At 31.4% G+C, this 46,727-nt stretch carries 47 protein-coding genes and 1 rRNA gene (1 of these 48 cut by a window edge); 23 read left to right on the top strand and 25 right to left on the bottom strand.

The genetic code is table 11. The features are described from left to right. Positions 1-91: ribosomal RNA gene (gene rrf / locus ACVC3Y_RS07435) — 5S ribosomal RNA — on the top strand; the annotation flags it as partial. Positions 92-217: 126 nt separating this feature from the next. Next, positions 218-718, top strand: a complete 501-nt coding sequence (locus ACVC3Y_RS07430) for a hypothetical protein (protein ID WP_303424038.1) — start codon at positions 218-220, stop codon at positions 716-718. Here the strand turns inward: ACVC3Y_RS07430 and ACVC3Y_RS07425 are convergent, their stop codons facing one another. From ACVC3Y_RS07425 to ACVC3Y_RS07365, 13 genes are all read right to left on the bottom strand, one after another. Continuing rightward, complete coding sequence (locus tag ACVC3Y_RS07425; protein ID WP_452226529.1) at positions 719-952, bottom strand: DUF6095 family protein; 234 nt, start codon at positions 950-952, stop codon at positions 719-721. Beyond that, positions 939-1,760 carry an N-acetylmuramic acid 6-phosphate etherase gene (gene murQ, locus ACVC3Y_RS07420; RefSeq protein WP_452226528.1) on the bottom strand — a complete coding sequence of 274 codons (822 nt, stop codon included), beginning with the start codon at positions 1,758-1,760 and terminating at the stop codon, positions 939-941. The genes ACVC3Y_RS07425 and murQ overlap by 14 nt, the downstream gene beginning before the upstream one ends. Positions 1,761-1,890: 130 nt before the next feature. Beyond that, complete coding sequence (locus ACVC3Y_RS07415) at positions 1,891-2,706, bottom strand: DUF4249 domain-containing protein (RefSeq protein ID WP_452226527.1); 816 nt, start codon at positions 2,704-2,706, stop codon at positions 1,891-1,893. Between the two features lie 4 nt (positions 2,707-2,710). Continuing rightward, positions 2,711-5,086, bottom strand: coding sequence for a TonB-dependent receptor (locus ACVC3Y_RS07410; RefSeq protein ID WP_303424042.1), 2,376 nt, complete (start codon positions 5,084-5,086; stop codon positions 2,711-2,713). 70 nt (positions 5,087-5,156) lie between these two features. Further along, a complete protein-coding gene (locus ACVC3Y_RS07405) occupies positions 5,157-7,385 on the bottom strand; it encodes an NADP-dependent isocitrate dehydrogenase (RefSeq protein WP_452226526.1) in 2,229 nt (742 codons plus the stop codon). A gap of 149 nt (positions 7,386-7,534) precedes the next feature. After that, entirely contained in the window at positions 7,535-8,107 is a 573-nt protein-coding gene (locus ACVC3Y_RS07400; protein WP_303424044.1) for a pentapeptide repeat-containing protein, read from the bottom strand. 697 nt (positions 8,108-8,804) lie between these two features. Next, positions 8,805-9,158, bottom strand: a complete 354-nt coding sequence (gene rplS / locus ACVC3Y_RS07395) for a 50S ribosomal protein L19 (RefSeq protein WP_303424045.1) — start codon at positions 9,156-9,158, stop codon at positions 8,805-8,807. Positions 9,159-9,475: 317 nt separating this feature from the next. After that, a complete protein-coding gene (locus ACVC3Y_RS07390) occupies positions 9,476-9,955 on the bottom strand; it encodes a GyrI-like domain-containing protein (protein WP_303424046.1) in 480 nt (159 codons plus the stop codon). A 25-nt stretch (positions 9,956-9,980) separates the two neighbouring features. Next, on the bottom strand, positions 9,981-10,658 hold the full coding sequence (trmD, locus tag ACVC3Y_RS07385) for a tRNA (guanosine(37)-N1)-methyltransferase TrmD (protein ID WP_452226525.1): 678 nt from the start codon (positions 10,656-10,658) through the stop codon (positions 9,981-9,983). Between the two features lie 53 nt (positions 10,659-10,711). Further along, complete coding sequence (locus ACVC3Y_RS07380) at positions 10,712-11,155, bottom strand: GNAT family N-acetyltransferase (protein ID WP_303424048.1); 444 nt, start codon at positions 11,153-11,155, stop codon at positions 10,712-10,714. A gap of 75 nt (positions 11,156-11,230) precedes the next feature. Beyond that, positions 11,231-11,860, bottom strand: coding sequence for a tRNA (guanine-N1)-methyltransferase (locus ACVC3Y_RS07375; protein ID WP_303424049.1), 630 nt, complete (start codon positions 11,858-11,860; stop codon positions 11,231-11,233). 174 nt (positions 11,861-12,034) lie between these two features. Continuing rightward, complete coding sequence (locus ACVC3Y_RS07370; RefSeq protein ID WP_452226524.1) at positions 12,035-13,483, bottom strand: glyceraldehyde-3-phosphate dehydrogenase; 1,449 nt, start codon at positions 13,481-13,483, stop codon at positions 12,035-12,037. 138 nt (positions 13,484-13,621) lie between these two features. Further along, the gene (locus ACVC3Y_RS07365; protein ID WP_303424051.1) at positions 13,622-15,034 is read right to left on the bottom strand and encodes a trypsin-like peptidase domain-containing protein; all 1,413 of its coding nucleotides are present in this window, start codon (positions 15,032-15,034) and stop codon (positions 13,622-13,624) included. A gap of 139 nt (positions 15,035-15,173) precedes the next feature. Here ACVC3Y_RS07365 and dapF point away from each other — a divergent pair, with 139 nt between their 5' ends. The 5 genes from dapF to ACVC3Y_RS07340 all read left to right on the top strand — a co-directional run bounded on the left by dapF (position 15,174) and on the right by ACVC3Y_RS07340 (position 19,240). Then, positions 15,174-15,950, top strand: coding sequence for a diaminopimelate epimerase (gene dapF / locus ACVC3Y_RS07360; protein ID WP_303424052.1), 777 nt, complete (start codon positions 15,174-15,176; stop codon positions 15,948-15,950). Continuing rightward, the gene (locus ACVC3Y_RS07355; RefSeq protein WP_303424053.1) at positions 15,947-16,471 is read left to right on the top strand and encodes a GNAT family N-acetyltransferase; all 525 of its coding nucleotides are present in this window, start codon (positions 15,947-15,949) and stop codon (positions 16,469-16,471) included. The genes dapF and ACVC3Y_RS07355 overlap by 4 nt, the downstream gene beginning before the upstream one ends. Next, positions 16,472-17,515: an endolytic transglycosylase MltG gene (gene mltG / locus ACVC3Y_RS07350; RefSeq protein ID WP_452226523.1), complete on the top strand. Its 1,044-nt coding sequence runs from the start codon at positions 16,472-16,474 to the stop codon at positions 17,513-17,515. It begins immediately after the preceding gene. A 3-nt stretch (positions 17,516-17,518) separates the two neighbouring features. After that, positions 17,519-18,424, top strand: coding sequence for a DUF2279 domain-containing protein (locus ACVC3Y_RS07345; RefSeq protein ID WP_452226522.1), 906 nt, complete (start codon positions 17,519-17,521; stop codon positions 18,422-18,424). Positions 18,425-18,589: 165 nt separating this feature from the next. Then, positions 18,590-19,240: a peptidoglycan-binding protein LysM gene (locus tag ACVC3Y_RS07340; RefSeq protein WP_452226521.1), complete on the top strand. Its 651-nt coding sequence runs from the start codon at positions 18,590-18,592 to the stop codon at positions 19,238-19,240. 2 nt (positions 19,241-19,242) lie between these two features. Here ACVC3Y_RS07340 and ACVC3Y_RS07335 read toward each other — a convergent pair whose 3' ends face one another. From ACVC3Y_RS07335 to dnaA, 4 genes are read right to left on the bottom strand one after another with little or no spacing between them, the layout of a single operon-like run. Then, positions 19,243-19,953: an SAM-dependent methyltransferase gene (locus tag ACVC3Y_RS07335; protein ID WP_452226520.1), complete on the bottom strand. Its 711-nt coding sequence runs from the start codon at positions 19,951-19,953 to the stop codon at positions 19,243-19,245. Between the two features lie 10 nt (positions 19,954-19,963). After that, positions 19,964-21,340: a PQQ-dependent sugar dehydrogenase gene (locus tag ACVC3Y_RS07330; RefSeq protein ID WP_452226519.1), complete on the bottom strand. Its 1,377-nt coding sequence runs from the start codon at positions 21,338-21,340 to the stop codon at positions 19,964-19,966. Between the two features lie 28 nt (positions 21,341-21,368). Continuing rightward, entirely contained in the window at positions 21,369-21,821 is a 453-nt protein-coding gene (locus ACVC3Y_RS07325) for a low molecular weight protein-tyrosine-phosphatase (protein ID WP_303424059.1), read from the bottom strand. 33 nt (positions 21,822-21,854) lie between these two features. Further along, positions 21,855-23,282, bottom strand: a complete 1,428-nt coding sequence (dnaA, locus tag ACVC3Y_RS07320) for a chromosomal replication initiator protein DnaA (RefSeq protein ID WP_303424060.1) — start codon at positions 23,280-23,282, stop codon at positions 21,855-21,857. 182 nt (positions 23,283-23,464) lie between these two features. Between dnaA and ACVC3Y_RS07315 the strand changes: the two genes are divergently transcribed. Beyond that, entirely contained in the window at positions 23,465-23,857 is a 393-nt protein-coding gene (locus ACVC3Y_RS07315) for an acyl-CoA thioesterase (protein WP_303424061.1), read from the top strand. 10 nt (positions 23,858-23,867) lie between these two features. On the opposite strand, the gene ACVC3Y_RS07310 is transcribed toward ACVC3Y_RS07315, so the two are convergent. Genes ACVC3Y_RS07310 through ACVC3Y_RS07290 form a run of 5 tightly spaced genes read right to left on the bottom strand, consistent with a single transcriptional unit; the run spans position 23,868 to position 27,423 of the window. Next, entirely contained in the window at positions 23,868-24,482 is a 615-nt protein-coding gene (locus tag ACVC3Y_RS07310; RefSeq protein WP_303424062.1) for an IMPACT family protein, read from the bottom strand. Beyond that, positions 24,483-25,346, bottom strand: coding sequence for an EamA/RhaT family transporter (locus tag ACVC3Y_RS07305; RefSeq protein ID WP_452226518.1), 864 nt, complete (start codon positions 25,344-25,346; stop codon positions 24,483-24,485). After that, positions 25,343-25,954, bottom strand: coding sequence for an HAD family hydrolase (locus ACVC3Y_RS07300; protein WP_303424669.1), 612 nt, complete (start codon positions 25,952-25,954; stop codon positions 25,343-25,345). Before ACVC3Y_RS07300 ends, ACVC3Y_RS07305 begins: the two co-directional genes overlap by 4 nt. 29 nt (positions 25,955-25,983) lie before the next feature. Further along, complete coding sequence (gene ribD / locus ACVC3Y_RS07295) at positions 25,984-26,967, bottom strand: bifunctional diaminohydroxyphosphoribosylaminopyrimidine deaminase/5-amino-6-(5-phosphoribosylamino)uracil reductase RibD (protein ID WP_452226517.1); 984 nt, start codon at positions 26,965-26,967, stop codon at positions 25,984-25,986. Then, complete coding sequence (locus ACVC3Y_RS07290) at positions 26,968-27,423, bottom strand: LEA type 2 family protein (protein WP_303424065.1); 456 nt, start codon at positions 27,421-27,423, stop codon at positions 26,968-26,970. A 52-nt stretch (positions 27,424-27,475) separates the two neighbouring features. On the opposite strand from ACVC3Y_RS07290, the gene ACVC3Y_RS07285 reads away from it, so the two are divergent. The 4 genes from ACVC3Y_RS07285 (at position 27,476) to ACVC3Y_RS07270 (ending at position 31,674) form a co-directional block, all read left to right on the top strand. Further along, positions 27,476-27,967, top strand: coding sequence for a GNAT family N-acetyltransferase (locus ACVC3Y_RS07285; protein ID WP_303424066.1), 492 nt, complete (start codon positions 27,476-27,478; stop codon positions 27,965-27,967). A gap of 15 nt (positions 27,968-27,982) precedes the next feature. After that, positions 27,983-28,873, top strand: a complete 891-nt coding sequence (gene prmC / locus ACVC3Y_RS07280; protein WP_303424067.1) for a peptide chain release factor N(5)-glutamine methyltransferase — start codon at positions 27,983-27,985, stop codon at positions 28,871-28,873. Next, the gene (gene ligA / locus ACVC3Y_RS07275; protein ID WP_452226516.1) at positions 28,874-30,868 is read left to right on the top strand and encodes an NAD-dependent DNA ligase LigA; all 1,995 of its coding nucleotides are present in this window, start codon (positions 28,874-28,876) and stop codon (positions 30,866-30,868) included. A 116-nt stretch (positions 30,869-30,984) separates the two neighbouring features. Then, the gene (locus tag ACVC3Y_RS07270; RefSeq protein ID WP_303424069.1) at positions 30,985-31,674 is read left to right on the top strand and encodes a hypothetical protein; all 690 of its coding nucleotides are present in this window, start codon (positions 30,985-30,987) and stop codon (positions 31,672-31,674) included. On the opposite strand, the gene ACVC3Y_RS07265 is transcribed toward ACVC3Y_RS07270, so the two are convergent. After that, positions 31,658-32,044: a DoxX family protein gene (locus ACVC3Y_RS07265; protein ID WP_452226515.1), complete on the bottom strand. Its 387-nt coding sequence runs from the start codon at positions 32,042-32,044 to the stop codon at positions 31,658-31,660. The two genes, ACVC3Y_RS07270 and ACVC3Y_RS07265, sit on opposite strands and share 17 nt — an antisense overlap. 423 nt (positions 32,045-32,467) lie before the next feature. Between ACVC3Y_RS07265 and ACVC3Y_RS07260 the strand changes: the two genes are divergently transcribed. After that, complete coding sequence (locus ACVC3Y_RS07260; RefSeq protein WP_452226514.1) at positions 32,468-32,983, top strand: hypothetical protein; 516 nt, start codon at positions 32,468-32,470, stop codon at positions 32,981-32,983. Here the strand turns inward: ACVC3Y_RS07260 and ACVC3Y_RS07255 are convergent. Together ACVC3Y_RS07255 and ACVC3Y_RS07250 are read right to left on the bottom strand one after the other, a co-directional pair. Next, positions 32,970-33,887 (bottom strand): bifunctional metallophosphatase/5'-nucleotidase, encoded by a 918-nt coding sequence (locus ACVC3Y_RS07255; protein ID WP_303424072.1) that lies wholly within the window; start codon positions 33,885-33,887, stop codon positions 32,970-32,972. The genes ACVC3Y_RS07260 and ACVC3Y_RS07255 overlap by 14 nt on opposite strands. 5 nt (positions 33,888-33,892) lie before the next feature. After that, positions 33,893-34,654, bottom strand: a complete 762-nt coding sequence (locus ACVC3Y_RS07250) for a 5'-nucleotidase C-terminal domain-containing protein (protein ID WP_452226513.1) — start codon at positions 34,652-34,654, stop codon at positions 33,893-33,895. Positions 34,655-34,724: 70 nt separating this feature from the next. Here ACVC3Y_RS07250 and ACVC3Y_RS07245 point away from each other — a divergent pair, with 70 nt between their 5' ends. The 10 genes from ACVC3Y_RS07245 to ACVC3Y_RS07200 form a co-directional block, all read left to right on the top strand. After that, entirely contained in the window at positions 34,725-35,252 is a 528-nt protein-coding gene (locus ACVC3Y_RS07245) for a DUF6913 domain-containing protein (RefSeq protein WP_407941808.1), read from the top strand. Further along, on the top strand, positions 35,245-36,126 hold the full coding sequence (gene dapA, locus ACVC3Y_RS07240) for a 4-hydroxy-tetrahydrodipicolinate synthase (protein ID WP_452226512.1): 882 nt from the start codon (positions 35,245-35,247) through the stop codon (positions 36,124-36,126). The genes ACVC3Y_RS07245 and dapA overlap by 8 nt, the downstream gene beginning before the upstream one ends. Positions 36,127-36,319: 193 nt before the next feature. Beyond that, entirely contained in the window at positions 36,320-37,132 is an 813-nt protein-coding gene (locus ACVC3Y_RS07235) for an outer membrane protein assembly factor BamD (RefSeq protein ID WP_303424076.1), read from the top strand. A 6-nt stretch (positions 37,133-37,138) separates the two neighbouring features. Then, positions 37,139-37,465: a DNA-directed RNA polymerase subunit omega gene (locus ACVC3Y_RS07230; RefSeq protein ID WP_303424077.1), complete on the top strand. Its 327-nt coding sequence runs from the start codon at positions 37,139-37,141 to the stop codon at positions 37,463-37,465. Between the two features lie 9 nt (positions 37,466-37,474). After that, the gene (gene coaBC / locus ACVC3Y_RS07225; RefSeq protein ID WP_452226511.1) at positions 37,475-38,686 is read left to right on the top strand and encodes a bifunctional phosphopantothenoylcysteine decarboxylase/phosphopantothenate--cysteine ligase CoaBC; all 1,212 of its coding nucleotides are present in this window, start codon (positions 37,475-37,477) and stop codon (positions 38,684-38,686) included. Next, a complete protein-coding gene (gene porD, locus ACVC3Y_RS07220) occupies positions 38,679-39,566 on the top strand; it encodes a type IX secretion system protein PorD (protein ID WP_452226510.1) in 888 nt (295 codons plus the stop codon). The genes coaBC and porD overlap by 8 nt, the downstream gene beginning before the upstream one ends. 85 nt (positions 39,567-39,651) lie before the next feature. After that, positions 39,652-41,304 carry a DNA repair protein RecN gene (recN, locus tag ACVC3Y_RS07215; protein ID WP_452226509.1) on the top strand — a complete coding sequence of 551 codons (1,653 nt, stop codon included), beginning with the start codon at positions 39,652-39,654 and terminating at the stop codon, positions 41,302-41,304. 115 nt (positions 41,305-41,419) lie between these two features. Beyond that, a complete protein-coding gene (locus ACVC3Y_RS07210; RefSeq protein WP_303424081.1) occupies positions 41,420-42,232 on the top strand; it encodes an enoyl-ACP reductase FabI in 813 nt (270 codons plus the stop codon). 147 nt (positions 42,233-42,379) lie between these two features. Next, complete coding sequence (locus ACVC3Y_RS07205) at positions 42,380-44,080, top strand: FG-GAP-like repeat-containing protein (RefSeq protein ID WP_452226508.1); 1,701 nt, start codon at positions 42,380-42,382, stop codon at positions 44,078-44,080. Between the two features lie 149 nt (positions 44,081-44,229). Beyond that, a protein-coding gene (locus ACVC3Y_RS07200) for a fibronectin type III domain-containing protein (RefSeq protein ID WP_452226507.1) crosses the window boundary here: on the top strand, positions 44,230-46,727 show its 5' portion. 94 nt of this gene lie beyond the right edge of the window; 2,498 of the gene's 2,592 nt are visible here — the first part of the coding sequence; its start codon is at positions 44,230-44,232; its stop codon lies off the right edge, out of view.

Raw genomic sequence — 46,727 nt, 5'->3', positions numbered from 1 at the left:
ATGGGGCTCACCTCTTACCATTCCGAACAGAGAAGTTAAGCCCATTTGCGCCGATGGTACTACATTGTGGAAGAGTAGGTCGTCGCCTTTTTTAAACCCTTCAATATTTATTTATTGAAGGGTTTTTTTATATACTATAATTTGTAAGGCTACTTGGATTATAAGACTAAATAGAAATAAATTTTAATATTAAAATTATTTAGTTAAATTAGTCTTTATGGATATAGTTATCAAATCTACCTTAAATACGCTTAGTAAATCCCAAGTTTTATTATCTAAACTATCGAATGATCAACTTGGAGATATTTCAGTACCTCCATATTTTTCTAGTGTTGGCTCGCATATAAGACATATTCTAGATTTTTATAACTGTATTTTTAGTGAAGTTAATAGAGAAATAGATTTAACAGCCAGAAATAGAAATGTTGATGTGGAAACGTGTTGTGATACTGCAACTTGTTATTTAAACACTTTAATAGAAAAGGTTAGTAAGCTAAAAGGGACAGAAATAAACAGAGAAGTTTTTGTTATAGATGATTTAGGTATGGGAAAAACAAAATTGAATTATACGTTCTCTGCAATCCTAGCTCAAGCTAATAGCCATACTATTCACCATTATGCAATAATAAGTTATATTTTGGATCGAATTGATGTAGAAATTGAAGATGAAACATTTGGTTATAACCCTACTACTCCAAGACAAATAATTTTGAAATAACTATTTTTTTTTAAACATACTATTCATAATAGTGTTTAAGCCTTTAAAGGCAAAAAATATTGCAGAAGTACAAATAATAATTCCTAAAATTATAAGTGGAATATATAAAGGTTTATCTTCATTGGTAAAAGCGACATAGAGTAGTGAAGGTCCAAGAAACATGCAAATAAGAGTTATTCCCATTGTCTTGATTCCTTTTACAAGAATATCTTTATCTGTTTTATTCGTTTCCATCTTTGTAATTTTTAATAGCAGCTCTTACACTTTTATGTTTGTTTAATAACTTGGAGGCTAATTCCTTAGTAATATTTAATTCTTGTTTTATCATTCTAATACCTCTGTCTACAAGTTTATTATTACTTAATTGCATATCTACCATTTTATTTCCTTTGACATGGCCTAATTGAATCATAGTACTTGTCGTAATCATGTTTAAAACCAGTTTTTGTGCTGTACCTGCCTTCATTCTAGAACTGCCGGTTACAAATTCTGGACCTACAATTACTTCAATTGGAAATTGTGCTGTTTTAGATAAAGGACTGTCTTGATTACATGTTATACAACCTGTAATTATATTATTTTGATTGCATTTTTCTAGAGCAGCTATTACGTAAGGAGTAGTTCCTGATGCTGCAATGCCAATAGCAACATCTTTGTCACTAATATTATATTCTTGTAAATCTTTCCAACCTAGGTTTGTAGAATCTTCTGCAAACTCTACAGCGCTTCTAATTGCTGTATCACCTCCAGCAATGATGCCAATAACTAAATCGTGTGATACACCAAATGTTGGTGGGCATTCGCTTGCATCTAAAATTCCTAATCGTCCACTTGTTCCTGCTCCTAAATAAAATAAACGTCCTCCAGATTTTAATTTTTCTACAATTTTAGATACTAATTTTTCTATTTGAGGTAATGCTTTATCTACAGCTAATGGTACTGTTTTGTCCTCTTTATTTATGTTTTGAAGCAATTCGTTAATAGTCATCTTTTCTAGATGATTATAGTTTGAATCTTGTTCTGTGGTTTTAATGAATGTCATTTTGTAAAAATACGAATTTTGTTTTGCGTTAGTGATGGAAACGGCATCCTTTTGTTTTTTTACAAAAGATATAGTGTACAGCACGACCTTGCAAAACCATAAAGTTTTGTAAGGTAACGCCCAAATTAATTTATTGGATAGTATACTGTATTTCGGCAACTTCGGAAAGCCTAAAATAACCAAAAGGAAAATTTTCTGGATTGGTTAGGTTAATGCAATTACCGCGAACGGTTGCTGGTTGGGTTTCAAAAGGACCTCCACCATCATCGCTGGTTTGTTGCAAGAGTAAAAACATGAATTCGTAAAAACGTTCTGAAACTCCAAAATGTTTAGCTGTTATAGTATCTCCAGGCTCTAGGTCTTCTTCTATATATAGGCCAAAAATTTGATTACCGTTAATAAATTCGTCGGTAAGCGTATCTAATACTGGGGAATCCTCTATGCTTGACACATATTCGAAAAAATAATAATTTTCTTGTTCTGCTGGATCTGTAAAATAGACTTTTATTTCTGTTTCTTCACCAGTAAAACCACCATTGAGTTCTTGCTCTACGAAATCAATTTCACTAACCGATTTTAATGTTTCGGTTGCGTTATATACTTCATCATTGTAAATAATGGTTAGATTATAAACACCGTTAATTTCTGGAATAAATGTATTGTTTTGGTAAATTCCTGTTTGACCATCTTCCACAAATTCAAATGTATTATTATTTAAATCAGTAATACTTACTTGAGCATTATTTGCTGGTGGAATTAGGTCTTCATAAAAATCGGCAGATAAAGTAAGTTTTATGGATTGTTCATTTCCTGGGGTATCTTTTAACCAATTTATAGATGCATCTATAACTAACTTTGGGGATTCGGTAGGTACGTTTATATCTATGACATCTTCACAAGAGAATGTAAAAACACATAGTAATATTAGTATTATAACTTGCTTCATTTTCTTAAAATTTAAAATTATAGGATACAGAAGGAATGATACCAAAAATAGAGAGTTTAACAGCTTCGTTTGTTCCTGTATCGGAGTTTTCTCTAAAGCTTATGGATGCTGCATTACGTCTGTTATACATATTATAAACACCAAAAACCCAATAACTTTGTAATCCTTTTTTCTTGTCTGGTTTTCGTGTGTAATTTGCTGAGATATCTAAACGATGATAGCTAGGTAGTCTGTATTCGTTTCTATTGGTATAACTCGGTATGGTTAAATCATTATATTCGTATTGTCCGTTAGGATAGGTTACTGGTTGTCCAGATTGAAATATAAAGTTGGCATTAAAGGTCCATTTTTTATTTAGATCATAGCTAGCTGTAACAGAAATATCGTGTGTTTTATCGTAAGGCGTATTGTACCAATCTCCATTATTTATTCCGGTTTCTATTGCTGTTCTGCCAGGTGTTTGCTGTTCGGATTTAGAAAGAGTATAAGCAAACCAACCTTTAAAACGACCTTCATTTTTTCGGAATAAAATTTCTAAACCATAAGCTCTTGCTCTTCCGTTTAAAATAATTTGTTCGATAGCATCATTCGCAATTAAATTTGCACCATCTATATAATCTATTCTGTTTTTTATTTTTTTATAAAAGGATTCCACTTCTAGGGAATAAGTTCTGTCTTTAAAGTTTTTAAAATAACCAATAGCAACTTGATCTAAAATTTGTGGTTTTGCGTACTGTCCGCTTGGTGTCCAAACATCTAATGGTGTAGGAGAACTAGTGTTAGAAAGTAAATGTAAATACTGACTTAGTTTGTTATAACTAGCTTTTATAGAAGAATTTTCATTTAATTGATAGGCTAATGCAAGTCTTGGTTCTAGATTGCCGAATGATTTTAGAACTTCACTTCTACTGTAGGATTCGGTGTCTATAGGATCTGCTTTTTCATAAATTTGAAGTGCTTCGTTAAAAATAATAGGGTTATCATTTTCGTAAATATTTAATTCTTTTTGACCTAAACGTAAAAAGGAACTATAACGCAAACCGTAAGAGGCGGTTAATTTTTTGGTTAATTTATGTTCGGCATCGATATAAACCGCATTTTCAAAAGCATATTTATCTATTAATTTTCTAGGGTTTATTCCTGAAGTTTCACTAGAAGGTTCAATCTCACCAGGATTAAATTTATGGTAGATACTGTTTAAACCATATTGTAATTTTATTTTATCGTTTAAGTAATGTTTTAAGTCGTATTTAAAATTGAAGTTTCTAATACCAGAATTCCAATTAAACTCAATGAAATCTAAATTTAGTCCATAGTAATAATCGGAATATATTAATGACATATTGGAAAATAATTTATCAGAAAATAAATGATTCCATCTAAAGTTTAAAACGGAATTACCATAGGTATTTTTAAAACTTTCGCTAATGCTAAATACATCTCTGCCAAAGTAACCGGATAAATATACATTATTGTTTTTATTGATTTTATAGCTTATTTTGGTGTTTAAATCATAGAAATATGCTTTGCTATCTATATCGAAAAGTGGGAGAAATAAATGCGCATAAGACGATCTTCCTCCTAAAAGAAAAGAGGCTTTATCTTTTTTAATTGGACCTTCTAATAAAAGTCTACTGGAAACAATACCAATACCACCATTAGCATGAAAACCATTACTGTTTCCTTCTTTTTGATAGATATCTAAAACGGAAGAAACACGTCCTCCATAACGAGCAGGAATACCTCCTTTGTATAGTTTTAAATCTTTGATAGCATCTGGGTTGAATACCGAAAAGAAACCAAATAAATGGGAAGAGTTGTAGATAGTAGCTTCGTCTAGTAAAATTAAATTTTGGTCAGCCGCACCACCACGAACATTAAAGCCTGAAGCACCTTCGCCAGCAGTAGTAACACCTGGGAGCATAGTTATAGCTTTTATAACATCTGGTTCGCCAAGTATGGCAGGAATTTGTTTAATGGTACTTGAAGAGAGTGCATTGACACTCATTTGTGGCTTTTTAATATTTAATCTCTCTACATTTTCTTTAATTACAACTTCTTCTAGATTTTGAGTAGCTTCTTCTAAATAGTAATTTTTTGTAATGTCTTGCGAAAGGTTAATTGTTTCGACAACATCTGCAAAACCAATATAACTAATAATTATTTTGTAGTCTCCTTTTGGTACTGTAATAGAGTAAAAACCATATTCATTTGTTGTTGTTCCTGTTTGTAATTCTGGGATGATGATGTTTACGCTAATAAGTGTTTCATTACTTACTGCCTCTTGAATAGTACCGCTTAAAGTGACTTTTTCTTGCGCAATTATGGAGGATACATTAAAACAAAAGAATAGAAGTAAATTAATTATTTTCTTTGACATGTATTAATAATTTTGAATTAAATGTATAAAAAAAGCTCCTAGAAAGGAGCTTTTTTAGATTAATTTTGAATTATTTTATTGTATTTAAAATAGTATTAAAGGTATTACTTGGCTTCATTGCTTTACTAGTTAAAGTATCATTTGGCTCATAATAACCTTCTATATTTACAGGTTTTCCTTGTACTTCATTTAGCTCATTTACAATAACGCTTTCGTTTTCGCTTAAAGATTTTGCAATAGGAGTAAAGGTTTCTTTTAAATCGGCATCTTTATCTTGATTCGCTAAAGCTTCTGCCCAGTACATTGCTAAATAAAAATGGCTTCCTCTGTTATCTAATTCGTTAACTTTTCGAGAAGGGCCTTTTTTATTTTCTAATAATTTTTCGGTAGCATCATCTAAAGTAGCCCCTAAAACTTTAGCTCTTTCATTGCTATTTGTTTCTCCTAGGTGTTCTAAAGAAACTGCAAGTGCTAAAAATTCACCTAAAGAATCCCAACGTAAATGGTTTTCTTCTACAAATTGTTGTACGTGTTTTGGTGCAGAACCTCCAGCTCCAGTTTCAAATAAACCGCCACCATTCATTAAAGGAACAATAGAAAGCATTTTAGCAGAAGTACCTAATTCTAAAATAGGAAATAAATCTGTTAAGTAATCTCGTAAAACGTTTCCAGAAACTGAAATAGTGTCTTTACCATCTTTAATTCTTTCTAATGTAAAATTAGTTGCAGCAATTGGATCAAGAATTCTAATATCTAAGTTAGAAGTATCATGATCTAAAAGGTAAGTGTTTACTTTTTTAATTAATTCGGCATCATGCGCTCTTTTTTTATCTAGCCAAAAAACAGCAGGAGTTTGAGATGCTTTAGCACGTGTAACTGCTAATTTTACCCAATCTTGAATTGGCGCATCCTTTACTTGACACATTCTCCAGATATCTCCAGCTTCTACTTTATGATTTAAAAGAACAGTTCCTGAAGCGTCAATTACTTCAACTTCCCCATCACTTTCTATTTCGAAAGTCTTATCGTGAGAGCCGTATTCTTCTGCTTTTTGGGCCATTAGTCCAACATTAGGAACAGTTCCCATGGTAGTAGGATCGAAAGCACCATGTTTTTTACAAAAATCAATAGTAGCAATATACATTCCTGCATAACTACTATCTGGAATTACCGCTTTTGTGTCTTGTTGTTTTCCTTCTGCATTCCACATTTGCCCAGAAGTACGAATCATTGCTGGCATGGATGCATCAATAATAACATCACTTGGTACATGTAGATTTGTAATACCTCTATCGCTATTAACCATAGCTAAATCGGCACTATGATCTAACGCATAACGTATATCTTCTCTAATCTCGTCACGTTTGGCTTCAGGTAATTCACTTAATTTATCTAGTAAGTTTCCAAAACCATTATTAACATCTACACCAATTTTATCGAATGTATTACCATGTTTTTCAAATAAGTCACTAAAGAAAACTCGTACTGCATGACCAAATATAATTGGATCACTAACTTTCATCATTGTTGCTTTCATGTGTAATGAAAACAATACGCTTTTGTCTAAAGCATCTTCAACTTGTTCTTCTAAAAAAGCAATTAAGGCTTTTTTACTCATTATTGTTGCATCAATAATTTCTCCTTTAAGTAGATCTAAACCTTCTTTTAAGTTGGTTTGATTTCCTTTACTATCTGTATGAACAATTTTTATAGTTGTAGCATCTGCTAATGTTATTGATTTTTCATTATGTGCAAAATCACCATGTGTCATCGTTGCCACATGTGTTTTTGAATCTTTACTCCAAGCTCCCATAGAATGTGGGTTCTTTTTCGCATAATTTTTAACTGCTTTAGGAGCACGACGATCGGAGTTTCCTTCACGTAATACCGGATTTACAGCACTACCTTTTACTTTATCGTAACGAGATTTTATATTTTTTTCTTCAGCAGTTTCTGCTTCATCTGGATAGTTAGGTAAAGCGTATCCTTTCTCTTGTAACTCAGAAATAGCAGCTTTTAATTGTGGTACAGAGGCACTAATATTAGGAAGTTTAATAATATTAGCTTCAGGTTTTTTTACTAATTCTCCTAATTCTGCTAATGTATCATTAACACGTTGATCTTCTGGTAATAAATCTGAAAAAGCAGCTAATATTCTGGCAGCTAGTGATATATCTCTGGTTTCTACTTTTACTCCTGCAGAGTTTGTAAAAGCTTGAACTATTGGTAAAAAAGAATGTGTCGCTAACGCAGGAGCTTCATCAGTCTTCGTGTAAATTATTGTAGAAATTTTTGTCATGTTTATTTTGTTTGCGGAATTTAATAGTGCTTAAAATTTAAGCTTAGCAAATATACAAAAAAGCACTAGTTAATCGAAATAAGTATAGTTTTGATACATCATATTTAAGAAGATTTTAATAAAAGAGAATTATTATTACGAAATATGTTTTATTCCACCTTAATTCTGTACATACTTAAAAGGCCTAATAATCCATTTTTACTAAATTTTGCAGCTTTTATTTTGTTTTTTTCTGGATGGATGGTATAATTTTTTGCAGTTGTAAAATCTGCCTTTTCAAGGTTTGAGTTGTCAAAGATGGCTTCCAATAAATTGCAGCTTGAGAATTTAGCATTCGTTAGGTTTGTTTCTGTAAAATCAACAGATTCTAGATTACAAGTATTAAAAAAAGTATTTTTAATATCTAATAAATAAAAGGAAGATAGACTTAAATTACAATCTTTAAAATTTAGTTCTAGTAGAAAGGAATTACATTCGTTAAAAGGAAAGCCAATCATTTTACAATTAATAAAGTTTATATCTTTAAATGTTACTCCCTTAACTTTAACGTTACTTAAATTACAATCTATAAATTCACATTCTAAAAACGAATTGTTTGTTAAGTAGCTATTAGTAAAAATACAATTTATAAAGGTACAATTATCGTACTCGGCTTTTGCTAATTCTGTAGTAGTATAATCTTTATTTTTGTAAGTTATATCGTTTATAAAAGGAAGGTTCATTTAAAAATATAATAAGGATTGTTTTTGTAAATGTATAGAAAGCATATATAACACAAAAGCCATATCACATAGAATTTAATCTAGTGGGATATGGCTTTCTTTGAAATAGTTAGGCATGATCCATTTAACATTGATTTAAAATTTTCATATTAAAACAATTATGGTTTCAAGTTTCACTATATCAATAAACATTTTATGTTGTAACTTTCAAAATGTATTGACTTGTTACTAAAATGTTTCTGTTAATTGTTTTTCTTGATATTTATTTTTTTTGTTTCACTTTCGTGATACATTTCTATTAAATATTACTTTTTTTAATAGTTTTCACTTTCGTGTCAACTACTTATTAAAGCTTTCCATTTTACTAGTTACTATCTGCCTAAGCATATACTACTTTTTAAAACTTCATGATTTTTCAGTGAATCACATTTACACATGTTACTTTAAAACCTCAAAAAACAATTAAATAAAGAACGTTTCTCTATAGAATTTCAATTTTCATTCTCTTTAACAAGAAACTCACAGTTGTGATTTGTAATTCTTTAGCTAATATACAACAAGAACTTAAAACAACAAACGCTTCAAGGTGTTAGTTATCAACGTTTTGTAAACAAGAGTTATTAACTTTTGTTGATAACATGGAGACGAAAAAAAGCCCAGATTTCTCAGGGCTTTTAAAAATAATATTAAACGTTTATTAAGAACGTCTCTTTTCTGTAATTCTAGCTTTCTTACCAGTAAGACCTCTAAAGTAGAAGATACGTGCTCTACGTACTTTACCTCTTTTGTTTACTTCTACTTTTTGTAAAGCAGGTAAGTTTACAGGGAAAATACGTTCTACACCAACAGTTCCAGACATTTTTCTAATAGTAAATGTCTCTGATGATCCAGTTCCTCTGCGTTGTAAAACAACACCTCTAAAGAACTGTGTACGTACTTTTTCTCCTTCTCTAATTTCGTAATACACTGTAATAGTGTCTCCAGCTCCAAACTCTGGAAAGTCTTTTCTTGTTACAAACTCGTCTTGTACAAATTTTATTAAAGATTCCATCTTTATTAATTTTTATTAGTTATTTCAAGGCAACATTCGCGATTCTCGCCAGAGGTTAGCTCAAAAGTGGTGCAAATATAGATATAAAAATACAATTACCAAGCAACAAAATAAAAAATAAATAAACTTTTTAAACTTATGAATTATAAGGGTTTGGGCGTTACTTTTTGTAAGTATATTTAGGTGCTCAATACACAATAGCAACACAAAAAGTCAGGCTTTCCAGGCTCGCTTTTTTTTTTAAAATAACAAAAAAGAGCTCAAACAACCTTTCAATCCTTAACGCAGCAATCTGTTTCTAACTTATATATTGTTTATTATTTTTGCTTTATAGGTAGGTATACATCTTCTTCAGATGCTGGTGAATCATGAATATATTTCTGTCCTAGTACATTAAAATGAAGCCTGTTATCTAGTGCATATTCCGAACTTGGTAACCATTCGGTAAAAATGTATTGCATCATTTTAGAAAAATCTTTTGCTAATCCTTTATAGGTAAAAACAGCATATAAACCACTAGCTATAGTTATACTTTGCATGCCTTCAGGAATGTTCTCTGTATTTTCAACTTCTAAAGTTGCCCATTTTTTAAAGTTATTATTAGGGTTAAAATTTTTAAAATAATCCACATTATATTCTGTTACTTCGTATATATCTGAACCAATAGTAGTTTTTATTAAGTTTCTATTTGGCATAAAACCAGAAAATAATTCGAAAGTTTTGTTATCTATTAAAGACATTTTAACAGCTTTTCCAACTAATTTTTTTTCAGATACAGTCTCTATTCTTGGTAGCATATGTGGATTTTAAAATGGTTTTTAATTAATCGTCTAATAAATCAGGTCTTCTATCTTTAGTACGTTGATAAGCTTGTTCTTCACGCCATTTTTCTATTTTAGCATGGTTACCGCTAAATAACAATTCTGGTACTTGCCATCCTTTGTATTCTCTTGGTTTTGTATAAATGGGTGGCGCTAGTAAATTGTCTTGAAAAGAGTCTGTTAACGCAGAAGTTTCGTTTCCTAAAACACCTGGAATTAATCGTATTATCGCATCGCATAGCACAGCTGCCCCAAGTTCTCCACCAGATAAAACATAATCTCCAATAGAGATTTCTTTGGTAATAAATTGATCGCGAACGCGTTGGTCTACACCTTTGTAATGTCCGCATAGAATAATAATATTTTCTTTTAAAGAAAGATGATTTGCCATTCCTTGGTTTAGGGTTTCTCCATCTGGAGTCATATATATCACTTCTTCGTAATGACGTTCTTCTTTTAATCTAGTAATACATTTATCTATGGGTTCAATCATCATGACCATTCCTGCACCACCACCAAATTGAGTATCGTCTATAGATTTGTAATTGTCTGTGGTATAATCACGTAAATTATGAAAGTGTACTTCTACCAAATCCGCTTCAATGGCACGTTTAAGTATAGAAGCACTAAATGGGCTTTCTAATAATTCTGGTAAAACGGTTATAATATCAATTCTCATGCGTATTTTTTATAAGTTGCAAAGATGCAAAGAATATGATGAAAAATAAAGGATTAAACTTTGGAGTTTTTCCAAAAGAAATGCAAATCGGAATCTGGTTTAAAACCTAATCGTTTGTATAGGTTTTGCGCAGGATTATTTGCAGCAGTTTGAATAGCTAAACCTTTGTTGTTTTCTTGTTGACATAAAACCTTTGCTTGATTAATAAGTGCTTCTCCAATACCAAGGTTTCTATATGCTGCATCTATATATAAATCATTTAGTAAGTACATTTCACGCATAGAAACTGAAGAATACAAAGGGTATAACTGCGTGAAACCAACAGCCTTTTCTTTTAAATAAGCTATAAAGATTACAGCGTCTTTATTTTCTATACGTTTCTTTAAAAATGCTTTTGCAGCTTCAGGATTTGATGCTTGTTTATAAAAAATTCGGTAATTATTGAAAAGAGGTGTTAACGCTTCTATATGATCTATTGTTGCAGTAATTATATTCATAAAAAAAATCTGTAATGTGAAATTACAGATTTTTTAATTATTTCAAGATTCCCTTGAGGTATTATTTTATAAAGATTAGCTATTATTTTTTTGTTTGTTTAATTCGTCTTGCAGTTGACGTCTAACTTTTTGCTCACGTTCTAAAGCTATTTTTCTGTGTTCTTCAAACTCTTCTTCTATTTCGGATAAAGATTTATTTGCTTCTCGAGTTATTGCATTACTGTTTTTAAATTTGTAGATAAAAAATAGTAAAAAGGCTAATAGAGCTCCAATAATAGACCACATTAAAACGTTATATCCAGATTTGCTCATTTGGATTCCAAATAAAGACATGCTATCTTTTTCTTGATTAGTTTGCTCTAAAGTACCTTGCGTATTTGTTAAACTTGCTTTTAAAGTAGCAATTTCTTTTGCTTGACTATTTACTACAGCTTGCGTTTTGGTTAAGTTTTTATGCACCGTTTTTAAAGAGTCAATAGTGTGCGCTCTTAAAGTGAGTAGCATACTTCGTTTAACAGCTTCATAAGGTTGTCCATTAGTACCTTTAAAATTTCCAGACTTTCTTAAAATATATTCAAATTGATTATCTATTGTGCCACTATTTAATGAAAGGTTGTCTTCTTCTTCCGCATTATTTGTTTGTGCATTAATAGTAGTACAAAATAAAGATATGGATAGAATTATAAGAAATTTAAAAGAATTCATTTAGAAAATTAGTTTGGTTTATTTTTTACGAAAATAACAAATTATGTTTATTTAGATGCTTAATGCCTTTCAAAATGATTACAAAAACAAAGATTTAACATAATTTTTTTTAATTAAAAAGCCTCACAAAAGTGAGGCTTAAATATATACGTTAGTAATTAAACTTTAGATGTTTTAGTAATAAGTATGTCTTCTAACTTTTGCAATATATTTTGCTAAACGAATGACCTGGTGGCTATATCCATATTCGTTATCATACCATATATATAAGATTGCATTTTTACCATCTTTTCTAACAATAGTTGCTTTGCTATCGTATATAGAAGGCGCAGAGCACCCAACGATATCACTAGATACTAATTCGTCACTTAATTCGTATTTTATTTGTTCTACTAAATCCCCTTCTAATGCATACTTTTTCATAATCGTATTTAAGCCTTCTACAGAGGTTGGGTTTTCTAATTCTAAATTTAAAATAGCTAAAGACCCATTTGGTACAGGAACACGAATAGCATTAGAAGTTAATTTGCCTTCCAAACTAGGTAAGGCTTTGCTAACTGCTTTTCCTGCTCCAGTTTCTGTAATTACCATGTTTAATGCAGCTGCACGTCCACGTCTGTATTTACTATGAAAATTATCTACTAAATTTTGATCATTAGTATATGCATGAATCGTTTCTAGATGTCCAGATTTTACACCAAAAGAATCTTCTACCGCTTTTAAAATTGGTGTAATAGCATTTGTGGTACATGAAGCTGCAGAAAAAACATGTACTTCGTCTGGATTGTGTTCTCTATGATTTACACCATGTACAATATTTGGTACACCTTTACCTGGCGCAGTAAGTAATACTTTATCAGTTCCTTTCGATTTTAAGTGTCTTCCTAAAGCCTCATCATCTCTAAAAGCTCCAGTATTATCAATTACTAAAGCGTTATTTATATCGTATTTTGTATAATCTATATCTTCTGGTGCGTTTGCAGAAATAATATTTACGGTTGTACCATTAATAATTAATGCGCTATTTTCGACGTCAATAGAAACGGTTCCAGAAAAATCACCATGCACAGAATCGTTACGTAATAAAGAAGCTCTTTTTTCTAAAACAGTTGCATTAACTGCACCACGAGTTACAATAGCTCTTAAACGTAATTGAGTTCCTTTACCAGCTTTGGTCATTAATTCTCTAGCTACTAATCGACCAATTCTACCAAAACCATAAAGCACTACATCTTTAGGTTTAATACTTCCATTTTTGCTAGCATCTTTAAGTTTGTCGGCTACAAATGCAGTTGCATTATTGTAATTTCCTTCTTCTATGTGGTACTCATAGGTTAATTTACCAATATCTAATTTGGCAGGAGGAAGGTCTAGGGTCTTAATTGCCTGAGCAATTTCTACAGAATCAAAAATAGAAATTGGTTTTTGTACAAACTCACAAGCATATTCATGTAAGTTTAAAATGTCGCTAACATTTTTATCTATTAATTGATTTCTAAAAATAACTAGTTCGATAGATTTATCGTACCAAAGGTCGCTTACTATTTTAATAAATTCTACAGTAGCTCTACGTCTATCTGCTTGAAAAGCTAATTCGCTTTCATAAGTTTCGTTAATAGGCATTGTTAAAATATTTTTGTGTTGTTAATTTTTTTGCAAAAGTAACATATTTCAAACGTTTTCGTAGCTAATTTTACACAAAATAAAAACGCTCTAGAAAAGGCTAGAGCGTTTGTAATAAAAAGGTGTTTTTTTTTAGAATTATCTAAAGTTATATCTTTCTTTTTCGCCTTTAGAGTTTATTAGTTCTATGCGTAACAATTCATTAGTTTGTCTATTTTTTAATATGGTTTGTACATCTTCAATACTATTTACTTTAATATCGTTAATAGCAGTAATAATATCACCAACTTGTACGCCGTTGTTCATCCAATAGCCTAAGTAGTTCTTGTTATTGGTTAAACTTGCAATTTTTACACCATTGTCTGTTTTGTATTTTTTAAGGTCTTTTGCTTTTGCATTTTTAATTACTCCAATAATGGGAACGGTTAAAGTTTCATTTTTAAGTAATGTTACAGGAAAAACCCTTTGTTCTCCATTTCTTAAAACCGTAACGTTAATTACATCTTTCGGACTTTTTGAGTTTAGAAATCCTTTTAAGTCGGAGAATTTTTTAATATCTACATTTTCTAATTTTTGAATAATATCACCGCTTTTTAATCCAGCTATATCTGCTCCAGAATCTTCTTCTACTTCTTCAATGTAAAACCCTTCGCTTGTGTTTAATCCGAATTTTTCAGCATAACCAGAACTTATAGGACTTCCAGATACACCTAGAATTCCGTTTTGTACATTACCAAATTCCATAATATCTTGTACTACTTTTTTTGCAATATTACTTGGTACAGCAAAAGAATAGCCAATATAAGATCCCGTTTGCGATGTAATAGCAGTATTAATTCCTATTAAATCCCCATTTGTATTTACCAAAGCACCACCAGAATTCCCAGGATTTACAGCGGCGTCTGTTTGTATAAAAGACTGATTGCTTAAACCAGATAAATCTCTTGATTTTGCGCTAATAATTCCAGCTGTGACTGTTGATGTTAAATTAAAAGGATTACCAATTGCAAGAACCCATTCGCCAATTTTGGCTTCGTCGCTATCGCCAAAAACAGTAAATGGTAATTCTTCATCAGCTTCCACTTTAATTAAGGCAATATCTGTTTTTTCATCTGTACCAATAATAGTAGCATCATAGGTTTTGTTGTTATTCATTGTTACAGTAAGCTCTCTAGAACCAGCAATAACATGGTTATTGGTAATAATATAACCATCTGGCGAAATGATAACACCAGAACCCGTACCAACTTGTGCACGTTGTGGTTGTCTTCCAAAAAACAAATCTTCATAGGTCATTTGTTTAGAGTTTATTGTTGTGTTTTTTACGTGAACTACAGTATGTACTGTTTTTTCTGCAGCAGCTTCAAAGTTCACATCTCTATCTGGAGTAAAATTTGCATTACTTGTGTGGTTTACAGGAAAACTAAAAGGTTGTTCTTGCTTTTCTTGCACTACAACATGCTGTTCTTTTTCCATAAAAATTTTATAAGCACCTAGAGTAATTGCTCCTCCTAATGCTGAAACGAATAATAGGGATAAAATCTTTTTCATAATTATATATCTGTTTAGTATAAAAAGGTTAACGATTAAAATTAAAAATTTGTTGTTTAATAAAATCAACTTTAACGCGTATTTAACACCTATTAATACCGTTTAATATTGTTATATTTGTCGTAATAATTACTATTTAATGACACACACTTTTTATAAATATCAAGGAACAGGAAACGATTTTGTGATGATAGATAATCGGAGCAATACCTTTAATAAGAAAGACACAAAGAAGGTTGCTTTTTTATGCGATAGACGTTTTGGTATTGGAGCAGATGGATTGATTTTACTAGAAAATCATGATACTGCTGATTTTAAGATGGTGTATTATAATGCAGATGGAAATGAAAGTACCATGTGTGGAAATGGAGGAAGATGTATTGTTGCTTTTGCAAAATTTTTAAATATTATTAATACACATACTACTTTTGAAGCTGTAGATGGTATGCATGATGCTATTGTAGAAAAGGATATAGTAAAGTTACATATGCAAAATGTAGATTTGGTTGAAAAACATGCCAATCACATCTTCTTAAATACAGGTTCGCCACATCATGTACAAAAAGAAGCGAATTTAAAAACCTTAGATATTAAAACCGAAGGAGCAAAAATTAGATATGGAATCCCTTATAATGAAGCTGGAACAAATGTAAATTTCGTTTCGAAAGTTAACGATACTACTTTTGCTGTTCGAACTTACGAACGTGGCGTAGAAGACGAAACATTATCTTGTGGAACAGGTGTTACTGCAGTTGCAATTGCCATGCATTTTATTGGAGAAACCGAAAAAAATATAATCCGCTTACAAGTAGAAGGAGGCGAACTACAAGTGTCCTTTGATAGAAAGGGAAAAACGTATCAAAATGTTTGGCTAATTGGTCCTGCAAAACAAGTTTTTAAAGGAACTATTTCATGATTACATTAAAAGGTGAACATATATATTTACGAGCTTTAGAGCCTGAAGATTTAGCGTTTATTCATACGATTGAAAACGACGAAAGTATTTGGGAAATTAGCAATACTATAACACCATACTCTAAATATTTAATAAAGCAATATTTAGAGCATGCACACAAAGATATTTACGAAGTAAAACAACTACGACTTGTCATTTCTAGTTACGATGATGTAGCGCTTGGTATGATTGATATTTTTGATTTCGATTTTAAAAACCGAAGAGCAGGAATTGGTATTCTAGTAAAAGAAGAAGCAAATAGACAAAAAGGTTTTGGAAAAGAAGCTTTGCGTTTGTTGGTCAATTATTGTTTTACTCACCTAGATTTACATCAATTATATTGTAATATTTCAGAAGAAAATAAAGCAAGCCAGAAGCTCTTTACCAATCAAGGTTTTCAAGAAATAGGATTAAAAAAAGACTGGAATCTAGTCCATAATAAATTTAAAAACGAATATATTTTTCAACTCATTAATAAATAAATGTACTTTAAAAAAATACTTTTAGCAATAGCCGTTATAGGGTTAATCGTTGCTGCTTTTTTCGCAAATTTTGTGTATAAAGCCATGTTTAAACCAAATACAAACTTTAATAATGAAGAGGCATATATATATGTGTCTAGTACTGCGGATTATAATGAAGTGCGAGAACAACTTTCACCATTATTGAAAGATATGGATGCATTTGATGCTTTAGCAGAAAAAAAGAAGTATAATACCAATCTTAAAGCAGGAAGATTTGTTGTTAAGAAAGGAATGAATAATAATGAAATTATAAATTCTATTCGAAGTAAAAATATTCCGTTAGATCTAAGTTTTAATAATCAAGAACGATTAGAAAATTTAGCTGGTCGAATTGCATTTCAAATAGAAGCAGATAGTATTTCCCTTTTAAAGGCAATGAAGGAAGAAACATTTTTAAAGGAAAACGGATTTAATAAAGAATCCGCATTGTCTATGTATATTCCAAATAGTTATGAAATATATTGGAATACTTCAGCCGAAGCATTTAGAAATAAAATGCTGAAAGAATATAAAAATTTCTGGAATGCTTCTAGAACTCAAAAACGAAATGCACTACATCTTTCTACTAATGAAGTCATGTCTATTGCTGCTATTGTACATAAAGAAACAGCAAAGGTTGACGAAAGACCTCGTGTTGCTGGTGTATACTTAAATAGAATAAGAAAAGGTATGCCTTTACAAGCAGATCCAACGGTTATTTATGCTAAAAAATTGAAGGAAAATGATTTTAACCAAGTCATTAAACGTGTTTTATATAAGGATTTAGAAATAGATTCAAAATACAATACCTATAAATATCCTGGTATCCCTCCAGGACCAATTACAATGCCAGATGTGTCTGCAATTGATGCGGTTTTAAATGCAGAAAAACACAGTTATTATTATTTTGTTGCCAATGTGAAGAATTTTGGATACCACAAATTTGCAAAAACATTAAGCCAACATAATGCCAATAGAAATGAATATGTACGTTGGATTAATAAACAAGGAATAAACAGGTAACTTTTGAAAAAACTCATAGGTATATTTTTTCTTTTATGCATATCTACAATATATGCACAATCCGGAATTAATAACTTCTTAAAACCTAGTGATACTTTACATAAGCCAAGACGTAATGCACTTGTAATTACCGAAGCTTCAGTTATTGGTGTGTCTTTAGTTGGTTTAAATCAGCTTTGGTATGCAGATTACGAGAAATCAAAACTACACACACTTAATGATAATGAAGAGTGGCTTCAAATGGATAAATTTGGTCATGTGTTTTCCTCTTATCAAATGGGTAGAGCAGGAGCAGAACTTTTAAAGTGGAGTGGTGTTCGTAAAAAAGACCAATTATTATATGGCGCAACTTTAGGTTTTGGATTCTTAACCATTGTTGAAATTTTTGATGGATATTCTGAAGAATGGGGTTTTTCTTGGGGAGATATTATTAGTAATGCAGCAGGAACAGGTTTGTATGTCGGACAAGAATTACTTTGGGAAGAGCAACGCATTACCTTAAAATATTCTTTTCATCAAACACAATATGCATCTCAAAGACCAGATAAACTTGGTGAAGGTTTACTAGAAGAAATGTTAAAAGATTATAACGGACAAACCTATTGGTTAAGTGCCAACGTACATTCTTTTTTTAAAAACAATAAAATCCCTAAATGGTTAAATGTTGCATTGGGTTATGGTGCAGGTGGAATGTTAACAGGAAATAACGAAACCGAAGATATTTCCTTTTTAAATCAAAATAGAAAGAGGCAATACTATTTAAGTTTAGATGTCGACTTTAATAGAATAAAAACCAATTCACACTTCTTAAAAACAGTTTTTAGTGTTTTAAATGTAATAAAAGTGCCTTTTCCAACATTAGAAATTAACAATAAAAATGGAATAAAGTTTCATACTATCTACTTTTAAGGGTGTTTAATCGACAATATTTTGATTTTTTTATGTAAACGTCTAATTTTGAATTATAAACGTATAAATAACTGATTTTCAGGTTTAATAAAAAAGTTGTATATTTGCACGCTGAAAATTTATAAGTGATTATTACTATTAATTATTACTGAAAAATTATTCGTTATGATAAAAAATATTGGAAAGTTTACGCTATTACTAACCATATGTACTTTATTAAAGCTTTCATTTTCTTCTGAAACGTTTATAAATTTTATAGACTTTCAAGAAAAAGAAGAAGTAGCTTCTGTAGAAGTATCTAATAAGGTATTTGCATTTAATACCCTTCCTCCAAAAGAAAAATTCACTCCAACTTTAGGAAAGTCTTTTATAGGTTTTAAAGAAGCATTAGCTTTTAAAGAATCTAGAGGGGATTATTTTACAGTAAACAAGTTTGGTTATCTAGGGAAATATCAATTTGGAGCAGAGACTTTAAAAATGATTGGTATTTATAATCCAAATCAGTTTTTGCAAAATCCGGAATTACAAGAAAAAGCATTTGTAGCAAATGCGCAACGTAACAAATGGATTTTACGTAGAGATATAAAACGTTTTAATGGTATGACTATTAATGGTGTTTTAGTAACAGAGTCTGGTATTCTAGCTGCAGCACATTTAGCAGGACCAGGAAGTGTTAAAAAATACCTTAGAAGTTACGGAGAAACAGGTTTTGAAGATGCCTTTGGTACTTCCATTAAGTACTATATGAAAAAGTTTTCAGGGTATGATACCTCTGATGTTAAAGCAAATAAAAAAGCAAGAGCAACTACTATTTAGTTTTAGCTTTTATGAATTATAAAAATGGTTGGTCTTTTATGAAGGTCAACCTTATTTTTTTTCCAGTCGTTTACCGTTTTTGTTTTAATATATTCTGAAGGAAGAGTAATGTCGCAAGCCACACAAACCTCTGTGTTATTATTTAAAATTTGACAAATATTTTCGAGCATTTGATTGTTTCGATAAGGGGTCTCAATAAAAATTTGAGATTGATTTTTTTCAAAAGAAAGTCGTTCTAAATTTTTTAGTTCTTGTTTTCTTTCGCCTTTATCAATAGGTAAATAACCATTAAAGGTGAAGCTTTGACCATTCATTCCAGAACTCATAATAGCTAGTAATATAGAAGAAGGACCAACCAGTGGAACAACTTGAATATCTCTATCGTGTGCAATTCTTACAATATCTGCACCAGGATCTGCAACTCCTGGGCAACCAGCATCTGAGAGTAGTCCAATATTTTTTCCTTGCAAACAGGGTTCTAAATAGCTGGGTAGTTCTGTAGGATCTGTAAATTTGTTTAAAGGGAATAAGGTTAACGAAGACTGTTGTTTTTTAGGTGTAATACTTTTTATAAAACGTCTTGCATTTTTTTCATTTTCAACAATAAATGTATCTACTTGTTCGATTACTTTTTTTACAGAAATAGGTAGTACTTCTAGCGGAGCGTTATCGCCAAGAGTTGTAGGTATAAGATAGAGGTTTCCTTTTTTCAATTTTTATAAATTATTGTATTACTATTTTTTTTATCGTTTCAAACCCATTTTCGGAAGTGATCTTAATAAGATATAAACCAGATTGAAAAGAATTCACTTTTATTTCTTTCTCTGATGTTGATATGTTTTTTTCAGTATATACGACCTTGCCTTTAATGTTGAAGATGGTAATGGAATTAATGTTTTTGTTTAAAGTAGTGCTTATTTTTAAATCCTCTGAAGCAGGATTAGGACTTATTTTTATATCCTTGTCTATGTTGAATTCTGGAGTAGACAATATTCCTCCTTTAATTTTATATATACCGCCACTAATATCAGCTATGTAAAGTTCTTTATTAACATCTTCACCAAAGGAAACCCAATAACCTCCATAATCTCCGTGGTTTGTTAAAGCATCTGCTGGGTTTAAGGTGCTTATTGTGCCATCTCCTGAAGTGGCAAAAATATAAGTATCTTGTAAGTCTGCATAGGTGGTGCCACGATACATATAACCGCCAACTACATTACAAAAACAAGGAGGGATAGGATATTCCGCTACTGGTAAAGTCATGGTAGAAGCAAGATCACAACCAGAAGTATTATACGGGTTGCTTCCTTCGTAACAACGCCATCCAAAATTGTACCCATTTGTTGTAGTGCTTACACGATTAATTTCTTCGGTTGTATTTTGTCCAACATCGCCAATCCAAAGATTATTAGTTGAATAATCAAACGAAAAACGCCAAGGATTTCTCAAGCCATATGCCCAAATTTCGTCTAAAGCAGAGGGGTTTCCAATAAATGGATTGTCTGCTGGAATGGCATAATTATTACCTCCCGAAGTTGTATTAACATCAATGCGTAACATTTTGCCTAATAAATCCTGTAAATTTTGAGATCTATTATCTGGATCTCCACCACTTCCTCCATCACCAGTTCCTATATATAAATAACCATCTGGGCCAAACTCTATACAACCTCCATTGTGATTACCATAAGGTTGCGCAATGTTTAATAAGTTTACTTGCGTTGCGACATCTGCAATATCTGGGTTAGCACTATTTACGGTAAAACGGGATATTTGTGTAGCACCATTGTTGTCTGTAAAATTCACATAAAAATAGCCATTACTGGTGTAATTCGGGTGGAATGCTACACTTAGTAAGCCACGTTCTCCTCCTGGTGAAACTTGATTGTCAATATTTAAAAAAGGAGTAGTGTTGGTGGTGCCATTTTCGTTTAAAATCTTAATTACACCACTTTTTTCGACAATAAAAAGTCGTGAATCGCCTGCGTTTTGAATATCAACAGGGTTATTAAAGCCATCTGCAAAAAGTTCTGTTGTTATGGTTTGTGAAAGTACAGGGAATGAAAATACTAGAGCAAGAAGAGAGATTAGAATTTTCATTTTTTTTACTAAAATAATAAAAATCATGTTAAATAAGAAGCTTGCTTGCGATTACTTCACAAGCTTCGTCTAGCATTTTGAAAACATTTTCAAAACCTTGGGTGCTATGGTGATAAGGATCTGGAACATCATAATTTTGATTCGAATAGACTTCGTTTAAAATAAGTTTTACTTTGGCTATATCATTTTCGTTTCTAGCAAGCTTTACTACATTTTTAAAATTAGAGTTATCCATTGTATAGATAAAGTCGAACGTATCAAAATCGGAAACAGAAAATTGTCTGCCACGTTGGTTTGTGATGTCAATTCCATATTTCTCTGCAACTTTAATAGATCTTTTATCTGGTAAATCTCCAATATGATAGTTTCCTGTTCCTGCAGAATCTATAATGAAATCATTACTAAGTTTATCACGTAAAATACCTTCTGCTAAAGGGGAACGACAAATATTACCAAGGCAAACCATTAGTATTTTAGTCATAATATTTTATTTTAACAAACGAATGTTTGTGATTTAAACCGAAAGTTTTTTGGTTAAGTCTTCTACATATTTTCTAAATTGTTTATCTGTAGAGGATAAGTTATTAACCGTTTTACATGCATGAAGTACAGTAGCGTGATCGCGTTTACCAATTTGCGAACCAATACTAGCGAGTGAAGCTTTGGTGAATTTTTTAGCAAAAAACATAGCTAACTGTCTAGCTTGTACAATGTGGCGTTTCCTAGTTTTAGACTGTAATGTGTCTACATCCATTTGAAAATAATCGGAAACTATTTTTTGGATATAATCTATAGAAACTTCTCGTTTTGTGTTTTTTACAAATTTTTCGACAACCTGTTTTGCTAAGTCTATGGTGACTTCTTTTTTGTTAAAAGAAGATTGCGCAATTAAAGAAATAATAGCTCCTTCAAGTTCTCTAATGTTTGTTTTAATGTGTTTTGCAACATATTCAATAATATCATCAGGCATATCTACACCGTCACGATATAACTTGTTTTTTAGTATAGATACTCTTGTTTCAAAATCTGGACTTTGCAGCTCTGCAGAAAGTCCCCATTTAAATCTAGATAATAATCGTTGTTCTATATCTTGCATATCAACGGGAGCTTTGTCACTTGTTAAAATAACTTGCTTTCCGTTTTGATGTAAGTGATTAAAGATATGGAAGAAAACATCTTGTGTTCCAGATTTACCAGATAAGAATTGAACATCGTCAATAATTAAGATGTCTATTATTTGATAAAAATGAATAAAATCGTTTCTATTGTTCTTTTTTACAGAGTCTATATATTGTTGCGTAAATTTTTCGGCAGAAATATATAAAACTGTTTTTTCAGGGTATTTATCTTTAATGTCTACACCAATAGCATGTGCTAAGTGTGTTTTACCAAGACCAACACCACCAAATATTAATAAAGGATTAAAAGAAGTTCCTCCTGGTTTGCTAGCAACAGCTAATCCTGCGCTTCTAGCTAAACGATTCGAGTCTCCTTCTAAAAAGTTTTCAAAACTATAATTAGGATTTAGTTGCGATTCTATTTTTACATTTCTTATTCCTGGAATAATAAAAGGATTGCGTAATTCGCGATTTTTATTGTTTAAAGGAATGTCTACATCTTGCGCTTTTACTGCAGATCTGTTAGAACTAGGTATTCTTTCTGTAAAGGGTTGTTTGTTGCCATAGGTGTTTTCCATTTTAATAATGTAAACGAGCTTGGCGGTTTCTCCTAATTCTTTGTTAAGTGCTACTTTTAAAATTTTCACATAATGTTCTTCTAGCCATTCATAAAAGAATTTACTAGGTACTTGAATGCTCAACGCATTTTCTGCAAGTTTAACTGCAACAATTGGTTCGAACCAAGTTTTGTAAGCTTGCGGTTGGATGTTATCTTTTATAAATTCAAGACAATTATTCCAGACCGATTGCGCAGTAATACTCATTATTTTTAGTGAAATTTATTGTTAGTTAAAAAAAGAGGAATTGATTTCCTCTCGTTGATTATAGCTCGGCAAATATGTGAACAAAATTATTAATAAAAAAATATTTTTTAGTTGAATATTAAGAATTTTTTTTGCATGTTTAATCTGTTACCGAAACTACAAAAAAATATTGATATATTACTATGAAAGACAATGAAATTTTTATAAGAATTAGATATGGAGAGACTGACCAAATGGGTGTTGTTCATCATGGTAATTACGCATTATACCTAGAAATGGGAAGAACCGAATGGTTAAGAACGTTTGGAATTTCTTACAGTCAAATGGAGAAAGAAGGAGTGATGCTTCCTGTTATTTCTATGTCTTTAAATTATAAGAAATCAGCTTATTACGATGAGGTTATTAAAGTGAAAACGCAACTAAAGAAAATGCCTTCAGTTAAAATAGAATTTGAGTATACAATTACAAATGAAGCTGGAGATATTTTGGTAGAAGCAAATACAGTTTTAGCATTTATTAATATGAAAACGAAAAGACCAATGAAATGTCCAAATTATATTTTAGATAAACTGTAGTTTCTTTAGGTTAAATAGCTTCGATTTTTATTTCAAATTGATTGTTGAATGTTTCGAAAACAGAATTAGAGTCGTTTTTTCTTACAGAAATATAAATTTTACAATCTAATTCTAATACTTGGTTTGTAATATTTAAGTTTTTTTCTTTAATAATACGCATCACTTTATTCATGTTTTTGTATTCAAAAGAAATGCAATAATCTATATTAATCGTTTTTGTAATAATTTTAGAAGCCTCTAAAGCCATTTGTGCTCCAGTTCTGTAAGCATTAATCAATCCGCCAACACCAAGTTTTACACCTCCAAAATAACGGACTACAACTATAAGTATATTGGTAACATTAAAAGATTGAATTTGTCCGTAAATTGGCATGCCAGCACTATTATTAGGTTCACCATCGTCATTCGCTCTGTATGAAATATTGTTGTCTTCTGTTCCGAATTGATACGCATAACACCAATGTCTAGCAGTATGATGTTGTTTTTTTAATTCTTCTAGATGTTGTTTTACTTCTTCTTCGTTTTGAATAGGAAAAGCATAGCCATAGAATTTTGAGTTTTTATCTTTAAATAAAACAGCTTCCGAAGCAGATGTAATAGTTTTGTATGTGTCTTTTTCTTCCATTTATGCTAAAGTAACTAATACAATAGAAATTATTGCAAGCGCAATTCCTAGCCAGTTTTTGTTTTGTAGTTTTTCTTTAAAAATAAAAAGACCAATTAAAGTAGATAGCATAACAATAGCGACATTGTTTACAGTAAAAATAGTAGAACTTTCAAAGCCTTCAAACTGTAAAGCTTTTAATAACATATAAATGGAGTAGTAGTTAACAACTCCTAATAGGATTCCGCCAAAAACACTGCGATAATCGAATTTAAAGTTCCCTTTTATGGCTTGAGTTGTAAGTAGCAGTATTCCTATTAATCCAGCAATACAGAATATGGAGGCAGAAAAAATGGGAATACCATTTTTGGAAACATAACTAGTTTCTATATATTTTATGGAGGTGTCTATTATACCAGAACCAAAAAATAATAAAACGGGTAGCCCTAAATTTTTATAATTAAATTTTTCAGTTTTAGCTTTTATTGAAGTTAAATATACCGCAGCCAAGGCTAGTAAAATTCCTGTTGCTTTTTGCCATCCTAAGCTTTCCTGGTATGCATATAACCCGAAAATTATAGGAATAACGACACTCATTTTACTCGCTACAGATGTTACTGTTAAACCGTTGCGCTGTGCTGTTAGTGCCATAATATTAAATACAGAAATAAAAAGAAAACCCAACCCAATGGCTCCAAAAAACCAATCTTCGTTTATTATTTCAGATATTTTTACCGATTCTTCATAAGCTAAAATACCTGTTATACAGGCTGTAAAATAGTTTGCAACTATTGCTTGAAGTGTGTTTATTTGGTACTTGCCAAGTAGTTTGAAAATGATAAAGATTAGCGTAGATGCAAATATGCTAATGAGTAGGTATATCAAAATAAATCTTTCTTAATGGTAAATATATCGCAGATATCTTGGCTAGTTTCGTCAATATTCCAAACGTGTATTCCTAATTGCTTGGCTGCTTCTGTGTTTTCTAAGGTGTCGTCTATAAAAAAGGATTCTTCCGCTTTTATATCGTTTTGTTGTAAAACGAATTCATAAATATTCGTATTAGGTTTTCGTAATTGAATTTCATGAGAAAGGTAAAAAGAGTCGAAGCAATTTTTAAAATCTTCATAAAACGAAACATTCTCTTTAATCCAATTTATATGAAGTTCATTGGTGTTACTTAATAAAATGAGTTTGTATTTTTTGTCTGCAGCTAATTGTTGTATAAAATCTAATCGCTTTCGCGGAAAGTCTTTCAGGATACAATTCCATGCATTTACAATTTCAACTTCTGTTAAGTCCGGAAAGTTTTCTTGATAGAACTCTAAAAATTCTTCTGAAGAAATTAATCCTTGTTCGTAAAGCGCATTCATTGCAACTAGTTCTTCTGGGAGTTCTTTTACTTCAAATAAATCTAATGCATTTTGCATTGCTCCTTCTTTATCGAGATTGATAAAAACGTCTCCAAAATCGAATATTAAGTTTTTAATCATATGTATTTCCTGCATAAGCAGAAATCTTTTTAATTATTAGTAAATGTTTTAAGAGTATCTTTTATTATCGTTTCTGTGGCAATAAGTTTTCCGTATAATTTTGGTGCTTTTACTCCTTCTTTAAATAAAATATTTCCTGTAAATACTCTTGCTTCATCCCATAGATTTTCGTCTATAAACAGTTGTAGCGTTTTTGATCCACCTTCTATAATAATGGAGTTGATGTTTTCTTTGTATAGGTGCTTACAAATATCTTTAGCAGTGTAGTCTTTAAAAATAATGGTTTCGGCATCGTTGTTAAAAACGGCATATTCTTTAGATAGTAAGTTATTTCTATCTAAGACAACTCGAATCGGGTTTTGTCCTGTGTAATCTCTAACAGTTAAACTTGGGTTATCTAGGATAACGGTGTTTGTGCCTACAAGTATTGCTTGTTCTTCAGCACGCCATTTGTGTACTAATTGTCTAGATGTTTTGTTCGTTATCCAAACAGGTTTGTTTTCGCTTTTCGTTTTTGGGGCGATAAAACCATTTGTAGTTTCTGCCCATTTTAAAATAATATAAGGGCGCTTTTTATTATGAAAAGTAAAAAAACGTTTGTGGTGTTCTTTGCATTCTTTTTCTAAAACACCAACCGTTACATGGCATCCAGAATCTTGTAGTTTTTTTATCCCTTTTCCAGCAACTTCCGGGTTGTCATCTATACAGCCAATAACCACATTAGGTATTTTATGCGAAATAATAAGGTCGCTACAAGGAGGTGTTTTACCAAAATGACTACATGGTTCCAATGTAACATACAGTGTTGCTTCTTGTAAAAGAGATTTGTTACCTACTGCGTGTATAGCATTTACTTCGGCGTGACTACCTCCATAAGCACTGGTATAACCTTCACCAATAATTGTGTTATCGTGAACAATTACAGCACCTACCATTGGGTTTGGTCTAGTGGATCCTAAACCAAGTTTTGCAATTTGTATGCAGCGTTTTATATAGGTTTCGTGTATATTCAACTAGAATTTTATTTTAATGTTTTCGGTTTTATCTACATCATAAGTGTGTGAAAACCCAAGTACTTTATATTTTATTTGCCCTTTGTATTGCACTTTCATTTTTTGCGAAAGTAGACTTCCTAGTAAGCCACTCAGGCTTTTGTTACTTAATAAACTATCGGTTGGTACATTTGCTTCTAGCGGAATAGAAAATTCTTTTCTAGCAGGGACCTTGAAGCTTTCTGTTTTAACTGTTGCCATCTGATTATTGTTAACAAACACTTTAATTTCATCCGTTTTTAATTCGCCACTAATGTCATTCGGATTCATAAAATAGGCATCTGCAGTAAGAGTAATATATTTAGAGTTAGAATCATCTACTTTTATATTGTCTACTCTTAAAAACTCTGGTTTCTCTTTTACAGAACAACTTAAAAAAGTAAGTATTACTGTTAATAAGATTATAAGGTTCTTCATTCTATTTTTTTTAGATTTAATGTATCTTCACCAGCAAAAATAATATTAAAAAGTGACTAATAGCAATATCATTATAAGAGAAATTAAACAAAACGATAATGTGCCGTTAGAAGCTGCTATACGAGGTTGTTTTCATGAATTTGATATACCTTTAAAGGGAACTGCTTACGAAGATCCTGAAACATCTAAAATGTTTGCGTCTTACCAAAACCAAAACGACGTATATTTTGTTGTAACATTAGACGGAAAAGTTTTTGGAGGAGGAGGAATAAAACCTTTAAAGGACTTTGAGTTGGAAGTATGCGAAATTCAAAAAATGTATTTTGCTCCAGAAATACGAGGTAAAGGTTTAGGTAAATTACTTTTTGAAAAATGCATGGAAGCTGCAAGAAAAATGGGGTATAAACAATGTTACTTAGAATCTGCACCACAATTAAAAGCAGCAATTCATATTTATGAAGCATTTGGCTTTAAACATTTAGATGCTCCTTTGGGTAATACAGGACATGATGCTTGTGGTATTTGGATGCTTAAAAATCTTTAGAATGAAATTTAATTCATGAAACTAAAAGAGATACAAAATATATTTCACCAAGAATTGGATGCAATTTATGGCAAAGATGAAGTGAATAGTTTTTTCTATTTACTGATCGCATTTTTTTATGATTTCTCAAGAATAAAATTAGCTCTAGAACCAGATAAAGTAGTATCGGATACAGATGGAGAATTCATTTTTGAAGCCTTGAAGAGGTTAAAAAACGAAGAACCTATTCAGTATATAATTGGCGAAACGGAATTTTATGGTTTGCCATTTAAAGTAAATAAGCATACATTAATACCAAGGCCAGAAACGGAAGAGCTTGTTTCTCTTGTTCTTGAAAATTATAAAAATAAAATTCCAAATAACCAGAAGTTTTCAGTGATAGATATTGGTACTGGATCTGGTTGTATTGCAATTTCATTAGCTAAAAACTTACCGAAAGCTATGGTTTTTGCCTTAGATATTTCCGCGAAAGCGATAGAAAAAGCAAAAGAAAATACAAGGTTAAACAATGTAGAAGTCGATTTTATAGAAGCCTCTATATTAGATCCTGAAAACGTAACAAAATACTTGAAGAATCATTTGTTGATAAGTGAGCAGTTTGATGTAATAGTTTCCAATCCGCCATACGTTAGAAACCAGGAAAAACAAGAAATGAAAGCTAATGTTATAAATAACGAACCCCATTTGGCTTTATTTGTTGCAGACGATAATGCATTGCAATTTTACGAAGCAATAACAAAATTTGCCGTTGTGCATTTGAAACCAAAAGGCGAATTGTATTTTGAAATAAACGAGTATCTTGGTAAAGAAATGATAGCTTTATTACAGGAAAATAATTTTGAAAAGGTAGAATTAAAACAAGATATCTTTGGGAAAGATAGAATGTTAAAAGGAGTGAAAAAATAAATGAATACAAAAGAATATATCCAGAAGTTAGGTGCCGAGTTACGTGAGCATAACTATAATTACTACGTGTTAGATAATCCTACCATTAGTGATTATGATTTTGATATAAAACTGAAAGAACTTCAAGCTTTAGAGGAGAAATATCCGGAATTTCAAGATGCAAATTCGCCAACATTGCGTGTAGGAGGAGCGGTAACTAAAAATTTTAAGACTGTTGTGCATGAGCATAGAATGTACAGTTTGGATAATTCGTATTCTTTAGAAGATTTACAAGATTGGGAAACCCGAATAAAAAAAATGGTAGATGGCGAAATCCAATATACTTGCGAGTTAAAATACGATGGAGCATCCATTAGTTTAACCTATGAAAACGGAAATTTGCTTCGTGCTGTTACTCGTGGAGATGGAATGCAAGGGGATGAGGTTACAGCAAATATTAAGACGATTAAGTCTGTGCCGCTTCAATTAAAAGGAGATTATCCTCCAAAATTTGATATTCGCGGAGAAATTGTTTTGCCTTTTGATGGGTTTAATAAAATGAATGAAGAACGTTTAGATATTGGTGAAGAGCCATACAGAAATCCAAGAAACACAGCGTCAGGTAGTTTAAAGCTGCAAGATAGTGCAGAAGTAGCCAAAAGACCTTTAGAATGTTTGCTGTATAATATTACAGGGAATAATTTAGGAATAGCAACGCAAATGGAAAGTCTAGCAAAAGCAAGGCAAATGGGATTTAAAGTTCCAGAAGCAGCGAAGCTAGCAAGTTCTATTGATGAGGTTTTAGAATTTGTAAACTATTGGGATGTTGAAAGACATAATTTGCCTTATGAAACGGATGGAGTAGTGGTAAAAGTGAACAGTTTGTTTCAGCAGGAGGAATTGGGATATACAGCCAAAGCGCCACGATGGGCAATGGCTTACAAGTTTAAAGCCGAACAAGTTTCTACGCGCTTAAATAGTATTTCATATCAAGTTGGTAGAACAGGAGCTATTACTCCAGTAGCAAATTTAGAACCTGTTGAGTTGGCAGGAACAACAGTTAAGCGAGCATCTTTGCATAATAGTGATCAAATTGAAAAACTAGATGTTAGAGTTGGAGATGAGGTATTTGTAGAAAAAGGAGGGGAGATTATTCCAAAAATTATTGCTGTAGATCTTAGTAGTCGTCCAGAAAACTCTGAACGAACAAAATATATAACACATTGTCCAGAGTGTAATACGCTTTTAGAAAGATTAGAAGGAGAAGCAAAACATTTTTGTCCGAATTTTAATGGTTGTAATCCCCAAATAATTGGTAGAATTCAACATTATATTTCTAGAAAAGCAATGGATATTGAAGGCTTAGGGGGAGAAACCGTTGCGCTTTTAGTTAATGCTGGACTAATTTCTAATTATTCAGATTTATATACTTTAACCAAAGAGCAACTAATGCCATTGGAAAGAATGGCAGAGAAAAGTGCCGAAAACTTGATTAATGGTGTTGAAGCTTCTAAACAGATTCCATTTGAAAGCGTGCTTTTTGCTTTGGGAATTAGATATGTAGGAGAGACAGTTGCTAAAAAACTTGCAAAACATTATAAGAGCATTGAAGCAATAGCCAAGGCAACACAAGAAGAATTAGTAAATGTAGACGAAATAGGAGTTAAAATAGCCGAAAGTGTTATTCTTTTCTTTGCTTCAGAAGCGAATAGGGCTACTATAGAAAAACTAAAGCAGTTTGGTGTGCAATTAGAAGTTTCGGCTGAAAAATTAGCCAATCAAACCAACAAATTAGAAAATAAAATATTTGTTGTTTCTGGTGTTTTTGAAACCGTTTCAAGAACAGAGCTTAAAAAACTAATAGAAGATAATGGAGGGAAAGTGTCTTCTTCAATATCTGCAAAAACTAGTTTTGTTATTGCTGGAGATAAAATGGGGCCGAGTAAAAAAGAAAAAGCCGAAAAGTTAGGAGTTGCTTTAATTTCTGAACAAGAATTCTTACAAATGATCACCTAATTATGTTAATTTCTTTATGATTTATCGATAAAAGCAGTTTATTATCGATTAATTACATTTTTTATTTATATTTGAAAGTTAAAAATTACGCTTTATTAGTGTGTTTAAATTATGCTATGTTAACTGATTATCTTGGTTTTACAGTTTTTAGTCTGCTAGATAGTTCTGTATTTGCTATACTGGAATTACTAGTGGTTCCAGCAATTACTGTGCTCTATTTTATATCAAGGAAAGAAAAGTCGTTGTTTTTTTTACTATTTTTAGTTAGCTATTCTGTTTCCGATATTCTACATATAATCGATGGAGATAACTTGTCTGAAGTTTTATATTTTGCTTGTAATATACTTTATGTTGTTGCTTTCTTTTTTTTATTACTGGAAGTTTTTAAAACCTTGAATTATAATATTGTACTAAAAAAATTCTTAGTGCAAACTATTGTTTTATTCGTGCTAGTTATATATTTATTTACCGTTTTATATGGAATTATAGAGCCTATTTTATTTGAATCGGAAGTGGTCTATTTGGTGCGATTTGTAGAACATAGTTATAACTTTGTGTTATTGGTTTTACTTTCTGTTTCCTTTTTAAATTTTCTAGAAAATGACACAAAAAAATCTTTATTTCTATTTATTGGTTGTTTGGCAATAAGTTTTTCAGAATTTTTATTGATAGGCTATTACTATCTTTCCGATCTTGAATTATTAAATTATGTAGCTGTAATGCTCAATATATTTGCCTTTGTAATGTTTTATCTTCAAACGAATATAGCTATTGATTCAAAAAAAAAAGCTAATATTTTTGCTTAATACGCTTTAAAAAATCTTGTTTAGATAGATATAAAATAATTCCAGATAATATAAAAGTTACGATAGCTGTAATAAATAGTATGCCACCATCATTATTAATTACAATGCCTAATTGGGTTAGATGCATGATAATGGCTCCGCCTAATATAGTTAGGGTTAGTATAGCTCCAATCCAGATTGTTTTAGGTATGATTAGCAAAATGCCCGCTATTAATTCTAAAATACCTATTAGAATTCTACCATAAGGTTCTAAGCCAACCTTTTCAAAAATATACACGCTATCAGGATGTGCAGTAAACTTAAATCGTAAAGTTTGTATCAGTATTATTGCCACAATTATTCTTAAAAGTAAAGAAACTTTTCTTTTCATGTTTAATTCGTTTGAAGTTAAAACATTAGACGTTATTAATTATTTGAGATTACATTTTTGAAGAATTTTCCTTCAAAATAAATTACAATCATGCATTTTATCGATTAAATGCGTTGTTTTGACGTTGTATATAGATTTTTTTTGTATTTTTGTTTTAACCTACTTATGATTATGACTTTGAAAAATTGGATAAAAAAATTTCCAAACAAGATGTTTTTGTGCATATTGTTTGTGCTTGTATTCGTTCATGTAATTGCTACTTTTAGTGAAAATGATTTGTTTCAGCAATTAACAAAACCCCTATTTGTACCTGTATTTTTGATTTATTTTTTATTAAAAAATAAGCATATTAATATTAGTGTGTTTATTTTCTTAATATTCTCTTTTGTGGGAGATTTTACTTCTATTTTTACTTATAATTTAATGCTTGTAAACATTTCAAGTTTGGCATACTGTATAAGCTATTTTGCTTTAGTAGCAGCAGTAATACCCAGAATTAAAAATTTGCAATTAGATACAGTAATTAGCTCGTATTTAATTTTAGTTTTCTTAATTAATGCGTACTTATTGTATATACTTTTTGATGTGATTAAGTATTATATTCCAGATAGTATAGAGGTGACTTTATTCGGAATAAAAAGCACCGCTTTAATAGTTCTTGCTTTTGTTTCTTTTGTAGATTATTTAAATTCAGAAAGCAAGGGATCGATATTATTTTTAATTATGGCCTTATGTTTTGTGTTTTCAGACGTATTACATTACATTAGTATGTATTATTTGTATAACATGAGTTTTGTAATGTTAGATAGAGTGTTGCATGTAGTAGCTTTATTTTTTCTATTTAGCTATATTTTAGAAAGAAATAAAACATCTAAAGCAGTAAAATTAAATACATCTATTTTTTCTTCAAAAACTATTAATGAGATTACACTAAAATAGAAGTTCCTTTAGCGGCTTTGTTTTTATCGGCATCAAAATAAAAGTCTATTTTACCAAGGTTAATTCCGTAGCAACCTACTTGGTTTACTAGAACGTTTTCACCAATACTGTTTTTTGCGACTGTTGGTTTTGGTAAAAAAGTATGCGTATGTCCTCCAATTATTAAGTCAATGTTTTTGGTAGCTTTGGCTAGATTTAAGTCGCTAATTTTTTCAGGAAAATTTTTGTAGAAATATCCTAAATGCGACAAACAAATAACCAGGTCACACTTTTCTTTTTCTTTTAATATTCTACTCATGTCTTGAGCAGTTTCAACAGGGTTAATGTACTTTGTTTCTTTATACATATTTTTGTCTACTAAACCATCCAGTTTAACACCTAAGCCAAAAACGCCAATTTTTATTCCGTCTTTTTTAAATACTTTATATGGTTTAACAAAGCCATCTAGAGATGTATTGGAAAAATCGTAATTAGCAGATAAGAAGTCAAATTTAGCATGAGGCAATTGAGCAAGTAAACCATCAACGCCATTATCAAAATCGTGATTCCCTATAGTAGCAGCATCATATTTAAGCATGCTCATTAGTTTAAATTCTAGCTCTCCACCATAATAATTAAAATATGGAGTTCCTTGAAAAATATCTCCAGCATCTAATAGTAATGTGTTTGGATTTTCATTTTTAATATTTTGTATTAAACTAGCTCTTCTAGCAACACCTCCTTGATTTGGGTTTCTTCCATCTTCGGGTCCAAAAGCATCAATGTGGCTGTGTACATCGTTTGTGTGTAGTATGGTGATTTTTGTTGTTTTGCTTCCGGATGTAAACGACTGCAAGCCTAAGCCTCCTAATGTTATTAATGCAGCTGTTGCAGATGTTTGTTGTATAAAATCTCTTCTTTTCATCTGGTTTAATTTATTTGAATAAATCTGTCATCAATAACAGGATTAATAGTGTCTTTTTTTAGAAAATAATCTAATAATGCATTTCTTACTTTGTAATTTAAAACATATAAGCTATCATTTGTTTGAAAAAAGGTCATTCGGTCTCCACCATTATACAGGTAGTCATTGGTTGCAACATAATAGGTTTTTTCAGTATCAATTGGTTGGTTCTTAATACTTGCGCTAATCGCATTGTAATCTTTGTCTAGTTTCAATTTTAAACCAGAAATTGGATGTGCTCGTTTTGCTCTACTTAAATAGCGTATTAAACTATCCTGAATTGTTTTTCCTTGCATGGCAACAACGACAAGACTATTTTCAAAAGGCATAATTTCGTATGCGGTTCTAGTAGTAATATTTCCTTTAGATATTATAGCGCGAATACCGCCATGATTGACCAATACCATGTCTACGTTATGGCCAGTTTGTTTGTTAAAAATCGTATTAGATTCTTCCAATATGGCATCAGCAAATAGGTTTCCAATTGCGGTATTAAATTCGCCATCTCTTTTAGAATATGTGTCTACTGCAAACGAAATCACACTATCTAGATTATTGTTAACGTGCTCTCTATATGGTTTAATGAAATCTTCTATTTCTGAGTCTGTTTGTAAGCTGTCGTTAACGTTGATATTTTTTCCTTCAATTTTAGTAAGTTGTAAACTTTCTTGTTTACAGCTATAAATTAGTAAAGCAATACCAATAAATAAAAGATGTTTATAATTCATATCTAAAGTATGGGTTTTAATATACAAAACTAACTACTTTTGTTACCTTTGTAAGAAACAATAAAGATAAATGATTTTAAAGGGTTTTAAGCAAAATTCTACTAAAAAACATCTTAGTAAATTATTAAACTCAAGACAGGTTTTTTCAAACAATGAAAAGATAGCAAGCTTGGGGGTAATGATAAATATAGATGAAGTAGATGATTTTGAGTCTTTTAGAAAGCTTGCTAAAGAAATAAATGTAAGACCTAATAAACTTAAAATAATAGCGTTTACCTCTAATAAAAAAGAAGATATTAGTTCTTGGGATGTATGTTTTAATCCAAAAGATTTTAATTGGAAAGGAAAAATAAAAAACAAAGAGCTTCAAGAGTTTATAGACACACCATTTGATGCTTTAATTAGTTATTATGAAGCTGATGTTTTAGAAATGAAGGTTTTAAGTGCAGCGTCGAAATCTAAATTCAAAATCGGAGTATTGCAATCTGATACTCGATTAAATGATTTAATTATTAAAACCAATTTAAAACAATTCGATTTATTTAAAAACGAATTGATAAAATACCTTAATACATTTAATAAAATAAGTAATGAATAAAAAATTTGTAGGTACAGGAGTAGCTTTAGTAACTCCTTTTAATGAAGATTTAAGTATAGACCATAAATCTTTGGAGGCTATCGTTACATATAATATAGAGAACGGAACAGATTATCTTGTAATAAGTGGAACTACAGGAGAAAGTGTAACCATTACTGCCGAAGAAAAAACAGCAATAACCAAGACCGTTATAAAAGCCAATAATGGTAGGTTGCCATTAGTTCTAGGGATTGGTGGAAATAATACGTCGCAAGTTGTAGAAGAGATAAAAAATACAGATTTCTCTGGTATTGCTGCTATTTTATCTGTATCTCCATATTACAGTAAGCCTACACAAGAAGGGTTATATCAGCATTTTAAAGCAGTTGCCGAAGCATCACCAGTTCCTGTAATTTTATATAACGTTCCAGGAAGGACTTCTAAAAACATGTTACCAGAAACGACTTTGCGTTTAGCTAAAGATTTTAAAAATATTATCGCAGTTAAAGAAGCAGGGAATAATGTACATCAATATTTACAGTTGCTAAAAAATAAACCAGAAGATTTTTTAGTGATTTCAGGAGACGATGATTTAGCATTAGGAATTGTTTTAGCAGGAGGAGCGGGAGTAATTTCTGTTCTTGGTCAAGCATTACCTAAAGATTTTACAACGATGATTAATTTAGGTTTAGAAGGCAAAGCAAAAGAAGCTTACGCTTTACATTTTAAGCTAATGGATATTACAGGGTTAATTTTTGCAGAGAATAATCCTGCAGGAATTAAAGCCGTATTTCAAGCATTAAATATGTGTAGTTCTAGTGTAAGATTACCATTAGTGGAAGCATCTAATGTATTAAAACAAAATATTAAAGAAGCGCTAAAAGTATTTGCATAAAAGTTAAATATTACTTAAACCTTTAAATGCCTTGATTTCATCGGTTATTTTAGCAGAATAAAATATTTTTAAAATCCATAATAAAAGACTAATTTTGCAGTCTGTTTTAAAATCAAGAAAGCTAATTATAAAATTAGGGAGTATAATTCTATTAAAGAATTGCAACATATAGTAAAAACAGAAAAATTAACAAATGAATAGAATAATTTACACTTTATTAATTGGCTTGGCATTAAGTTCATGTAGCCCTTACCAAAAAGCTCTAAATGGTGATGATATTGCCGCAAAGTTTAAAGCAGGAGAGGTCATGTATAATAAAGGGAAATACATGAAAGCGAATAGGCTTTTTGAGCAAATTATACCACAATATAGAGGGAAACCTCAAGCGGAAAAACTTTCTTTTTTGCATGCAGATTCTTATTTTAAATCGAAAGATTATTATTTAGCAGGATATCAGTTTGATCGTTTCGTAACTACCTATCCTAAAAGTGAAAAGTCTGAAGAAGCTGCTTTTCTTTCTGCGAAAAGTAGTTACATGTTGTCACCTGCTTATACTAAAGAGCAACATGCAACTAAAGATGCTATTAGTAAATTTCAACTGTTTATAAATTCATACCCAGATTCTCCATTTCTTGAAGAAGCGAATACATTAGTACAAGAATTAGATGGTAAATTAGAACAAAAATCATTTGATATAGCATACCAATATTATAAAACCGTTGGATATACTAGAGATTATAACGCAGCAATAAAAGCTTTCGATAATTTTATTTTTGAGTTTCCAGGTTCTAAACTTCGCGAAACAGCTCTTTTTTACAGACTAGATTCTGCTTATGAATTAGCAATTAATAGTGTAGAAAGAAAAAAAGAAGACAGACTTATAAAAGCTAAAACATACTACCATTCTTTTGTTAATAAATACGCCAACTCAGAGCATTTAGAGGAAACAAAAGACATGTTAGAAAATTTAGAACAAGAATTAAAAAAATACAGTACTAAAAGTTAATATACTATGGATTTAAAGAAGATTGATGCACCTACAAGTACAACAACGTACAATAGAAACGCAATAGACGATGCTACAGGAAACATCTATGAGTCTATTTCAATTATATCTAAAAGAGCAGAGCAAATAAATTCTGAAATTAAAAAAGAATTAATTGAAAAATTAGAAGAGTTTGCTACATATAACGATAGCTTAGAAGAAATCTTTGAGAACAAAGAACAAATTGAAGTATCTAAGTTCTATGAAAGATTACCTAAACCACATGCTTTAGCTGTTAAAGAATGGTTAGATGGTAAAATTTACCATAGAGATACAGAAGCAGACAATCAGTAAAAAAAAGAGATGTCTATACTAAGCGGCAAAAATATACTGTTAGGCATAACTGCTGGTATTGCTGCTTATAAAACAGCATCATTAGTTAGGTTATTTATTAAAGCTGGAGCAAACGTAAAAGTTGTTATGACTCCAGCTAGTAAAGATTTTATTACCCCTTTAACCTTATCTACACTCTCTAAAAACCCAGTACATACTTCTTTTACTAATGAAGATGAAGAAGATGGCGTTTGGAATAATCATGTAGAACTTGGTCTTTGGACAGATTATTTTATTATTGCTCCTGCTACAGCTAATACCATGTCTAAAATGGCGAATGGGGTTTGTGATAATCTACTTTTAGCAACATATCTTTCTGCAAAATGTCCAGTTTATTTTGCACCTGCAATGGATTTAGATATGTATAAACACGCATCTACATTAGCGTCCTTTAAAAAATTAAAATCCTTCAATAATATAATTATTCCAGCTACAAGTGGTGAACTTGCTAGTGGTTTAGTAGGTGAAGGTAGAATGGCAGAACCAAAAGATATCGTTTCCTTTTTAGAAAAAGATATCTTAAAAAAACTCCCACTTAGAAATAAAAAAGTCCTATTAACTGCAGGTCCAACCTATGAAGCTATAGATCCTGTTCGTTTTATTGGTAATCATTCGTCTGGCAAAATGGGGTTTGAGCTAGCAAAAGCGGCTGCAAATTTGGGTGCAGAAGTAATTCTAATTACTGGACCAACACACCAAAAAGTGACACACGCTTTAATACAGGTTATTCCTGTAGTAAGTGCTCAAGAAATGTATGATGCTGCACATTTACATTTTAAAGATGTAGATATTGCAATACTTTCTGCTGCAGTAGCAGATTATAAACCAAAAAAAGCTGCAACTCAAAAAATAAAAAAGAAAGATACTACGTTAACATTAGAGTTAGAAAAAACAAAAGATATATTGGCGTCTTTAGGAGAAATTAAAGAAAAACAATTTCTTGTTGGCTTTGCATTAGAGACTAATAATGAGCTTGAAAACGCAAAAGGAAAATTAAAAAAGAAGAATTTAAACTTAATTGTATTAAATTCGTTAAATGATAAAGGTGCTGGTTTTAAAAAAGAAACCAATAAAGTAACACTAATTGATGCTAAAGAATGTGTTACCGAATATGCCCTTAAATCTAAAACAGAAGTAGCAATAGATATTTTTAATCAAATTATAAAACAAATACATGCGTAATATACTTTTAGGTCTAATAATGTGTATTAGTTTTGCTGGATTTTCGCAAGAATTAAAATGCAATGTCGTAGTAAGTGCACAACTAACGGGTAATGAAAATCTACAACTATTTAAAACGTTAGAAAAACAACTCAACGAATTTGTAAATAAAACGGAGTGGACAAACAAGAAATTTGGACCTCAAGAGCAGATAGAGTGTAGTATGGTAATTAACGTTACAGGACAAAGTAACGATTTTTTTAATGCATCCATACAAGTGCAATCTGCTAGGCCTGTTTATGGATCTACCTATACAACACCAGTATATAATATAAATGATAAAGATTTTTCTTTTAAATATTTAGAATTTCAAAACCTTATTTACAATGCGAATCAATTTGAGTCTAATTTAGTCTCCGTATTAGCTTTTCATATTTATATGGTATTAGGTTTAGATGCAGACACATTTCGTTTAAAAGGGGGGGAAGAGTACTTTAAGCAAGCACAAAATATTGTGAGTTATTCGCAACAAGAGAGTTTTAAAGGGTGGAAATTAGAAGACGGTTTGCAAAGTAGATTTATCTTAATAGACAATATTTTATCTCCAACATACAAAGACTTTAGAAGTGTTTTATACAACTACCATAGAAAAGGATTAGACACTATGAGCGAAGATAATAAACAAGCTAAAACTGAAATTGCAAATGCAATAATCGAGATGAATGCAGTACATAGACAAAGACCTAACTCTTATTTATCACGTACTTTCTTTGATGCAAAAGCAGATGAAATAGAACAAATTTTCTCTGGAGGTCCAAATGTAGATGTAAACAAACTATTAGAAATACTAAACAGAGTCGCGCCAATGCATTCTAGTAAATGGCGAAATATTTCGTTTTAGTTCTTCATTTCTCAAAGCTAGGAATCTGGATACCTAATTCTATTGATTAGTACTGTTTACCGAACCTGCAATAATTAATACTACTATGCTAACCTCTTTATCCATAAAAAATTACGCTTTAATAGATGCGCTTTTGGTAGATTTTAACCAAGGATTCACTATAATTACTGGCGAAACAGGTGCAGGAAAATCAATTTTATTAGGCGGTTTATCTTTAATATTAGGAAAACGAGCAGACTTAAGTAGTTTAAAGAATAAGGAGAGAAAATGTGTTATTGAAGCCATTTTTAATATAAAAAATTATCAACTAGAAAATCTATTTAATACCCAAGATTTAGATTTTGACAGCCAAACCATAATAAGAAGAGAAATACTTCCCTCAGGTAAATCTAGAGCATTTGTAAATGATACCCCAGTTAATTTAAACACATTACAATTGTTAGGGAAGCATTTAATAGACGTGCATTCCCAAAATCAAACCATGCAATTGGTAGATGACGATTTTCAATTTCAAATTATAGATGCTTTAGCAAATAATAAATCCAATTTAGAAAATTACCAAGTCGAACTAGCTACGTATAAAAAACTTCAAAAAGAATTAAAGGAACTTTATAAACTTCAAGCAGAAGCATTAAAAGAACAGGATTATAATACTTTTTTATTAAAAGAATTAACCGAAGCTAATTTAGTAGCTGGAGAATTAGAAAGTTTAGAAGAAGAATATGAAACCTTAAATAATATTGAAGAAATTCAAGAAAAACTAACACACTCGCATCAACTATTACAAGATGATGATTTAGGTATTCTTAACTTATTAACACAATTAAAAAATACACTTCAAAAATTATCTAATTATTCCAATAATTATCAAAATTTATTTACTAGAGTAAATAGCAGTCTTATCGATTTAGACGATACTTTTGCAGAAATCGAAACGCTTCAAGAAAACTTAGATGCAGATCCCAAACGATTAGAAGTCGTAAATGCTAAGTTGCAAACGCTTCATAATTTAATGCAAAAACATGTTGCCGAAAATGTTTCGGAATTAATTGAAATCAAAAATAAATTAACCGATAAAGTTTCCGATACAGAAAGTTTAGAAACACATATACTTCAGAAACAAAAAGGAATACAAACTATAACTAAAAAATTAGATGTTATTTCTGAAGCTATTCATAAAAATAGAGAAAAAACAATACCTAAGCTTATTCAAGAATTAGAACAAATTCTAAACGACTTAGGCATGCCAAATGCCCAATTTAAAATAGATATTATTTCCATTACAGATTATTTATATAACGGTAAAGATCAATTGTCCTTTTTATTTTCAGCAAATAAAGGCGGTCAATTTAACGAACTTAAAAAAGCAGCGTCAGGAGGAGAGTTAGCAAGAATCATGCTGGCAATAAAATCGATTTTATCTAATTATATACAATTGCCAACCATTATGTTTGATGAGATTGATACCGGAGTTTCTGGTGAGATAGCAAATAAAATGGCGCTTATTATGCAAAACATGAGTAAAACGATGCAAGTGTTTGCAATTACCCATTTACCACAAATTGCAGCAAAAGGACATACACATTTTAAAGTCTATAAAGAAGATGTAGATGAGATAACAACTACTAATTTAGTGAAACTTAATCCTAATGAGCGAATTGTGGAAATTGCACAAATGTTAGACGGAAAAGAGGCTTCAAATTCTGCTATGGCACATGCAAAACAATTATTAAATTAATAGCATACTATGTATGCATAACTAATACCAAATGAATAGGTAGTTCGTAAATATTAATTTAGTTATATTTGAATTACAATTTATAAAACTAATAAAACCAAATAACATATTACATATGTACAATTTATTAAAAGGAAAAAAAGGAATCATTTTTGGCGCACTAGATGAAAACTCCATCGCATGGAAAACCGCAGAACGCGTTCATGAAGAAGGAGGGACCTTTGTTTTAACAAATGCTCCTGTTGCTTTAAGAATGGGAACTATTAATGCATTGGCAGAAAAAACAGGTGCTCAAGTGATTCCAGCAGATGCTACTTCTTTAGAAGATTTAGAAAATCTTGTTGAAAAATCTATGGAAATTTTAGGAGGTAAAATTGATTTTGTTTTGCATTCTATTGGTATGTCTATAAATGTAAGAAAAGGTAATGCGTATACGGACCAAAATTACGATTGGACCAAAAAAGGAACCGATATTTCAGCAATGTCTTTTCATAAAGTAATGCAAACCTTGTACAAAAAAGATGCTATGAATTCTTGGGGAAGTATCGTCGCTCTAACGTATATGGCAGCGCAGCGCGTTTTTCCAGACTATAATGATATGGCAGATAATAAAGCGTATCTAGAAAGTATTGCGCGTAGCTTTGGCTATTTTATGGGAAAAGATAAAACGGTTAGAGTAAACACCATTTCACAATCGCCAACACCAACAACTGCAGGTTCTGGAGTAAAAGGATTTGATGGTTTTATTGCCTATGCAGATAAAATGTCTCCTTTAGGAAACGCTACGGCATTAGATTGTGCAAACTATACGGTAGCTATGTTTAGTGATTTAACCAAAATGGTAACCCTACAAAATTTATTTCATGATGGCGGATTTAGTAATGTAGGAGTTAGTAATGAAGTAATGGAAGCTTTTATAGATAAATAGTTTCTATTTAATATATTATAATAAAAAAGACTTTGTGTAAACAAGGTCTTTTTTATTTGGTATATATAAAATCTACACTGTCTGTTTGTTGTATTTTTTTTAAATTAGTCAATTCTTGTAAATAGATTAAAAAATTTTAAAGCAGTTATGATAAAAAAATACATATTCTTTCTTTTCCTCCTAGTTTCTAATACCATATTATCACAGATAAACTTTCAAGATGAAGCTCTAGCTTTAGGTGTAAATGTTTCTTCTGGAACACCCTTTTTAGGAAGCGGTGTATCCTTAGTCGATTTTGATAAGGATGGCTGGGATGATATTACCTTAGCAACTGGTGCTGGACAAAACATTAGATTTTTTAAAAATGTAAACGGAACTTTTGTTGAACAAGTATTTAGCACTATAAATCTTAATTATAGAACAAAGTCAATAAGCTGGGTAGATATTGACAATGATGGTGATAAAGATCTCTTTGTAACTAGTGATACTGATGGTAATAAATTGTTTGAAAATACAGGAAGTTTAACTTTTGTCGATATTACTGCTAGCTCAGGAATAAGTACTGCAAATATGTTTTCATATGGAGCAACTTGGGGAGATATTGATAATGATGGTTTTTTGGATGTATTTATTAATAACAGAAGTGAAACTATTTCAAATAAGCTATATAAAAATAATGGAAATAATACATTTGTAGATGTAAGTGCAACTGCTGGTATTTCTTCATCTGCTTACATGTCCTTTTGTGCTGCTTTTTTTGATTTTAATAACGATGGCTGGCAAGATATTTATATTTCAAATGATAAATATAATAACGCAAACATTATGTATAAAAATAATGGAGATGGGACTTTTGTAGATGAAAGTGAATATTCAGGAACAAATATATCTATAGATGCTATGACGACAACCATAGGCGATTATAACAATGATGGTTGGTTTGATATATATGTTACCAATACTACTGCTGGTAATGTGTTGTTTAGAAACGAAGGCGATGGTACTTTTGCTAATGCCACTGAAGGATCTGGAACTAGCTACAATAGTATTGGTTGGGGAACTGTTTTTCTTGATGCAGAAAACGATAAAGATATAGACATGTATGTTAGTGGATCTCTAGATGGTACTGTGCCTAGTTTCGTTTCTGCAGCTTTTTATGAAAATATAGGGACAGGAATCTTTCAAGCGCCTGCTAATGCTGGTTTTTTAGGAGATAATAGTGAGAGTTATTCTAATGCTGTAAGTGATATAAATAAGGATGGTCTTATAGATATTGTTGTTAATAATGGAGGGGATGACAATGTATTTATTTGGAAAAACCTTAGTATTACTACAAATAATTGGCTAAAAGTAAGTTTAGAAGGTGTTCAAAGTAATATAGATGGTATAGGCTCAGTTATTGAAATTTCAATAAACGGAAACAAACAATATAGGTATACACATAGTGGAGAAGGTTATATGTCTCAAAATTCTACAACAGAAAGCTTTGGCTTAGGAAACGATACAACAATAGATTATGTTAAAGTTACCTGGTTAAGTGGTGTTGTAGACATTATAAATAATGTTAGTGCTAATCAAACGATACACATTGTTGAAAATTCAACATTGTCAAATAATGACTTTCAAATAAATAAAGTTAGTTTACAATCTAATCCTGTAAATGATGTTATTGTGGTTAATTCAAAATTACCAGTTTATAAATTAGAGTTATATTCCATGCTTGGTCAAAGTGTTTTAGTTCAGGAAAACAGCCGCAAAATGGAAGTTTCTCAGCTAAATGCAGGACATTATCTTCTTTATGTTTCTACAGCGCAAGGAACATCGGTTTTAAAATGGATTAAACAGTAATTCATTTAATTGTAACAGAATAGCATTGTGCTTTTTATCGCATAAAAGTGTTTTTTGTCGATTTGTTAGCGTATTAGCTCATTATGTGATATAATATCAATATTTTCGAATCTTAATCACATTTTTTTAACTAAAAACCATATTTTCTTATGAAAAAAATTACATTGTTTTTTATGTTTGCTATTCTAGGAGTTTTTACTTTTAGTTCTTATGGACAAACATTAAACCAAGCCGCAACATGGCCAAATGCTGGCTGGTCTCTTTCTGGGACGTATATTGCTGGTGGATTATTATCAGATCCTACTACTACAGGACCAACATTAACTTGGGATGATGATGCAGCAGGAAACGGTTCTGGGGATAACTTAGAATTAACATCACCAGTCATCGATTTAACTGCAGCTAGTGGCGCAGGCGAAACTTGGATTACCGTAAGTGGTGAGTTTACATACAGAGCCTTAGGAGGCGATGTTTTAGCTATTGAGGTTTACGATGCAGATGCAATGACTTGGACTGCTCTAGAAACATTTGTAGGAAACTCTACAGCCAATGATTTTCAAACATGTGCTAATACAGTAGCATATACATCTGCTGTTTTAGATATTTCTGGTTATACTGCTACACAGTTATCAGGATTTCAATATCGTTTTACTTACGATGACCAAGGGGGATGGCAATGGGGATTTTGTGTAACTTCTCCTACAATTACATCTGCTGCACCACCTTCATGTTTGGACCCAACTACTTTATCGGTTGCTAACATTACAGATGTAACTGCTGATCTTGCTTGGACTGAAGCTGGAACTGCAACATTATGGGATGTAGAATTAGTAACAGCTGGTACAACACCAACAGGAACTGCTACAGCAACAGGAGTAACTAACCCTTATGGAGCAACGATGCTTACTGAAAATACTGCATATGAGTTTTATGTAAGAGCAGATTGTGGTGGTGGAACTTCTAATTGGGTAGGACCTTTTGCTTTTAGTACCACATGTGCTGCAATTGCTACACCATATACAGAAGATTTTGAAACTTTTACTATAACTACGGATGCAGTATTCAATAGCGAAAACTGTTGGTCAGCTACTGGTGGATCATATTATTGGGAGGCAGCTGCTGGAACAGATACATCCTCTGGAGGTACAGGACCAGACCCTACAATAACTACAGGTAATTACTTTTTTACAGAAGCATCTACAGGTGCCTCAGGTGATGTTACAGACTTAGTTTCTCCTTTGGTAGATTTATCAGGTCTTACAGCTCCTGCTTTAACATTTAATTACCATATGTATGGTGGGCAAATTGGAACTCTTGATGTATTAGTTAACGGTACTACTAGTGTGTTTACTGTTTCAGGTGAACAACAAACTAGTGCAACTACTCCTTGGGAGCTTGCTACTGTAGATTTAGCTGCATATGCAGGACAATCTATAACAATAACTTTTTCTGCAACAAGTGCAGGAACATTTGAAGGGGATATTGCTATCGATAACGTATCTTTTACAGAATTACCTACTTGTCCAACTCCTAATGCTTTAACAGCTACAACTGTTGCAGATACAACTGCCGATTTAGGATGGACAGAAAATGGAACAGCAACTTTATGGGATATTGAAATAGTAGACGTTACTGCTGCTGGTGCTGCAACAGGAATGCCAACTGCTACGGGAGTTGCTAATCCTTACACAGCAATGGGACTTACAGAAAACAACGATTATGCTTTTTATGTAAGATCTGATTGCGGAGGTGACTACTCTTCATGGGCTGGGCCTTTTGCGTTTACGACGTTAGAAACATGTCCTGCTCCTTCTGCTTTGGCTGCTTCAAATATTATGGAAACCTCTGCGGACTTAAGTTGGACAGAAAATGGGACAGCAACTTCATGGAATATTGAATTAGTTGATATCACTGCTGGTCAAACTGTAACAGGAACAGCAACTGCTTCTGGAGTAATGAACCCATACAGTGCTACTGGTTTAACTGGCGATAATAGCTATGAGTTTTATGTTCAAACAGACTGTGGTGTAGATGGTGCATCTGCTTGGTCTGGACCATTTTCATTTGCTACACCTTATGTAGCTGTACCTCCTACCTGTACTAGTGGTGTCTTTTTAGATTCTGGTGGAGCTTCTGGAGATTACTCAAATAGTGCAACTATTACCTATACAATTTGTCCAGATTCACCAGGGGATGTTGTTACTATAGACTTTACATCTTTCTCTACTGAAAATAATGGAGCAGCAGCTTGTTATGATGGATTAACCATTCATGATGGTGCAGATGATTTAGCGGTAACTATTGATCCTCCAGCAGGTGGAACAATTTGGTGTTGGGATGAAGATGATCTTCCTGCAGCAGGTACAGGTGATTTAGAAGGTATGTCAATAACTTCTAGTGATGCTTCTGGGTGTCTAACATTTGTATTTACATCAGATGGAACAGTTTCAAGAGAAGGTTGGGAAGCTTTAGTTTCTTGTTCAACTTTATCTAATCAAGATTTTGATAACGGTTTAGCATTTACTTACTATCCAAACCCAGTATCTAATGCTTTAGTTTTAAAAGCACAAAAAGATATTGAAAACATATCTGTATACAACATGTTAGGTCAAGAAGTACTTCGTACTGCTCCTAACGCTGTTAATAC

It is taken from the genome of Lacinutrix cladophorae (assembly GCF_053604645.1).
This window is presented reverse-complemented; position numbering and strand designations above follow the sequence as displayed.

What these genes read in the sequence shown, in the direction of transcription:
- ACVC3Y_RS07430 (WP_303424038.1), top strand. Translation starts at nt 218, where the DNA reads ATGGATATAGTTATCAAATCTACCTTAAATACGCTTAGTAAATCCCAA.
- ACVC3Y_RS07425 (WP_452226529.1), bottom strand. Translation starts at nt 952, where the DNA reads ATGGAAACGAATAAAACAGATAAAGATATTCTTGTAAAAGGAATCAAG.
- murQ (WP_452226528.1), bottom strand. Translation starts at nt 1,760, where the DNA reads ATGACATTCATTAAAACCACAGAACAAGATTCAAACTATAATCATCTA.
- ACVC3Y_RS07415 (WP_452226527.1), bottom strand. Translation starts at nt 2,706, where the DNA reads ATGAAGCAAGTTATAATACTAATATTACTATGTGTTTTTACATTCTCT.
- ACVC3Y_RS07410 (WP_303424042.1), bottom strand. Translation starts at nt 5,086, where the DNA reads ATGTCAAAGAAAATAATTAATTTACTTCTATTCTTTTGTTTTAATGTA.
- ACVC3Y_RS07405 (WP_452226526.1), bottom strand. Translation starts at nt 7,385, where the DNA reads ATGACAAAAATTTCTACAATAATTTACACGAAGACTGATGAAGCTCCT.
- ACVC3Y_RS07400 (WP_303424044.1), bottom strand. Translation starts at nt 8,107, where the DNA reads ATGAACCTTCCTTTTATAAACGATATAACTTACAAAAATAAAGATTAT.
- rplS (WP_303424045.1), bottom strand. Translation starts at nt 9,158, where the DNA reads ATGGAATCTTTAATAAAATTTGTACAAGACGAGTTTGTAACAAGAAAA.
- ACVC3Y_RS07390 (WP_303424046.1), bottom strand. Translation starts at nt 9,955, where the DNA reads ATGCTACCAAGAATAGAGACTGTATCTGAAAAAAAATTAGTTGGAAAA.
- trmD (WP_452226525.1), bottom strand. Translation starts at nt 10,658, where the DNA reads ATGAGAATTGATATTATAACCGTTTTACCAGAATTATTAGAAAGCCCA.
- ACVC3Y_RS07380 (WP_303424048.1), bottom strand. Translation starts at nt 11,155, where the DNA reads ATGAATATAATTACTGCAACAATAGATCATATAGAAGCGTTAACACCT.
- ACVC3Y_RS07375 (WP_303424049.1), bottom strand. Translation starts at nt 11,860, where the DNA reads ATGAATTCTTTTAAATTTCTTATAATTCTATCCATATCTTTATTTTGT.
- ACVC3Y_RS07370 (WP_452226524.1), bottom strand. Translation starts at nt 13,483, where the DNA reads ATGCCTATTAACGAAACTTATGAAAGCGAATTAGCTTTTCAAGCAGAT.
- ACVC3Y_RS07365 (WP_303424051.1), bottom strand. Translation starts at nt 15,034, where the DNA reads ATGAAAAAGATTTTATCCCTATTATTCGTTTCAGCATTAGGAGGAGCA.
- dapF (WP_303424052.1), top strand. Translation starts at nt 15,174, where the DNA reads ATGACACACACTTTTTATAAATATCAAGGAACAGGAAACGATTTTGTG.
- ACVC3Y_RS07355 (WP_303424053.1), top strand. Translation starts at nt 15,947, where the DNA reads ATGATTACATTAAAAGGTGAACATATATATTTACGAGCTTTAGAGCCT.
- mltG (WP_452226523.1), top strand. Translation starts at nt 16,472, where the DNA reads ATGTACTTTAAAAAAATACTTTTAGCAATAGCCGTTATAGGGTTAATC.
- ACVC3Y_RS07340 (WP_452226521.1), top strand. Translation starts at nt 18,590, where the DNA reads ATGATAAAAAATATTGGAAAGTTTACGCTATTACTAACCATATGTACT.
- ACVC3Y_RS07330 (WP_452226519.1), bottom strand. Translation starts at nt 21,340, where the DNA reads ATGAAAATTCTAATCTCTCTTCTTGCTCTAGTATTTTCATTCCCTGTA.
- ACVC3Y_RS07325 (WP_303424059.1), bottom strand. Translation starts at nt 21,821, where the DNA reads ATGACTAAAATACTAATGGTTTGCCTTGGTAATATTTGTCGTTCCCCT.
- dnaA (WP_303424060.1), bottom strand. Translation starts at nt 23,282, where the DNA reads ATGAGTATTACTGCGCAATCGGTCTGGAATAATTGTCTTGAATTTATA.
- ACVC3Y_RS07315 (WP_303424061.1), top strand. Translation starts at nt 23,465, where the DNA reads ATGAAAGACAATGAAATTTTTATAAGAATTAGATATGGAGAGACTGAC.
- ACVC3Y_RS07310 (WP_303424062.1), bottom strand. Translation starts at nt 24,482, where the DNA reads ATGGAAGAAAAAGACACATACAAAACTATTACATCTGCTTCGGAAGCT.
- ACVC3Y_RS07300 (WP_303424669.1), bottom strand. Translation starts at nt 25,954, where the DNA reads ATGATTAAAAACTTAATATTCGATTTTGGAGACGTTTTTATCAATCTC.
- ACVC3Y_RS07290 (WP_303424065.1), bottom strand. Translation starts at nt 27,423, where the DNA reads ATGAAGAACCTTATAATCTTATTAACAGTAATACTTACTTTTTTAAGT.
- prmC (WP_303424067.1), top strand. Translation starts at nt 27,983, where the DNA reads ATGAAACTAAAAGAGATACAAAATATATTTCACCAAGAATTGGATGCA.
- ligA (WP_452226516.1), top strand. Translation starts at nt 28,874, where the DNA reads ATGAATACAAAAGAATATATCCAGAAGTTAGGTGCCGAGTTACGTGAG.
- ACVC3Y_RS07270 (WP_303424069.1), top strand. Translation starts at nt 30,985, where the DNA reads ATGTTAACTGATTATCTTGGTTTTACAGTTTTTAGTCTGCTAGATAGT.
- ACVC3Y_RS07265 (WP_452226515.1), bottom strand. Translation starts at nt 32,044, where the DNA reads ATGAAAAGAAAAGTTTCTTTACTTTTAAGAATAATTGTGGCAATAATA.
- ACVC3Y_RS07260 (WP_452226514.1), top strand. Translation starts at nt 32,468, where the DNA reads ATGCTTGTAAACATTTCAAGTTTGGCATACTGTATAAGCTATTTTGCT.
- ACVC3Y_RS07255 (WP_303424072.1), bottom strand. Translation starts at nt 33,887, where the DNA reads ATGAAAAGAAGAGATTTTATACAACAAACATCTGCAACAGCTGCATTA.
- ACVC3Y_RS07250 (WP_452226513.1), bottom strand. Translation starts at nt 34,654, where the DNA reads ATGAATTATAAACATCTTTTATTTATTGGTATTGCTTTACTAATTTAT.
- ACVC3Y_RS07245 (WP_407941808.1), top strand. Translation starts at nt 34,725, where the DNA reads ATGATTTTAAAGGGTTTTAAGCAAAATTCTACTAAAAAACATCTTAGT.
- dapA (WP_452226512.1), top strand. Translation starts at nt 35,245, where the DNA reads ATGAATAAAAAATTTGTAGGTACAGGAGTAGCTTTAGTAACTCCTTTT.
- ACVC3Y_RS07235 (WP_303424076.1), top strand. Translation starts at nt 36,320, where the DNA reads ATGAATAGAATAATTTACACTTTATTAATTGGCTTGGCATTAAGTTCA.
- ACVC3Y_RS07230 (WP_303424077.1), top strand. Translation starts at nt 37,139, where the DNA reads ATGGATTTAAAGAAGATTGATGCACCTACAAGTACAACAACGTACAAT.
- coaBC (WP_452226511.1), top strand. Translation starts at nt 37,475, where the DNA reads ATGTCTATACTAAGCGGCAAAAATATACTGTTAGGCATAACTGCTGGT.
- porD (WP_452226510.1), top strand. Translation starts at nt 38,679, where the DNA reads ATGCGTAATATACTTTTAGGTCTAATAATGTGTATTAGTTTTGCTGGA.
- recN (WP_452226509.1), top strand. Translation starts at nt 39,652, where the DNA reads ATGCTAACCTCTTTATCCATAAAAAATTACGCTTTAATAGATGCGCTT.
- ACVC3Y_RS07210 (WP_303424081.1), top strand. Translation starts at nt 41,420, where the DNA reads ATGTACAATTTATTAAAAGGAAAAAAAGGAATCATTTTTGGCGCACTA.
- ACVC3Y_RS07205 (WP_452226508.1), top strand. Translation starts at nt 42,380, where the DNA reads ATGATAAAAAAATACATATTCTTTCTTTTCCTCCTAGTTTCTAATACC.